The sequence below is a fragment of the Providencia sp. PROV268 genome (genome assembly GCF_028477805.1).
Taxonomy (GTDB): Bacteria; Pseudomonadota; Gammaproteobacteria; order Enterobacterales; family Enterobacteriaceae; genus Providencia; species Providencia stuartii.
Window position 1 is genome coordinate 288,356 of sequence record NZ_JAMPLW010000005.1, and the last position, 57,671, is coordinate 346,026.

Consider the following 57,671-nt stretch of genomic DNA (forward strand, 5'->3'; position numbering starts at 1 on the left):
GTTCGGGCTACTTCTTGATCTCGCACCAATATCAGATACTCAAATTGGTTTTTATTGCCTTGATATAGAACGCTCTCCACAGGAGGGAATTATGGCAGCGTTCTTGATCCGTGTTGTATTTAACGATTTATTAAAAAATGCGGTAAGTTTTCCAGATAAAAAACTACCTAATATCGATAAAATTATTAATCAAATAAATTATTTATTAGAGGATTCCGGATTTAGTGGGCAATTTCCGATATTACTGGGGTACTTCAATACGCGTAATAAAGCGATTATTCTGGCTAGTGGAGGGTTAGAAGCGGAAGTTGCAACAGAGAATGCTCAATATAGCTTATCTAGGAGTGTTCCATTGGGAACTTTAAAACATCAACCCTCCAATCATCTCGATGTACGAGGGACATTTTGGCAATGTCGAATTTGGAATAACCACCAAAATATTAAATTAATGTTTAATCCTGAATCTTAAGTTTTGTTTAAATTTACTCCAGTAAGTGTCATATTGGCTCTAATTAGGGCTTTGTACTATTTATCCAAAAATTATTCCTGTTATACTGCCTCGCACTAAAAACGCACCTTTATTACCGTTGATTATATAAAGAGTTTGGGTGCTTAGGAGAATTCTGGAGTTATGACTAAAATGACAAATAGAAAGGTACGCAAGGCAGTAATCCCTGTCGCAGGTCTTGGCACTCGTATGTTACCCGCGACTAAAGCAATTCCCAAAGAGATGTTACCACTCGTTGATAAACCTTTAATTCAGTATGTTGTTAATGAGTGTATCGCTGCTGGTATTAATGAAATTGTTTTAGTGACTCATTCATCAAAAAACTCGATTGAAAACCACTTCGATACGAGTTTCGAGCTTGAGGCAATTTTAGAAGCTCGTGTTAAGCGTCAATTACTCGATGAAGTGCAATCTATCTGCCCAAGTCACGTAACTATCATGCAAACGCGTCAAGGTATTGCTAAAGGCTTAGGTCATGCGATTTTATGTGCTAAGCCTCTTGTGGGGAATGAGCCTTTTGCGGTTATTCTGCCCGATGTTATTTTAGATCGTTATAGCACCGATTTAACCAAGTTTAATTTGAGCGAAATGCTGGCCCATTTTGAAGAAACGGGAGCAAGCCAAATTTTGGTTGAGCCCGTTCCTGAAGATGAAGTTTCTAATTATGGGATTGTAGATTGTAATGGTGCAACGTTGCTTCCTGGTGAAAGCAAACCGATTAGCCGCATGGTAGAAAAACCGAAGAAAGAAGAAGCACCATCAAATCTGTCGATTGTTGGCCGCTATGTATTATCGGAAAAAATTTGGGATGCACTAGCAAAAACAGCACCAGGGGCAGGGGATGAAATTCAATTAACCGATGCTATTGCGATTATGATGGAAAATAAGTCTCCTGTAGAGGCGTACCATCTATGTGGTAAAAGTCATGACTGTGGTAATAAGCTAGGTTATATGAAAGCATTCGTAGAATATGGTATGCAACATGATTCATTAGGGGAAGATTTTTCTGAGTGGATCCAAACCATATCGAATAAATTGAACAGTTCTAAAGCAGAAAAATAAACAGTTTCTTCTTATGATGATTTATAAAAGCTAACTCTAGATGTTAGCTTTTTTTGTTTGTGCGCCTTGTAGCTTTTCAATAGTTAAGTATCAATTAATGTAAATTATTGCTTAATTTAATTTACGTATTTAGAAGAAAAATACATCAATTTTTTTTGTATCGTATAAGTTTTATTATTCAATCGTATGCTTAAAAAGTTTGAGTAGGATTACATAACTTTACTTTTAGCGATGGCTTAAATTTAAATAATATTAATAAATGACTAGCAGATAAAAGGATGACTAAAACGAGCGAAAGAGGATTGCTTATCCTTGGAGCAGGAGGGGATTAACAATTTAATGGCTAATAGCGGCATAAGTGATAATAAAACTTAAATGTAGGATAAAAAAAACACCCTTATATAAGGGTGTTTTTGGGGAATAAGGTTATGGATCTTAGATTAGGAAATCGTCTAAAGATTTACCTTGTTCTTCAATGGCGGTTTTGATAACTGCTGGGGTACGACCCTGGCCAGTCCAAGTTTTAGTTTCGCCATTTTCATCAACGTATTTATATTTAGCTGGGCGAGCAGCACGTTTAGCACGAGTGCTTGAGCCTTTACCTGTATCTAAAATTTGAACCAGTTCGTTCAGATCAATACCTTGCTCTTCTGCCATTTGACGGAAGTTTTCTAGCTTACGGTTCTTTTCTTCTTGCTCTGCACGAACTTGATTTTCTTCTTCACGACGTTCTTCAACAACGACAGTTAATTTTTCCAGCATTTCTTCCAGTGATTCTAAAGCAATTTCTCTTGCTTGAGCACGAAGAGTACGGATGTTATTTAATGCTTTTAAAGATTCGCTCATTTTCCTGGTCTCAAATTTAATTGTTGGCCTGTGTACACTAATAATAGAATGCTATTTTATTTTCTGCAATAGCTAATTTGCACTATTAGTTTAAAAGTTATCTTTAGTAAAAGCAATTTTTTTACAAAAGAAATATTAACTTTTCACTGATATATATATACCACTATTATCAATATCCAAACTAATGAAAAACGGATTCAATTAGCTGGAAATTTTTTTGATTATAATTTGAAGGGCGCATCGAGAATACATCAGGTTATTAGTGGCATGATAATGAAGCAAATAAGAGAGACTAAACGTAAATTTTCTTTTTTTGATACAGTAAATTAGTACTATGTTTTAGGGAGCACGCTATATTTTTACCAATGATAGTTCGATATTTTACCTGTTTTAAGAGGGAAAAGAGTGATTACTATTGGTAAGCTTTAGCAAAATCAATGGCGATATCTCTATTTGATGCCTGTATTTTTAAGTGCTTCCAGATGATGACTGTTAATCTAATGACATGTTTTATGGTAAAATTATCTTGTTTATTAATTTAGAGGAACTAGGCTGATGGCTCAGCTATATTTTTACTATTCTGCGATGAATGCAGGGAAATCGACATCCTTGTTGCAATCTTCTTATAACTATAATGAGCGGGGGATGCGTACGCTGATTTTCACGGCAGAAATCGATAATCGCTTTGCGCAGGGTAAAGTTTCATCGCGTATTGGGTTGTCTGCGGATGCACTTTTATTTACGCCAACCACAAATATGGCGGAAGTCATTAAAAATGAAAATAGCACAAAAAAGGTACATTGTGTCTTAATTGATGAGTGTCAATTTTTAACAAAACAGCAAGTTGAAGAGTTATGCGATATTGTCGATAACAGTGATATACCTGTTTTATGCTATGGGCTGAGAACTGATTTTTCAGGTGAACTATTTGTCGGAAGCCAATATTTATTAGCTTGGGCTGATAAATTAGTTGAATTAAAAACCGTGTGTTATTGCGGCCGTAAGGCCAATAAAGTATTAAGGATAGGGAGTGATGGTATTCCTCTTTACGAAGGGGCACAGGTCGATATAGGCGGTAATGAGAAGTATATTTCTGTCTGCCGTAAGCATTATACAGAAGCCATCGAACAGGCTAAGTTAATGAACCAAGGCATTATTCCCAAAAAAGCGATTCACTTTAATTAATTGCGTATAACAATTAAAAGTAGATTTAAGTTAATCGTGTAATAGGGAAAGTCACTTTCCCATAAAAATTATAAGGATAATAATCATTTATTATCCTTATTAAAAAAGAGAGGCACTGAGTTTTAAATCAGTGCCTCTCTTATTAATTAGCTACCTAACTATTTTTTTGAACTTTTCTTTTCCACTTTTGCTGCTGTTGTTGTGGATGTTTGTTCAGTGAATTCGCGTCCATAATAGGAATCCAGTAATAGCTGTTTCAATTCAGAAATTAATGGATAGCGAGGGTTTGCACCGGTACATTGGTCGTCAAATGCATCCTCAGAGAGCTTATCAACGCGTGCTAAGAAGTCTGCTTCAGGCACACCTGCTTCACGTATGGATTTAGGGATACCTAAATCTGCTTTGATTTCCTCAAGCCATGCTAATAGTTTTTCAATTTTAGCATCGGTACGGTCGCTAGATTTTGTTAAACCTAAATGGTCGGCTATTTCAGCATAACGGCGTCGTGCTTGTGGACGGTCATATTGGCTAAATGCCGTTTGTTTAGTTGGGTTATCGTTAGCATTATAACGAACGACGTTACTAATTAATAAGGCATTCGCTAATCCATGTGGTATGTGGAACTCAGAGCCTAATTTATGGGCCATTGAGTGACAAACCCCTAAGAATGCGTTTGCAAATGCAATCCCAGCGATGGTTGCAGCGTTATGGACACGCTCTCTTGCAACAGGATTGGTTGCCCCTTCATGATAACTCGTCGGTAGGTACTCTTTTAATAGGCTAAGCGCTTGTAATGCTTGACCATCAGAGTATTCATTCGCTAATACAGAAACATAGGCTTCCATCGCATGAGTCACAGCATCCAGACCACCAAATGCGGTCAGTGATTTCGGCATATTCATCACAAGGTTTGCATCGACGATAGCCATATTTGGAGTCAGTGCATAGTCCGCTAATGGGTATTTTTGACCTGTTTTATCATCCGTTACCACTGCAAATGGGGTAACTTCAGAGCCTGTTCCTGAGGTCGTTGTAATCGCAACTAATTTTGCTTTCACTCCCATTTTAGGGAAACGGTGAATACGTTTACGGATATCCATAAAGCGTAGTGCTAATTCTTCAAAATGCGTTTCTGGATGTTCGTACATAACCCACATAATTTTGGCCGCGTCCATTGGGGAGCCACCACCTAATGCAATAATGACATCAGGTTTAAAGGCGTTCATTTGAGCGGCACCTTTACGGACGACCGTTAATGTAGGATCAGCTTCAACCTCAAAGAAAACGTCGGTTTCAATATGGTGTTTTTTCAGTACATTTACCACTTCTTCAACATAGCCATTGTTAAATAAATAGCCATCAGTGACGATAAATGCACGTTTTGCGCCATCCGTTGCGATCTCTTCAAGTGCAATAGGGAGACAACCGCGACGGAAATAGATTGAGTTAGGAAGTTTATGCCACAACATATTTTCAGCTCTTTTCGCCACGGTTTTAGTATTGATCAAATGTTTTGGTCCAACGTTTTCAGAGATTGAGTTACCACCCCATGAACCGCAACCAAGTGTGAGAGAAGGCGCTAATTTAAAGTTATAGAGGTCACCGATACCCCCTTGTGAAGCGGGCGTATTAATGAGGATACGCGCGGTTTTCATTTTGACGCCGAAGTAATTAACACGTTCAGCTTGGTTATCTTGGTCTGTATATAGACAAGAGGTGTGACCGATACCCCCCATTTCGACTAATTGCTCGGCTTTGTCTACAGCCTCTTCAAAGTTTTTAGCGCGATACATGGCAAGGAGTGGCGATAATTTTTCGTGGGCAAATGGCTCTGAATCTGCAATTACCTTGACTTCGCCAATAAGTATTTTCGTGGTTACAGGTACAGTAACACCGGCCATTTCAGCGATTTTATATGCAGTTTGACCAACAATTGCTGCGTTCAGACTACCATTTTTCAAGATAACATCTTGAACGGCTTTAAGCTCTTTACCTTGCAGTATATAGCCACCGTGGGTCGCGAAGCGTTCACGAACCTGATTATAAATTTCATCAACGACAACAACGGATTGCTCGGATGCACAGATGACGCCATTATCGAAGGTTTTTGACATCAAGATAGACGCCACAGCACGTTTGATATCGGCCGTTTCATCGATAACAACCGGTGTATTACCTGCGCCTACACCAATAGCAGGTTTACCGGAGCTGTATGCCGCTTTCACCATACCAGGACCACCTGTTGCTAAAATCAGGTTGATATCCTCGTGATGCATCAATGCATTAGATAATTCGACCGATGGTGCATCGATCCAACCGATAATATCTTTCGGTGCACCAGCTTCGATAGCTGCTTTAAGAACAATTTCTGCCGCTTTATTGGTTGCATTTTTAGCGCGAGGGTGCGGAGAAAAAATAATTGCATTACGCGTTTTTAAACTAATTAAAGATTTAAAAATGGCAGTTGAGGTTGGGTTAGTGGTTGGAACGATACCACAGATAATACCGATAGGTTCAGCGATAGTAATTGTTCCAAAAGTTGGGTCTTCAGAAAGCACGCCACAGGTTTTTTCGTCTTTATAGGCATTATAAATATATTCAGAGGCAAAGTGATTTTTGATCACCTTATCTTCAACAATACCCATACCTGATTCTTCTACAGCAAGTTTAGCGAGCGGGATCCGTGCGTCTGCTGCTGCAAGCGCTGCTGCGCGGAAAATGCGGTCAACTTGCTCTTGAGAGAAGTTAGCGAATTCACGCTGAGCTTTTTTGACACGAGCAACGAGGTCATTGAGTTCGGTAACATTAGTTACTGACATAGAGATTACTCCTGATAAATGTTAAACTTTTTAAGCCAATGAGCAGTGCTTCTTGAAACATTAAAACGCTAAAAACTGAGTAGATAAATTATAGTTTATATTTATTAACATATTTTATTTATCCGCTTATTGGCTTAAAAAGCTTTTAGTACAAGGTGAAAAGCGTACTTTTCTTAAATTAACTCCCTCTATCAGTTAAGAATAGATTAGCATTATTTGTGTTTATTGATGTGATCCAGATCACAAAAATTCAAAGCTGACTCCTTTCAGCAAGCCTATTTTGAGGGAATGCATGTTTTTTGTTGAAATTAGACACAATATTTTTTGATAACGAATAAAAAGAGCTAAAAAATCATATTATTTGCATGAAGTTTAAGCGAATAACTAACAGTAACCGCTAAAATAAAACTTAGCAGAATCTATTTTATTTATTTAGTGATAAACTTTAACTATCTGTGATTTTCTTAAATCTGATTATTTAAAGGTGCTGATGCGTGAGTGCAGGATTACTTGATTTATCAGGCTATATAAAATTTTTTATTGGTCTTTTTGCGTTAGTAAACCCAGTGGGAATTCTGCCTGTGTTTATTAGCATGACTAATTATCAAAGTAGCGCTGGGCGTAACAAAACAAATACGATAGCGAATACTTCTGTCGCTATCATTTTATGTACATCATTATTAATCGGCGATTCAATTCTGCAAGTATTTGGTATTTCTATCGATTCATTCCGCATTGCGGGTGGAATATTAATTGTAACGATTGCAATGTCGATGATCAGTGGGAAAATCGGTGAAGACAAACAAAATAAACAAGAGAAAACAGAAACAGCAGTGCGAGATAGTATCGGGGTAGTACCACTTGCATTACCGCTAATGGCAGGACCGGGGGCAATTAGCTCTTGTATCGTTTGGTCATCTCGGTGGCATGGTTGGCAAAACTTTATCGGTCTGGCGCTGACAAGTATTGTGTTTGCATTTTGCTGTTGGTTACTGTTCCGCTCGGCATCATTGCTTGTTCGCTACTTAGGGCAAACAGGGATTAACGTGGTGACGCGAATTATGGGACTGCTTCTGATGTCTCTGGGAATAGAGTTTATTGTTACGGGGGTTAAAGCAATATTTCCCGGTCTTCTATAATCATTTTTTGACATACTAATTCTCTTGCTCATAGATCACTATTATATGGTGATCTATAAGTGTCTATTACATTAGTAATAATATTCCGATTAAAAAAACGCCAAACAAATAAACACCATTATCGTTTTTTACCTTATAGGTATCACTAATAAAAAATGATGGTGTTATTCTACTAAATGATAGTCATAAATAGATTATCTTTTGCCTGCTAATCTGCTGTTATTTTGTGCTGATTTCAATTCCCTTTTCTTATAATAATATGTCGCATTTTTTGCTAAATAAGGCATAAAAAGTAAGGAAATGTGAGCCAAGTAAATTTTTGCGCTATTTAATTTATTCAATGTTAATGATATGTTTAAACAAGTCTCAATTGCGCGAATAGATGAATAACAGAATAATCATCTATTTATACAATAAAATCATAACGCTTTTAGTTTAACACAGGCTTGTCTAGCTTGCGGGTGATTACACAATTTTAACATTTTGTAACAAAAATGTGAGAGGCCAAAAGTGGATTATTAAAACTAATCCAAAGGGAAATACTCTAAGTTTCAGGGTATGACGCGAAACAAAATAACCAGATAGGATGCTGAAGTTTGTTGTAGCAACCAAATAACCGTTGAGGGTGATAATGAATTTTTTTACCAAGAGTTTGTATTCACTACCTATATTTTTAGTTGCATTACACACTAATGCAGATCCAGTGTCTGCGTCGATTAAGCAAGCGATTACCATTAATAACGGCACAGAGGTTTCGTCATTAGACCCCCATAAAGTCGAAGGGATCCCTGAGAGCAATATTATTCTTAATCTTCTTGAAGGGCTCGTTTATACGGATGTGGATGGTAAGGTGACACCCGGTGTTGCCGAAAGTTGGACTAATGATAATTATACTACATGGGTGTTTACTCTCAGAGATAATGCCAAGTGGAGCGATGGTACACCAGTGACTGCACAAGACTTTGTGTATAGCTGGCAGCGGTTAGCCGACCCTAAAACAGGCTCTCCTTACTCAAGTTACTTGCAAAATGCCTATATTGAGAATGCTTCTGAAATTTTAAAAGGTAAAAAGCCAATTGAGTCTCTTGGTGTGAAAGCGTTGGATGAGAAACATTTGCAAGTCACGTTGACCCATCCAGTACCTTATTTTATCGATATGCTTAATCACACGGCGATGAAGCCCGTAAACAGAAAGGCGATTGAAAAATATGGCGATAAATGGACTCAGCCCAAAAATTTTATCGGCAATGGAGCCTATGTATTAGATAAATGGGTTGTCAATGAACGGATTGTTTTGAAGCGTAATCCACAGTATTGGAATAATCAAAACAGTAAAATTGATGAAGCGACATTTTTAGCTATTTCTTCAGAAGTGAGTGATGTAAACCGTTATCGTAGCGGTGAAATTGATATCAGTAATTCCGCAATTCCGCCTGTTCTTTATAAAAAAATGCAAATAGAACGGCCGAACGAATTATATATTCGTCCTTACCTATGTACGTTCTACTACGAGATTAATAATAGCAAACCACCATTTACCGATCCGAGAGTACGAGAGGCGATAAAGCTCGGGTTAGATAGGGAAACCATTACGAATAAAATAATGGCACAAGGGCAAATTGTTGCTTATGGTTTTACACCTACTTTCATTAATAATGGCGATTTTTCCCCACCAGAGTGGGCAAATTGGAGTAATGAAAAGCGCTACCAGCGTGCAAAGGCTCTTTTGGAAGAAGCGGGTTACAATGCGCAAAATCCACTGAAATTCTCACTTCTGTATAACACATCCGATCAAAATAAACAGCAGGCTATCGTCGCAGCTTCAATGTGGAAAAAAAATATTGGGGCCGAGGTAAGTTTACAAAATCAAGAATGGAAGACATCGTTACAGAGTCGCCATGATGGTAACTATGATGTTGTGCGTGCGACTTGGTGCGCTGATTATAATGAACCATCGGCATTTTTAAATATTATGTCGTCAGATAGCAGTAATAACACCGCATTTTATAAAAACTCAGAATTCGATGCTTTGTTAGAAAAGGCATTGAGCGCGCCAGATGACGCCAGTCGTAAACAAATCTATCAGCAGGCGGAAGCACTACTCGATCAAGATTCAGCGATTATTCCCGTCTATTATCGGGTCAGTGTGCGTTTAATTAAACCTTCGGTTGGTGGATTCAAAGGAAAAGACCCTCTTGATAATATGGATATTAAACGGTTATATATAAATCAAGATAATAAATAGTAATTAAATAATTAAAAAAACAGTTTACCGAATGGGTAAACATATTAATCCACAATGTCACCATAATATATGGTATGGGAGTAACGGATAAAATGAGTAAACACATTCATAAAACCATGATTGCTTTAGGTGTTGCCGCTGGATTGATGACAGGGGGGATAGCGAGCAGCTTTGCCGCTACAGTGCCTGCTGGTGTTGAACTTGCAGAAAAACAAACGTTAGTCCGTAATAATGGCTCTGAACCTCAATCCCTAGATCCACATAAAATTGAAGGTGTTCCTGAATCGGCTTTAGCGCGTGATCTCTTTGAAGGTTTAACGGTCGTAGGTCCTAATGGTGAAATCTTACCTGGCTCAGCTGTAAGTTGGGAAAATAAAGATTTTAAAGAGTGGACGTTTAAAATTCGTGAAGGGGCTAAATGGTCAAACGGTGACCCTGTAACAGCACAAGACTTCGTTTATAGTTTCCAACGTATCGTTGACCCTGATACCGCTTCTCCTTATGCGAGCTATCTACAATATGCACACATTAAGAATGTCGATGACATTATTACCGGAAAGAAAAAACCCGAAGAGCTGGGTGTTAAAGCATTGGATGATCATACTCTTGTGCTGGAGTTAAGTGAGGCGGTTCCTTATATCCCCAAATTGATGATCCACTCATCAATGTCACCGGTTAATAAAAAAGTGGTTGAGAAATATGGCGCTAAATGGACGCAACCACAAAACTTTGTAGGCAATGGTGCTTATAAACTAAAAGATTGGACCGTTAACGAACGTATCGTTCTTGAGCGTAGTCCAACATATTGGGATAACGCTAATACCATTATCGATCAAGTGACCTACTTGCCGATTTCTTCAGAGGTGACTGACGTTAACCGCTACCGCAGCGGTGAAATTGATATGACCTATAGCAATTTACCAATTGAGCAATTTAAGAGCCTACAAAAAAGCATGCCTAATGAGTTACGCGTGAACCCATATCTGTGCATTTATTACTACGAAATTAATAACGAAAAACCGCCATTTAATGACCCTCGAGTCAGAGAGGCATTGAAGCTATCAATGGATAGGGATGTGATCACCTATAAAGTGAAGGCTCAAGGGGATATTCCGGCATATGGTTTCACACCGCCATTTACCAGTGGCATGAAAACTGAAAAACCGGATTGGTATACCAACATGACGCAAGAGCAACGCAATGAAAAAGCGAAACAGCTACTTGAAGAGGCTGGTTATAATAAATCAAATCCGTTGAAATTTAACCTGCTGTATAACACCTCCGATTTACATAAACGTATTGCCATTGCTGCATCATCAATGTGGAAGAAAAATATCGGCGCAGAAGTGAAATTGGAAAACCAAGAGTGGAAAACCTTCTTAGATAGCCGACACCAAGGTGCTTATGATGTCGCACGTGCAGGATGGTGTGCTGACTATAATGAACCGTCTTCCTTCCTCAATATGTTACTGTCTAATAGTAGTAATAATACGGTTCACTATAAGAACAAAGAATTTGATGCGGTGATGAAGCAGACTTTGCAAGTGAAAACAGATGAAGAACGTTCTGATTTGTACAATAAAGCAGAAAAAATCCTAGATAAAGACTCCGCTGTTGTGCCTCTTTATTACTATGTTAATACTCGTTTAGTTAAGCCGTATGTAGGTGGGTATACAGGAAAAGACCCGCTAGACAACCTGCATACAAAAGACCTTTATATTATCAAGCACTAACAATAATAATCCGGCTCTTCGGAGCCGGATAACAATATGATTATTGGTCCGACTAAGCAACGGAAGTAGGAAAGGGCAATGTTAAAATTTATTTTACGGCGTTTACTTGAAGCGATCCCGACACTTTTTATTCTTATTACAATTTCATTTTTTATGATGCGTTTAGCACCAGGCAGCCCTTTTACGGGGGAACGTAAATTACCACCTGAAGTTATGGCAAATATTGAAGCGAAATACCATCTGAATGACCCTATGTATAAACAGTATTTCAGCTATTTAGTTCAATTATCTAAAGGTGACTTTGGTCCATCATTTAAATATAAAGACTACAGCGTTAACGACTTAGTGGCGAAAGCCTTCCCAGTGTCTGCGAAATTAGGTGCAACTGCTTTTATCGTCGCCGTCTTCTTTGGTGTGACAGCGGGGGTTATTGCCGCATTGAATCAAAATAGCAAATGGGATTTTACAGTCATGGGGTTCGCCATGACGGGGGTTGTCATCCCAAGCTTTGTTGTGGCACCGTTATTGGTGCTGATATTCGCCATTCATTTGAAATGGCTCCCCGGTGGTGGCTGGGATGGTGGTAACCTCAAACATATGATTTTGCCGATGGTGGCATTATCACTAGCTTATATTGCAAGTATTTCGCGTATTACGCGTGGCTCCATGATTGAAATCATGCATTCCAACTTTATTCGTACAGCACGCGCAAAAGGCTTACCACTGCGTACGATCATTTTACGACATGCCTTAAAACCAGCATTACTCCCTGTGCTTTCTTATATGGGGCCTGCTTTTGTGGGGATTATTACGGGTTCGATGGTTATTGAAACTATCTTTGGTTTACCAGGTATAGGGCAATTGTTTGTTAATGGCGCGTTGAACCGTGATTACTCTTTGGTGCTTAGCCTAACAATCTTAGTTGGCGTATTAACGATTACCTTTAACGCTATTGTCGATGTGCTGTATGCCGTTATCGACCCGAAAATTCGCTATTAGTCCGGAGAGAACGCTATGTTATTAAATCAAAAAAATAGTGAAGCTCTGGAAAAGCTTTCTGAGCAATTAGATATTGAAGGGCGCAGTTTATGGCAGGATGCACGACGTCGGTTTATGCATAACCGAGCGGCAATTTTTAGCCTCTTTATCCTATTTTTGATCACCTTATTTGTCATCTTTGCCCCCATGTTATCTCCCTTTTTATATGATGATACTGATTGGGAAATGATGTCGATGCCTCCTGATTTGGCAAGTGGTCACTATTTTGGCACCGACGCCTCTGGCCGTGATCTTTTGGTGAGGGTAGCGATTGGTGGACGAATTTCTCTGATGGTAGGGGTGGCTGCTGCATTGGTTGCTGTGGTTGTTGGTACCTTATATGGCTCTATTGCAGGTTATGTTGGCGGGAAAGTGGACTCCATCATGATGCGTTTGTTGGAGATCTTAAACTCATTTCCATTTATGTTTTTTGTGATCTTGTTGGTAACACTCTTTGGTACAAATATCTTATTGATATTTGTTGCGATAGGGATGGTTTCTTGGCTGGATATGGCGCGTATCGTTCGTGGGCAAACTTTAGGACTGAAACGCAAAGAGTTTATTGAGGCTGCTTTAGTTTGTGGGGTGAGTACGCGTCATATTATTTTGCGCCATATCGTTCCTAATGTATTAGGTGTGGTTGTGGTGTATGCGTCATTACTGGTGCCAAGTATGATCCTATTTGAATCATTTTTAAGCTTTCTAGGGTTAGGGACACAAGAGCCGCTTAGTAGCTGGGGAGCGTTATTGAGTGATGGGGCAAACTCAATGGAAGTGACGCCATGGCTATTACTGATCCCCGCGGGTTTTCTAGTAGTAACTCTGTTTTGTTTTAACTTTATCGGCGATGGTTTACGTGATGCCCTCGACCCGAAAGACCGTTAGAGGGAGCTATTATGTCTAATATTCAATCATCTAACCCTCTCTTGAGTGTAAAAGATCTCAATGTGACCTTTTCAACTCCTGATGGTGATGTCACCGCAGTCAATAAGTTGAATTTTGAACTACGTGCTGGCGAAACACTGGGTATTGTCGGTGAGTCAGGCTCAGGAAAATCACAAACAGCATTCGCATTAATGGGGCTGTTAGCGCGTAACGGCAAAATAGGTGGCTCAGCGATATTTAACGGACGTGAAATTTTAAATTTAAAAGAAAAAGCGTTAAATAAGATGCGTGCGGAAGAAATCTCTATCATCTTCCAAGACCCGATGACCTCTCTCAATCCATATTTAAAGATTGGCACACAATTATCTGAAGTGTTAATGCTACATAAAGGGATGAGTAAGCAAGAGGCATTTGAGGAATCTGTTCGCATGTTAGATGCCGTTAAAATGCCAGAAGCACGTAAACGAATGAATATGTATCCCCATGAGTTTTCTGGGGGGATGCGTCAACGGGTTATGATTGCGATGGCGTTATTGTGTCAGCCTAAGTTATTGATTGCCGATGAGCCGACAACCGCGTTAGATGTCACGGTTCAAGCACAAATCATGACTCTGTTAAATGAACTGAAAAAAGAGTTTGATACCGCTATTATCTTGATCACCCATGACTTAGGTGTCGTCGCAGGCGTGTGTGACAAAGTGTTAGTGATGTATGCGGGGCGCACTATGGAGTATGGCTCAGCCCGAGATATTTTCTATCAACCCTCTCATCCTTATTCATTAGGGCTACTTGCCGCAGTGCCGCGTTTGGATGGCGATGATGAAAGCCTAGCGACCATAGCGGGTAACCCTCCTAACTTATTGCGCTTACCAAAAGGCTGCCCATTCTCGCCACGTTGCCAATATGCGAATGCACAATGTATTGAACAAGAGCCTGAGCTGAATGCATTTTCAGCGGGTCGATTAAGAGCTTGCTTTAAGCCGCTGGAGGAGCTGGTATGACACAACATGAAAATAGGCCAGTTTTGCTCGAGGTCAATGATTTAAAAGTGCATTTCTCTATTCGAGATAAAAAACAGTGGTTCTGGCAGCCTGATAAAAGCTTAAAAGCTGTTGATGGCGTGACGTTACGTCTGTATGAAGGCGAAACATTAGGTGTTGTTGGGGAGTCAGGGTGCGGGAAATCAACTTTCGCACGTGCCATTATTGGCCTAGTAAAATCGACAGGCGGCTCTGTGAGCTGGCTGGGGAATAATTTATTAGGATTAAATGAAAAACAGTGGCGGGATATACGTAGCGATATTCAAATGATTTTCCAAGATCCTTTGGCATCGCTGAACCCTCGCATGACGATAGGCGACATTATTGCCGAGCCACTGAAAACGTATAATCCAAAAATGCCGCAATCTGAAGTGATCGAAAAGGTCAGAAAAATGATGATGCGGGTAGGGTTATTACCTAATCTGATTAACCGTTATCCCCATGAATTTTCAGGGGGGCAGTGCCAGCGTATTGGGATAGCAAGGGCATTGATCCTTGAGCCTAAACTGGTCATTTGTGATGAGCCTGTTTCTGCACTTGATGTCTCTATTCAAGCGCAAGTCGTTAACTTATTACAAGAGCTTCAAAGGGAAATGGGCCTATCCTTAATATTTATTGCCCATGACCTCGCGGTCGTCAAACATATCTCTGACCGTGTATTAGTGATGTATTTGGGAAATGCCGTTGAATTAGGCACCTATGATGAAGTGTATAACAATCCACTTCATCCTTATACCAAAGCACTAATGTCTGCGGTACCCGTTCCTGATCCTGACAAGGAAAAAAATAAAACCATTGAATTACTTGAAGGGGAACTGCCGTCACCCATTAATCCGCCTTCAGGTTGTGTATTTAGAACTCGCTGTCCACTTGCTGATGAAGGCTGTGCTAAAACAAAACCTTTATTAGAAGGGAGCTTTAAACATGCGGTATCTTGTTTAAAAGTCGATCCACTATAACGGATTTGTATGCCTAGTTAGAATGCCAGTTAGTGATGCTGACTGGCATTTTTCTTGGGACCATTTATTGATATTGACCATAAAAATCGCGCCCTAACTCAAAGGCTAGGGCGCGGTTAGCGAATTTAAATTCACGATTATTTTTAATAGCAGGTTGCTATATCTTCATCGCGGCATGTTTAACGAAACTAGCGCTTCCATAAAATATGGTGAAAAGGTTGGGCTGGATGGCGGCTAATTAAAATGCGGGCAAAAATGTCAGCAATTTCATCGTCATCGGATTGCGCCAACCCAATAATCACTTCACTCAATGTATCTAAATCAAAATCAGGCTGAATAACATCCTGCCAATGTTGGCTGAGAGGAGCAATTTCAGCCGCGCCACACTCTTCAAATTGCAATGCAAAAATAACCTGATCGGCTGGCTCTAAATTATCCATTGCTTGCTCAAGGAACAGGTCATAGGCTATCTCAATGATTTCATCTTCATCAATAAGTTTAATGGATTGTGGCTTAGTCATGACAGTTCCTAAAATAAAAAATTACAATAACGGGCTAAAGAAATAGCATAAACGTTCAACAACTCGGTTCCAGAAAGGCCGTTGCTCCCACTCTTCTATCTCAAGGCGTGTGGAACGTGCGATATAATCATATTGAACAAGAGTAAGGTCACTACCAAAGTTTTTATCATCAATCACAACAGTTATTTCAAAATTCAGCCATAAGCTTCGCATATCTAAGTTAACGGAACCAACGAGGCTTAGTTCACCATCGACCAGAACGCTCTTAGTGTGTAGCAGGCCATCTTCAAATTGATAAATTTTCACGCCAGCTTCAAGTAGTTCAGTATAAAACGAACGGCTTGCCCAGCGCACGAGAAATGAATCATTTTGCCTTGGCATAACAATACTCACATCAACTCCGCGCATGGCAGCAGTACAAATCGCGTGCAATAGATCATCACTCGGCACGAAATAAGGGGTCGTCATGATAAGCTGTTTGCGGGCAGAGAAAATAGCCGTCATCAGTGATTGTTGGATCAACTCATCAGGGAACCCTGGCCCAGATGCAATCATTTGAGTGGTGTGACCGTTAGCTTGCTCAAATGGCATAATATTCGTGTCTGGGGGTGGTGGCAAAATACGTTGCCCCGTTTCCATTTCCCAGTCAAAGGCGTAGACAATACCTAATGTCGTGCTGACAGGGCCTTCCATACGCACAAGGATATCCACCCATTCACCGACCCCTGCATCCTGTTTAAAGTAGCGAGGGTCAACCATATTCATACTTCCAGTATATGAAATATAATTATCAATCACGATAATTTTGCGGTGCTGACGCAAGTCCATGCGGCGTAAGAAAAAACGCATTAAATTGACTTTTAAGGATTCGATAAACTCAATACCTGCCGCACGCATTTTATCGGGGTAATCGCTACGGAAGAAATGCCAGCTACCCGCCGAGTCAACCATAATACGGCATTTGACACCTCGCTTAGCGGCATTGAGTAGGGCTTCAGTGACACCATCTACCAATCCCCCGGGTTGCCAGATATAAAATACCATCTCGATTGAGTGCTGTGCATTATTGATATCATTGACAATCGATTTTAATGACTCTTCACAAGTGGTCATCAATTGAATTCGATTGCCTTTAACGCCAGCAATACCTTGCCGTTTCTCACACAATTGAAACAGTGGCTCGGCAACAGGACTATTTTCAGTGGCAAAAATGTGTTTAGAGTGACGTAAATTTTCGAGCCAAGTTGCCACAGAGGGCCACATCTGTTGCGCTTTATCAACCCGCCGTTTACCTAAATGCAACTCACCGAAGGCAATATAAGCAATGATACCGACCAATGGCAGAATGTAGATGATCAGTAACCAGGTCATCGCTGAAGTGACAGGGCGTCGTTTAACAAGGATTCGAACGGTAATTGCTGCAATGACTAGCCAATAGACGAAAAATAATAACCAGCTCAATAGCGTATACACAGTTGCCATAATCGATTACATGCCTCACAAATTGGAGAGTGTAAAAATAGTCAAAAAATGAAACAGATTTGATAAAAAATAAAAATTGATGCTAACACTGATAGAATTTAGCAAACATTCATCGTAAAAGCTTTGCTAAATCTTATAGATTAATGGTGAAAAAACAATTAATTCTATTTATAAGTTCCCCTTTAGCATCATGAGCATCGTTATTCGAACGGTTTTTTTATCAAATGACAGGTATTTCTTGGCTAGCGTGACCAAAGGTCTATAATATTTTGCCAATTTCATACGTAGTTAAACTCAGTAATAAAAGGATAGAAAAATGAGACGTAGTAGGCATGAAGTTGGTCGCTGGCGGATGTTGAGACAATCATTACGTCGCCGTCGTCGCTGGCTTGAAGGGCACTCAAGGCGCAATATGACTATTTACGCGATAAGAAAATTTGATATCTACAAACGCCGTCGCTCCTTGCTATTTACCCAGTGGAGTGAGTGAAAAGATTGAGGTCCGGTTTCACAATTTTCGCTTTGAGTGACAAACCTTATTGAATATGATTGCTATTTGCATTTAAACTATCAGTCATATTCTTAAGGTTTAAAGTCGTAGGGTAGAAAATTCTTATGCGTTGGATCCGTTGGCCTCTTATTATTATCATTTCATTGTCTATTCACGCAGGGCTTGCTATGGCATGGATTTTCAATCAACCGAAAATGCCCCCTGTGGTGGAGCCAATAACGGTTGCCATGGTCTCGTTTGAATCAGATGAACCAGCGGAGGTGCCTGCCGCTGAGCCTCAACCTGCACCCGAACCGGAACCCGAGCCAGAACCTGAACCCGAGCCGATTGTTGAGCCTGAGCCTGTTGTAAAACCTGCGATCGCGCTAGAAAAGAAACCTGAAGTTAAGAAAAAACCAAAACCTAAGAAAGAAGAAAAGCGTGAAATCAAAAAGGATGTTAAACCTGTTGAGAAACAGTTAGCGAAAAATGATCTGAAACCGTTATCTAATCTTAACGCAGGGGCACCTAAATCGAATACCAACGTCATGGCGAATAACAAGGGGGCAACGAACAGTGCTCAATCGTCAGAGCGTCGTGGCCCTAAAGCGCTACGCAAGCAGGCACCTGCATACCCAGACCGCGCTCGTCGCTTAGGTAAAGATGGCTATGTTAAAGTACGTTATGACATCACTGAAGATGGCCGCGTTACGAATATTGAATTTGTAGAATCTTCACCTAAAGGTTTATTTGAACGTGATGTAAAACGCGCGATGAACCGTTGGGTTTTTGAAAAACTTCCAGCAAAAGGTTATGTCACAGAAATCTACTTTAAAATTGATGGTACGGTGAGCCAAGTTTAAAGCAATAATCAAAATAGACTCTAAATAAACCCCCATAACAGAGAGTGTTGTGGGGGTTTTATCGTTAAGGGCGATAGATATGCAGGCGCTATTCAGTGCTTTCTAACTGAAAATGCTGTTTCTCTTTTGGCAATTCACGAGGTGTATTATCATCATTAACGGCAACATAGGTAAAAACGGCATCGGTTGCACGATAACGATGGCCTACAGGCTCCGTTGCCACTTTTTTAACCCATACTTCAATATTAATGGTAATGGAGCTTTTGCCCGTTTTTAAGCAACGAGCGTAACAACATACCACATCACCTACGGCGACGGGCTTTTGAAATTTAATACCATTCACCGCCACAGTAACCACACGACCCAGCGCGATCTCTTTGGCTAATATCGCGCCACCTATATCCATCTGAGACATTAGCCAGCCGCCAAAAATATCCCCATTTGCATTTGTATCGGCAGGCATAGCTAAAGTACGTAGAACTAATTCCCCGTTTGGTAATTGCATATCAAACTCTTTATCAAAATATAAAACGATTCAAATTCGTTTTTTATCATAAACTAGATTCAGAGTATTCGTCACGATGAATCATGTTTCGACGACTTCATTGCTGCCAAAAACAGCAAAGGGGAGCTTTAATTGTTTATTATGCAGGGTAAACCATAAACATAATCAATGTAATAGACTAAAAAAATGCAAAGAAACTGCAAGAAGTGTTTTTTATATTTCATATTGAAAGTTGACTGTCTACAATGGCGATATCTTAGGTTTTTAAGTCTGTAGTGGAGAGGTGACATGAGATTAATATTGGCAATTTTGCTACCGTGGCTGCAATTTTTTACTATTGGTCGCCCATTTGCAGGTATTATTTGTCTGATCTTACAAATTACTTTAATCGGTTGGCTTCCAGCAGCGATTTGGTCAGTGTATGCATTATCGCAATACAATACAGATAAGAAAATCGAACAAGCATTAGGTAAAGGACGTTAAAGACAAAAAAACCTGCTCTTGCAGGTTTTTTTATTGAATATGTTTATTTTTCTTCTTTAGATTGTTCTGTTGGCTGCTCTCTAGGCTCTTTGGACATATTTTTATAAATATAAATCACACTGAGCACAGTAAAAATCAGAGTGCCAGCGGTTAAACCGAATACCTTAAAATTCATCCAAACATCTAAAGGCAACCAAAATGCGATATAAACATTCAGCGCAGCACATGCAATAAAGAAAATCACCCATGCACTATTTAACTTGACCCAAATGTTGTCTGGCAGCCTAATTTCTTGATTATTGCCTAACATACGTTGAATTAATGGTTTTTCAGTAAACCATTGGCTAATCAATAATGCCAGTGCAAACAGTGCATAGATAATGGTCACCTTCCACTTTATAAAAGAATCCGTGTGGAAAATAAGAGTGAGAGAAGCAAAAATCATCACAATCAGACAGGTGATTTTGGCCACTTTTTCGACGTGCTTATAAATTAAATAAGTTGCGAGTAACGCAAGAGGCGTCGCTACTAATAGAGCACCACTGGCATAATAGATACCATAAATTTTATAGACAATAAAAAATATCACCAGAGGGATAAAATCAATAAGTTGTTTCATAACCGTGGTTACCGAAGCCTTGCATAAAAAATAATGAGGTAGTTTAACTGATTTTTGCGCTAATTGTTAAAAATTTGCTTCTTTTTACCAATAAACATGCTTTGTTACCAATCATATTTGCACTATTTTACTTTTATTTGAGATAAGTGATAGATAATCTTTAATATATCGGATATATATAGTATTTATAATAATTTAACTCATTAATTTTTAGAGAGTTTTCCGACAATGATAAAGGCGAGACTGTTTGTCTGGATGCCCGGCTTAGAAACGTTATTTAATTATCGTTTTGCTGATTTTGGTCCTGATATAAAAGCGGGGTTATCGGTTGCTGCAGTCGCTTTGCCTGTTGCAATTGCGTACGCCGAACTCATGGGAATAAACGCGATTATAGGGTTATATGCCTGTGTTTTTCCAATGATTATCTACGCATTATTTGGCACATCTAAACAGTTAATTATTGGTCCCGATGCGGCGACTTGTGCGGTAATCGCTGCGGCGGTCAGTCCTTTAGCCATGGGGGATGATGCGACGCGATGGCAATTGATAATTGTCATGAGTTTGATGACAGGGATTTGGTGTTTAATTGCCGCACGATTTAGGTTAGGAACTTTTGCTGATTTTTTATCACGACCTATTTTGCAAGGGTTATTAAATGGAGTCGCATTAACTATTATTGTCAGCCAGATAGGGAAAATATTTGGTATTACTCAGTTACCGAGCGGTTTTATTGAACGTTTGGTGGCGTTTCCTACCGCGCTATTAGATAGTCATATTCCTACGTTACTGATGTCAGTTGCGACGCTCGCGGTTATCATTGTGATCAAAAAAGTACGTAATCTGTGGCCATCACTATTAATTGCAATGGTTTTGGCAACCTTGGTCAGTTATGTATTTAATATTGAAAAATATGGTATCAGTATTGTAGGGGATTTAGGTGAGGGGTTACCTTTTATTCCAATGCCGCAGTTTGATCCTGGTTTAATGCGTGACCTGATCACTCCGTCACTTAACTTAGCCGTTATTAGCTTTGTTAGTTTTATGATGACGGCAAGAAGTTTTGCAAGTAAAAATGGCTATTCTGTCGATGCCGATCAAGAGTTACGAGCATTGGGAATGGCAAATCTCGCCTCAGCGTTGTCACAAGGATTTGCTGTAAGTGCCGCCAGCAGCCGTACTGCCGTTAATGATATGATGGGGGGTAAAACCCAACTCGTCTCTATTGTTGCGGCGTTAGCTATTTTAATCGTACTTTTATTTTCGGTTGATCTATTAGAGTACATCCCAATGCCAGCGTTGGGAATGGTACTGGTTGTATCGACATGGTCACTACTTAGTTTTCGTAATATTTTATCGATGCGTAAACGTAATAAGCAAGCCTTTACACTGAGCATTTTTACGTTAGGTGCAGTGCTGGTGGCAGGGTTGATTAACGGCGTGGGATTGGCAGTTTTACTGGGATTATTACAATTTATCAGGGTTATTTTTCGCCCAACAGACCAATTGTTAGGGGTCGATGACCAAGGAATGTTGCATTCGATTTCTAAAGATAATGGCGTTCAACCTGTTGAAGACGTGCTTATCTACCGGTTTAACTCTCCATTGACCTATTTTAACGTTAACTATTTTAAAGAGCGTTTAAATAAGCATTTGGATAACCAGCCTAAACGTCCTGCATGGGTGATTGTCGATGCTGCTGTTAGTTTCACTCATAATGATGTGAGTGTTTTTTCGGCCTTGAACGATATCGTGACTGGATTAAAGGCAAAAGGAGTGACGTTAGTACTCGCGGGGAGAAGAACATCAATCAACAGTTGGCTAGAGAAAAATAAAATTAGTCGCTCAGATGATGATCTGTTAGTCGTACCTGATATCTATTTTGCTATCCGTTTGATCCAAAGTAAGCAACAAAAACAGATAAAAGAGATGGAAGAACAAGTTACGCTCTAGTTTCGATTTAAAATGAAAAACTGCACCTAATAATAACTAGGTGCAGTTTTTTTATGGTGCCAGTGAACAACACTATTTGAGATTCACCAGCATATATAGGCGGAAAAAATAAAGCAGGACAAAGGCTGCAATCAGGTTATTGACAAAAAATGAAATCCCGTTAGATACGATATAATTCAGTTCAAACATATTAAAAAGTAAAGCGACCAGCATTTGTGATGCTAGCCAAATCATAATCATAGGTAAGATGATACGCCAATTTGCATAGGCTATTTTCCAGCTTTTACCTATTGCGCTAAATGGACTCACATTTTCGCTGATTAGCACGGCAGGGGCTAAGGAAAAGCCAATTGCAAGAAGAACCCCAGGAACGATAAACAAGTTAATCCCTATCTGCACAAGCAAAGAGCAAATGAGGACGAGTAAAAAAATAGAAGGGATTTTTGGCAATGATGAGGATAGGGCTTGCATAGCAGTAATATCTTCACCACGTGAAAGACGGTTGATATAGGATAAAACCCCACAAATTAATATGGTGCTACCTAAGATAGTGGGGAGGAGTGTACCAAAGAAAACATGGATGATCGCATTTTTTTCTTGATCTGTCATATTTTCCAACCAGTATTGGGCGCCCTGACTCCCTACTTCAGTGAGTTTTTTAAGAGATTCAAGATAAGTCACAAAGAGTTGTGGATCGGGTATCAATATAGCGTAAATAATAACGCTCACAACAGCTGCTAACAGCGCTATTGTGAATAGGCCACCTAACTGATTTTTGAAAAAATTCACACTATCATTGATGAGTGAGTTGGCCGAAATGGACATGTAACTGCTCCTATCTACAAACGGGATAAAATTTTAGCTGATTGTAACTGAGTATCTATCGCATAGGTAGAGAAAGATCAGAAAAGACTGGGGGTGAGCAAAAAAGGAGCAGTCAGCGTGAAGGCTGATTAGCAAAGGCGATTTCATTTATTTTTACTATCTTTATTAAGGGATATTTTAAATACAACTTTAAGTGGTGTGTTAAATTTAAAAGCGAGGTAATCAATTCTTATTTTAAAGTATATATAACAAAAATTGATTTACATCAAAATCAAAAAAATTATAAATGGAATAATAAATTCAACTTAGTCAGATTAGGTTATCTTTATTAAAAGATGTGATCTTGATTTGAACATTAAATAAAATTAAAAGGTATATTTAAACCAAAATAATAAACACAGGAATGGGATTAATAATGAAAAAACTCACTGCGCTTGTCTTAGCTGCCGCAACGCTTGCACCAGCTGCTTCATTTGCTCATGAAGCTGGCGATTTTATTTTCCGTGCAGGTACTGCAACTGTCCGTCCGAATGCAGGCTCTGATGATGTATTAGGTGGCCTAGGTCATTTTAATGCAAATAATAATACTCAATTAGGGCTGACATTCAGCTACATGGTTACCGATAATATCGGTGTGGAATTATTAGCTGCAACGCCATTCGAGCATAAAGTTAGTTTAGGTGAATTAGGCAATATTGCGACAGTTCATCATTTACCACCTACTTTGATGGCACAATATTATTTTGGTAGTAAAGAAGATAAATTACGCCCTTATTTAGGTGCAGGTATTAACTATACTTTCTTCTTTGATGAGAAATTTAATTCAGGGGCAAAACAGCTGGGCTTGAGTGACCTTGACCTGTCTAGCTCTTGGGGCTTTGCAGCGCAAGCCGGTATGGACTACATGCTGACTGAAAATTGGATGTTAAACGCCTCTCTTTGGTGGATGGATATTGATACGGATGTTAAATTTAAATTTAACGGCGCTCAACAAAAAGTTGATACTCGCCTTGACCCATTCGTATTTATGTTTGGCGTAGGTTATCGCTTCTAATCGAATTTGCAGGATGCATAATAGGCAGATGCCTAACTTGAAATGGAATGTAGTAGTAAATCCGAGAATATTTATTCTCGGATTTTTTTGGATATAAATTAGGAATAATTTTTTAACTAAAAATGTAATTTATCTATTATACGATTTCATAGAAAATAATAACCTCTATTTTTTATAACGATAAAATAACAAAATACCAACAATTGTTAATGTATTAAAGTAACGTAATTATTATTTTTAGGAAATATGTAAGATATATTTCTGATATAAATATCAGCCCAATTTGAGCTGATATTTATAATGGTTGATTGATGATGTATTAGCGGATTTTCATTGAGTCAATGACAGATTGGACGCCTTTTACTTTTTTAGTGACCTCTATGGCTTTATTTGCATCTGCTTTAGAATCGACAAAGCCACTTAATTGCACGCGTCCTTTAAAGGTTTCAACACTAATCTGAGTTGATTTTAGGTTTTTCTCAGCCAGTAGGGCAGATTTTACTTTAGTCGTAATGACAGTATCATCAATGTAGCCACCGGTGCCTTCAGATTTATCGGTTGGTGCACAAGCAGCTAGCGTGAAAGCCATAAAGAAAGCGACAAGTAATGCACTAACAGATTTGAATAGTTTCATCCTTTATCTCCTAACGTGTCAAACGCCAAAATACGTGATGGTTAAGTCATCCAACAAGATCTTATCAGCATAATAAACAATGATTACAATTAGTTTCTCGCTGATAATTTTAGTATCAGTAGAAAGTGGAAAAAATTCAACTTATAGACGCCCGTAATGGCAAATTAAAATCGTAAATAAAAAACGCCATACAGGATATGGCGTTTATCGAGGGTGGGGGTATTTCGCTATTTTTGTGTTGCTGCCTTCATTTTTGCCACGAACTGGGTAAGTTCTGCCAGCATAATATCAGGGCGATGAAGATTATTTTCGATAATTTTAACCACGGCAGAGCCTGAAATGGCACCAGCTGCGCCATTAGCGATTGCCTCGCTAACTTGAGATGGTTCAGAAATACCAAATCCTTGTAGTGGTGGTGCTGCCTGATACTCATTTAACCGACTAATTAAGTTAGTCAATGGTGTCTCAGCACGTTTTTCTGTTCCTGTCACTCCTGCTCTTGATAATAAGTAAGTATAGCCCTGGCTATATTCACCAATTTGCTTGAGTAATGGCTCATCAGCATTTGGCGGGCAAATAAAAATAGGCGCAATACCATGTGCTAAGGCAGACTCGCGAAAGGGCTTTGACTCACGCATAGGAACATCTGCGACCAATACTGAATCGACACCAGCTTGTTGACAACGTGAATAAAAGTTATCGATACCATTACTAAAGACCAAATTGGCATAGACAAGTAAGCCAATGGGCATATCAGGGTGTTTCTGCCTTATCCGAGCCAAAAGTTCAAAGCACAATGTTGGGGTAATATCACTTTTAAACGCCCTTAAATTCGCATTTTGGATAGTAGGACCATCAGCGAGAGGATCGGAGAAAGGAATACCAATTTCTAATGCATCAGCGCCACCAGCAATTAGGGCATCTACAATTTTTAAGGATAGCTCAGCGTCAGGATCGCCTAATGTTACGAACGGAACGAAAGCACCTTGGTTAACGCGGTTCAAGCGTTCAAAAAGTTGAGTATAACGTTCCATTAGATTTCTCCCTTACTTTTTAAAATATCATGTACGGTAAAAATATCTTTATCGCCACGGCCAGAAAGGTTCACAATCAGTAATTGTTCTTTATTTGGCTCTTTTTCCGCGAGTTTTAGTGCATACGCTAATGCATGTGATGATTCTAATGCAGGGATGATACCTTCCTTACGTGATAGCAATTTAAAGGCCGCTAAGGCTTCATCATCGGTAATGGAAACATAATCCGCTCGCCCAATACTGTTTAAATGTGCATGCTGTGGTCCAACAGATGGGAAATCAAGCCCAGCGGAAATAGAGTAGGACTCTTCAATTTGCCCTTCATCCGTTTGCATCATCGGTGACTTCATACCAAAGTAGATGCCGACGCGACCATGCTTGAGTGGTGCACCGTGTTGGCCTGTTTCGATACCCAAACCCGCAGGTTCCACACCGATAAGGCGCACATTTTCTTCAGGAATAAATGATGCAAAGAGGCCAATTGCATTTGAGCCGCCACCAATACAAGCGATCACGGCGTCAGGCAGCCTTCCTTCTTTTTCGAGTACCTGTTGTTTTGCTTCATCGCCAATCATACGCTGAAAATCACGGACAATGGTTGGATATGGATGTGGGCCTGCCGCTGTTCCTAGCAAGTAATGCGCCTTATCATAACTGCCAGACCAATCTCTAAGCGCTTCATTACAAGCATCTTTTAAGGTGGCTGAGCCACTGTGTACAGGGATCACTTCCGCACCCATTAGCTTCATACGGAAAACATTGGGTGATTGGCGCTCAACATCTTTTGCCCCCATATAAATACGGCACTTCATATTAAGCAAAGCACACGCTAGAGCGGTTGCGACGCCATGTTGACCTGCACCCGTTTCAGCAATAATTTCTGTTTTACCCATTCGCTTAGCTAATAATGCTTGGCCTAATACTTGGTTAGTTTTATGTGCGCCACCATGAAGTAGATCTTCACGTTTTAGATATAGTTTCGTTTTAGTGCCTTCGGTTAAATTCCTACAGAGTGTTAATGCAGTAGGGCGACCGGCATAATTTTTAAGGAGATCATGGAATTCTTTAATAAATGTCGGATCGTTTTGAGCCTCAATAAAGGCATCTTCCAGTTGGTTAAGGGCTGGAATTAAAATCTCAGGAACATATTGTCCACCGAATTCACCAAAGTAGGGGTCTAATTTACTCATATTATTATTCGTCTCTTGATGTCATGCTATTCATATTCAATTTCAGTTCTTAGTCACTATTGAGCTACTTTTCTTGATGATTAGAGTGCTAATGAACTGAAAACTTGATTCAGTTTTTTCTCGCTTTTGATGCCCGGTTCAGTTTCAACGCCTGAGTTAAAATCCAATCCATTGCATAATAGTGTCGCAGCCTGACGGCAATTGTCGGCATTTAAGCCTCCTGCAACCATCACGCGAAATTGGCTGCTATTTGGGATCTTGCTCCAATCGAAAGTTTGACCACTGCCGCCACGACCATTATCAAGTAGCAGCAAATCAATCGGTTGCCCATCAAACTGGCTGAAATCAGGTTGTGACATATTGACGGCTTTCCAGATTTCACAATGCTCAGGTAAATGGCTACGTAGATTTTTCACATAATCGGCATCTTCATGACCATGGAGTTGCACTGCTGATAAAGCCAGTTGTTCGACCATATGGGCAACAAAATCAGCAGATTGGTCACGGAAAACACCAACATATTGTAGTGGAGCGGCATGTATTATCTGCCTTGCTTGTGACAGGGTCACTTTTCGCGGGGAGTTTTCAGCAAAAATTAAGCCGCCGTAAGTTGCTCCCGCAGCAAGGGCGGCTTGCGCATCTTGGCTTCGGGTTAGGCCACAAACTTTATGTTCCCCAATTAATAATTTTTGCAATCCTTTGTTAAGATCGGCTTGCTCCATTAAAGCACTACCAATCAGAAAACCGTTGGCAAACTGGCTCAAAGATTGAATGTGCTGGTGGCGGTGAATGCCGGATTCACTAATAATAATGGTGCCTTCTGGCAGACGCGGTGCCAATTCGCGGGTACGATTGAGGTCGATTGATAAATCGCGGAGGTCACGATTATTAATGCCAACAACACGCGCTTTTAGTTTTATGGCGCGCTCTAACTCTTCTTCGTTACTCACCTCAGTCAGTACACCCATATTCAGTTGGTGTGCGACTTCTGCAAGTGCAATGTACTGCTCATCACTCACGACAGAGAGCATCAGTAAAATAGCATCGCCTTGATAATATCTCGCAAGGTAAATTTGGTATGGGTCAACAATGAAGTCTTTACACAAAACGGGTTGCTTAACCGTACGACTGACAGTGGTCAAATACGCCATATTCCCTTGAAAATACTTTTCATCGGTTAAGACGGAAATAGCTGACGCATAGGGTGCATAAATGTTCGCTATGACGGCAGGATCAAAATCTTCCCTAATTAGCCCTTTTGATGGTGATGCTTTTTTGCATTCCAGTATAAATACAGGGCGTTTTGCGGACAGTGCTTCATAAAAACGACGGCTCGATGGGAGCACTTTATCAATAAAGCTGTCTAAAGGTTGTTGTTGTTTACGCTCTTCCAGATAGATTAGCTTATCATCAACAATTTTTTGCAGTACGGTTGCTTTCATCTTTATTGGTTCCTTGAAGCGAGCGCAGTGACGCGATCAAATGCAGCACCACTACGAATAATATTTAGAGCGTGTTCACTATTGGCTTTTAGGTCTTCATAACCATTGATCCGCATTAGCATGGCGACATTGGCTGCAACGGCGGCTTCATGTGCAGGCTTTCCGTGACCCTGTAACAAATTACTTAGCAAAATTCGATTTTCATCTGGCGTTCCGCCTTCTAAATCAGATAGCTGATAAGCTTGCAACCCAAAATCGTCGGCATTGAGCTGATAGAAAGACAGAGCGCCTTGGTTTAATTCTGCAACTTGCGTGGTTGCATGAAGAGAAACTTCATCCATTCCACCACTGTGTACCACAGCTGCACGAGTAAAACCAAGCATTTGTAACGTTTTTGCTACAGGTTCAATTAATGACGCTTGATACACACCGATTAATGCAATAGGCGGTCGTGCAGGGTTAATTAATGGGCCTAACACATTGAATAACGTGCGTGTCTTTAATTGAGAGCGTACAGGAGCCGCATGACGGAAACCGCTGTGGTATTGAGGTGCGAATAAAAAGCAAACGCCTAATTCATCCAATGCGTCACGCGCACTTTGTGCACTTAAATCTAATGAAATACCAAAAGCAGCGAGTAGATCAGATGAACCGGAACGACTAGAAACGCTACGGTTACCGTGTTTTGCGACTTTGATCCCCGCTTGAGCGGCAACAAAAGCACTCGCCGTTGAGATATTGATGCTATTGGCACCATCACCGCCAGTACCGACGATATCACTAAATGGGTAGTCAGGGCGTGGAAAAGGTTGTGCGTTTTCTAAGCAAGCTAAAGCGGCTCCTGCGATCTCTTCGGGTTGTTCACCTCGCATTTTCATACTGACGAGCACTCCAGCCAATTGGGCTTCCGTTAATTCACCGCGAATAATGCCATTAAAGAGCTGTTGGCTTTCTTGTTGTGTTAATGCTTGTGCACGGAATAGTTTATCGAAAATAGTTTGCATAATAGAGTCTCTTCCCTGGTTAAAATGATGGTGTTGTTGTGCCAATCGATGCTGAAAGCGCCCATGCAACGGTTTGTTCCAGTAAAATAGCCCCTTGAGTTGTTAGGATAGATTCGGGGTGGAACTGAAAACCGCAAACACGATCACTGTCATTGCGAACAGCCATAACCATGCCGTTAGATTGTGCACAAATTGTCAGTTTTTCAGGGATTTGGCTGCCGACCAAAGAGTGATAGCGCGCAACGGGAATTGGGTTATCGAGACCATCAAACATCGCTTGTTGGTCATGGGTGGCCATGGATGATTTACCATGCAAAATTTCTCCAGCAGAGGAAACATGCCCGCCATAGGCTTCAATAATCGCTTGATGCCCTAAGCAAATACCTATCACTGGTAATTTACCGATCACTTGCTGAAGGACCGCTGGCATGCAACCCGCGTCACTTGGCTTCCCAGGTCCCGGTGATAACACCAGCAAAGGGGAATCCATGTTATTGAGGACAGATAGAATACGTTCTGCGCTGACGGTATTGCGATAAATGACCACTTGATGGCCCCCTGAGCGCAATTGGTCAACGAGGTTGTAAGTAAAGGAGTCAACATTGTCGAGTAATAGTATGTTAGCCATTAAAATAACTCCTCTGCTTGGTGTGCTTGGGCAATTGCGCGGATCACTGCGCGAGCTTTGTTACGTGTTTCATCGGCTTCGCCTTGCGGGGAGGAGTCTAAAACGACACCTCCGCCCGCTTGTACCGTAGCAATACCATTTTCCACATAGGCTGAGCGGATCACGATGCAAGTATCAAAATCCCCTTTACCAGTAAAATAGCCTACAGCGCCACCGTAAGAGCCTCTGCGCTCCTGCTCATATTCAGCAATTAATTGCATAGCGCGAACTTTGGGCGCTCCGGTCAGCGTGCCCATATTCATACACGCTTGGTATGCATGAAAGATATCGAGATCTCTGCGTAGTGTGCCAACCACCTGTGATACTAGATGCATAACAAATGAATAGCGGTCGACTTTTGTGAGGTTTGCAACATAGCGACTACCAGGCTCACAAATACGCGCTAAGTCATTACGGGCTAAGTCGACTAACATGAGGTGTTCAGCTAACTCTTTTTGGTCAGTACGCATAGAAAGTTCGATGCGGCTATCAAGATCTAAGTCAATCGCTCCCGAGGCATCACGACCACGAGGGCGAGTTCCTGCGATAGGGTAGATCTCAACTTTGCGGTCACTTGCATTGTATTTCAATGCGCTTTCAGGTGATGCGCCAAACAGTGAAAAGTCCTGATCTTGCATAAAAAACATGTAAGGACTCGGGTTTTGTGCCTTTAACTTTTGATAAGCAATTAATGGGTAAGGACAAGGCATTGAAAATTTCCGTGATGGCACGACTTGGAAAATATCACCACGATAAATGGCTTGTTTCATTGCATTGACTACCGCACCGTATTGCTGATCATTTTTGTTGGTTTCAACGTGAAATTGTTCCGTTTTCCCTAATGGAAGAGGCGATAAGAACGGACGGCATGCCGCTATCAGCTCGTTGTGACGTTGTGTGACCGTTTCTACATGGCTATCCACAGTCGAAAAAATAGCGCTCTTTAGGCGTGCCGCTTGATTTTGATGGTCGATCACTAAATAGTGTTCTGCGACAAAAAAACAGTAATCAGGGCAATTATTTATCGTTTTCACTTCAGGAAGTGATTCAAAACTGGCAATTAAATCATAGGCAAATAACCCACCGACAAATAGGTTTTCAGATTTTTGTGAAGTCGCTTGAGCCAATGTTGGCAATAAACGCAATACATCTAAGCATGATGCGCTTTTTAAGCGGCTGTCTTCGTCAAGATCACCATTCGGTTGGCTAAATGTCATCGTCAAATGTTGTGCTGACAGTTCATAATGTTGAGCTTTATCAGCTAGTTGTGTTGCGATGACTGGGAGTAATTGAGCACCATTTTCAGTCAATGCTTCAACGTCTACCCGTTGACCAAATGCACGAATGCGTAGCGCACTTTCGACAATCAATAGGCTTTGTAAATTGGCTTTGCTGTTGATCTCTGCGGACTCCAGTAACATAGTTGCTGGAATGTCGTGGCACAGGTGATGAAACAGCAATGTTGGATCTTGCTGATAGTTAATTGGACTATCCAGAAAACTAAAATGTGCTAATGTTGTGTTTTGGTTATTCATTTTATTGCCTTTTAACAGTTTTTAGACATAAAAAAACCCGCGGGTGAAGGCGGGTTAGGCACTTAGGCATATTTAATCTATGCGTGTGCGGCATCCGCCCAATTTGGGAAGTTGCGCCACCAACGATTTGATAGATTAAGAATATTCATACAGTGCCTCTCTGGATAATCACATTAATACGGGTCAGTAACTTGTCTCGTGTACTAGTAAACTGGATCGCGTGAGTTGTGTCAAGCGGTTTGTTATTTATATTTAGGAAAAATATCCAGAAACGGGAAAAAGGAGTGAAATAGGCTATGTCACAATTTTCGAGCCCATTAATGACCCGATATGATTTACATTGCCATACTCAGGCTTCTGACGGTGATTTGTCGCCCATTGAGGTTGTTGAGCGAGCAATTGAGATGGGGGTTAACGTACTTTCTATTACTGACCATGATACCTGTGAAGGTGTTATTGAGGCTCGTGAATACCTTTCACACGCACAACGCCCTTTAACCTTGATTAATGGCGTTGAAATTTCCACCTTATGGGAAAATATTGAAATTCATATTGTGGGATTAAATTTTTCACCTACAGCATCCGCAATGGTTGAGCTATTAGAGCGGCAATCGGTATTACGGGTCGAGCGCGGAAAGGAGATTGGCCGTCGCCTACAAAAAGCAGGTATAGCGGATGCATGGGAAAATGCGTTAGAAATAGCCCAAGGTGGACAAGTCACCAGAGCGCATTTTGCTCAATATTTGGTAAAAACGGGGAAAGAGAAAACTATCAGTAACGTTTTTAAGCGTTATCTATCAAAGGGGAAAACGGGCTATGTTCCGGCAAAATGGTGCACCATTGATGAGGCCGTTAAGGTGATCCAGCAAGCTGGGGGCGTGGCTGTACTCGCGCATCCCTCGAAATATCAACTTTCGAATAAATGGCTGAAACGCTTGATAGCTTATTTTAAACAGTGTCAGGGGGATGCAATGGAAGTGTCTCATTGTCAGCAACCTGCCAATGAAAAGCAGTATCTAGATGAACTTGCACAATCCGCGAATTTAAAAACGTCAATGGGCTCCGATTTCCATCGTCCATGTTCGTGGATTGAACTTGGGCGTAACCTGTGGCTGCCTGATGATCAACGGGCGGTTTGGACATTATGGGACGAAGTAAAAACGACATAATGCGTTGATGTATAATAAATGCGGTGTAAAATATAACAGTGATACTTCAATTTGGGTTGAGTGTGCAGTGGGAGTGATATACCGAGCACGATGCTAGCCACATAGTTATCCTCTCGATATTCTCATTTTCAGTGAAACAACCTGAGTGATTTGGAAAGTCATTAAAGTAGTGCGTCTTTTTAGAGATGTGTTTTCTTATTGTAAATAGATAGTGCCATTTTAAGGTTTTTACCGGATGATGCTGTCAATACTAAAGATCAGAGGTCTGTATGAGTCAGTTTTTTTATATCCATCCGGATAATCCCCAAGCTCGGTTAATCAACCAGAGTGTTGAAATTTTAAACAAGGGCGGCGTTATCGTTTACCCAACCGATTCTGGGTATGCAATAGGCTGCCGGTTGGAAGAGAAAGAGGCATTGCAGCGTATTTGTCGCATACGTCAACTTGATGCCAACCATAACTTTACTTTGATGTGCAGAGATCTCTCTGAGCTATCAAATTATGCACATGTTGATAATACGGCATTCCGGTTAATTAAAAATAATACGCCCGGCAACTACACGTTTATTCTGCGCGGAACTAAAGAAGTGCCTCGCCGCTTAATGAATGAAAAACGTAAAACCATTGGGTTAAGGGTTCCGTCTAATCCTATCGCTCGAGACCTCCTTGAAGCTGTTGGTGAGCCATTAATGTCAACCAGCCTCATTATGCCGGGGGATGACTTTACGCAGTCAGATCCTGAAGAGATCCGTGATTTACTCGGTAAACAGGTCGATTTAGTTATCCACGGTGGTTACATTGGTCAAAAACCCACAACAGTAATTGATTTCACGGATGATAGCCCAGTTGTCGTTCGTGTCGGTACTGGTGACCCATCTCCTTTCGAATAAGCGATAATCATCGCGGGTCGATTAATAATAGGGCATCCTCATAAACCTGTGTATAATACGCAGGTTTTCCAATTCGTTATTTTTCGTCACTGTGTACGAAAAACTATTTGACGCCTGTGAAGGCGACATTTGAGGGTTATATGAGCGCTAAACCGCAAAAAACTGAGAAGCTACAAAAAATTCTTGCCCGCTCTGGGCATGGTTCCCGTCGTGAAATTGAAACTTTTCTAAAAGAAGGGCGCATTAGTGTCGATGGTAAAATCGCGACGCTAGGTGATCGTATTGAAGTAAAACCGGCGACTAAAATTAGATTAGATGGTCGGATATTAGCGATAAAAGAACCTGAAAAAGAGATCTGTCGTGTCATGGCTTATTACAAGCCAGAAGGTGAACTGTGTACTCGCCATGATCCAGAAGGTCGCCCGACAGTATTTACGCGTTTACCAAAACTTGTGGGAGCTCGCTGGATTGCGGTTGGTCGCCTCGATGTGAACACAAGTGGGTTATTACTGTTTACTACCGATGGTGAACTGGCTAACCGTTTAATGCATCCAAGTCGCGAAGTTGAGCGTGAATATGCTGTTCGTGTATTTGGGGAAATCACTGATGCAAAAATACGTCAATTAACTCAAGGCGTTCAGCTTGAAGATGGCCCGGCCGCATTTAAAACGGTTTCTTTCCGTGGCGGTGAAGGGATGAACCAATGGTATAACGTGACCTTAACAGAAGGGCGTAACCGTGAAGTACGCCGTTTGTGGGAAGCCGTTGGGGTCCAAGTCAGCCGCTTGATCCGGGTGCGATACGGTGATATTGACCTGCCTAAAGGTCTGCCGCGTGGTGGCTGGACTGAGTTAGGCCTACAACAAACCAATTACCTAAGAGAGTTGGTTGGGCTTGAAGCTGAAACAGAAACTAAGGTGGCTGTTGAACGAGACCAACGACGCATCAAAGCAAACCAGATCCGTCGTGCGGTTAAACGCCATTCACAAGTAGCAGCAAGGCCTGCGTCTAAACGTCAATCATCTCGACCAACAGCAAAGCGTCGTACACGCATTTAATGACTTTGGCTTGTGTTGATTTATCGAAAAGGTTATAGAGTTATCTATAACCTTTTTTATTAGTTTTGGTTATGTATTTGTCACAAAATGATACAAACTCATTTGAGAATATTCTGTGTTTAAGTTACCGTTATGATGTAAAGGAATAAACAAAGGTAAATTATACTACATGTTTAGTTTTCGATTAATAAAGGCGTTGATGATACTTTGCTTAAGCGTAATGATTAGTGGATGTGATAATAATCAAAGCATAATATCAGAAAGTGGGCGTTTTTATTTTACGAATGATACATCAGATAGTTTCATTTTTTTTATGGATTACCATCCGATTGTTGTTCCTAATCAAAGTGTGGGAAGCCTCTTATTGAAGCCTGGTGTCCACGTTATGATAACGACGACGGGTGAACCTGTTCAGTTTATTGTTTACCCAGGCAATAAAGGTGGCATTCTCAACCCAACTCAGCAATTTTATTACGCGTACAATTATGTGTATGGGACAGAAGGGATCCCATCACTTCACCATCTGAACAAACAATCGCTGGTGGTGGGTCACTATCAACTCAGTGGTAGAATAAATAGCAGTAACGATTATATCATTGATAATAATGTGTTTAACTGTGATATTCCAGTTGGTGAACAAGCACCAGAAGCGCTATCAAGCTCGGCTGCCGTTAGCCAAGTAAAAACGAAGTGTTTAACACATAAGGAGCTGACTGACCTAATCCACCGTGGCGATGCCTTTATATCACAATTAATGGTGAAAAAAGTGCCTCATGGTGAAAAGCAATCGGTCACAGTGCATTTCGATTACCCACTCACGACACCTAATTTTACCGATGAAGTTCTGCAAATGTATGCACAAGAAGTGGTTGGGTTGGTTAATAGTTTTCGTCGCTCTTTAGACCCACAACGAAAACAGTTCTATTATAACGAATACCACAATAAAATTTCACACATGGCAGTGATTTATAGCCAAATGAGAAATGATGGCACGGCATTACTTGAAAAATGCAAATATGCAGAGTTTATGCAGCAAACCCGAGCGATCTTCGGTGCCGGCATTCTGATGATGTAATTAAATTGCCGATACACAGTTGCTATGTATCGGCAGATGAATACGATTACCAGTCAATCCCTTTTTGTGCTTTTATTCCAGCATCAAAAGCATGTTTCACAGGGCGCATTTCAGTAACGGTGTCAGCTAAAGTAAGCAGTTCGCGGTGACAGCCTCGCCCAGCAATAATCACTGATTGGTGTTCAGGGCGATCAGTTAATGCGTCTATAACCTCTTCCAATGGCAGATAGTCATAGCTAATCATATAGGTGATCTCATCAAGTACCACTAAATCGATGGATGGATCAGCCAGTAACCGCCGCGCATATTGCCATGTATCAAGGCAAGCGAGAGTATCAGCTTCTTTGTCCTGAGTCTCCCAGGTAAAACCGGTAGACATGACATAAAAAGGAACGCCGTGAGGCTCTAGTAATTCTCGCTCACCATTATCCCAACTGCCTTTAATAAATTGCACGACAGCGGCTTTTTGTCCATGGCCGACAGCACGGCATACTGTACCGAACGCTGCTGTTGTTTTACCTTTGCCGTTTCCTGTAAAAACTAGCAAGATACCTCGTTCGATTTGCGCAGATTCAATTCGAGCATCAACCTTTTCTTTCAAACGTTGTTGACGCTCTTCATGCCGGCTTTGAGACATAAAAATTACTCCGTTGTTTTAACATTTTGAGCGGGTTGAGCGTCAAAACTAATGCCTGTTTTACGCAAGCTATCATTACTCATAAGATATAAGTAAATTGGCATAATGTCGGCTGGTGCTTTGATAGTCATTGGATCTTCATCTGGTGCTGCACTGGCACGCATACTGGTGCGAGTACGCCCTGGATTGATACAGTTAACACGCAAGCCACTGTTTTTATACTCTTCGGCAAGGATCTGCATTAAGCCTTCAGTGGCAAATTTAGAAACGGAGTAGGCTCCCCAGTCTGCACGGCCTTTTTTACCGACGCTGGAACTGGTGAAAACGAGCGATGCTGTTGGTGCTTTCAGTAATAAAGGCAACAGCACTTGAGTTAACATAAACGACGCATTGACATTAACTTGCATAACGTCATGCCATAAATCGACAGGTTGTTCGATAATTGGGGCAACAACCCCTAAAAGACCTGCATTATGCAATACGCCATCTAGATAAGGGTGTTTTTTAGCAATATCGTTGGCTAACTCAACATATTGTTCATGAGGTGCTGTCAACAAGTCAACGACATAGATATCTGCGGCCTTACCGGTTAATGTTTCGATTTCTTGGCTAACGGCGTCAAGTTTATGCTGTGTCCTACCGACTAAAATCAAAGAGGCGCCGAAGCGAGCATAGGTTAATGCGGCTTCACGGCCAATTCCATCACCGGCCCCAGTAACCAAAAGGGTTTTGCCACTTAAAAGGTCATGTTTAGGTTGATAGTGGAGCATGGTATTTTTCCTATCCTATTTGTTAACAGTTACGATATCATCTCATTGATTGATGCTATTGGCTAATGTAGCGTAGAAATTTAAGTAAGATTACGATAGAAACGACGTTATTTTACTGGTTGTTTAATAGCAATCATGAGACTATTTTTATCAAGATAAATATGAGAAGGATGATTTTGTGGAGTATTTCTCTCTGTATGGACTGTTTTTGGCAAAAGTCGTCACAATAGTCGTTGCAATTATTGCTTTGGCTGTTTTTGTTTTTGGTGTCGGAATGCGTCGCCAAGGTGGGCGAGGTGAATTGAAAATTACCGACTTAGGGGAACGTTATCGCGAACGCCAGCGCCAAATGCAGCAAGTAAAAATGAATGATTCTGAGCATAAAGCTTGGGTAAAAGCCTTTAAAAAGCAACAGAAAGCAAAGGCGAAAAGTGAAAAAGCAGGGGCAAAAGCAGGCCAATCAACGGTCAAAAAACCGTGTTTATATGTCTTAGATTTTAAAGGCAGTATGGATGCCCGTGAAGTCGGCTCTTTAAGAGAAGAAATCAGCGCTATTCTAGCCGTGGCGGAACAAGACGATGAAGTTTTGCTGCGTCTTGAAAGCCCTGGGGGCATGGTACATGGATACGGCTTAGCTGCATCACAGCTTTCCCGTTTAAAAGAAAAAAATATTCCGTTGACTATCGCGGTTGATAAAGTGGCCGCAAGTGGCGGTTATATGATGGCGTGTATTGCGTCGAAGATTGTTGCGGCTCCATTTGCCATCATTGGTTCTATTGGGGTAGTTGCACAAGTGCCAAATATTCACCGCTTATTAAAAAAACATGATGTAGATGTTGAATTGCATACGGCGGGTGAATACAAACGCACATTAACTATGCTTGGTGAAAATACCGAACAAGGACGTAAGAAATTCATTGAAGATCTGAATGAAACTCACGAGTTATTTAAACAGTTTGTGCATCATAATCGTCCATCATTAGATATTGACGCGGTGGCTACTGGAGAATATTGGTATGGTACTCAAGCACTTGATAAAGGCTTAATCGACCAAATTGGCGTGAGTGACGATATTATTATTTCAGCAATAGAGACTAAAGAAATCATCAGTATTCGCTATACACAAGGTAAAAAGATGTTAGAACGTTTTACAGGTAGCATGTCTGAAAATGTTGATAAATTGTTATTGCGTTGGTGGCAGCGCGGGCAAAAACCTTTTATGTAATTAAATTAAGATTCGGTTTTCTCGCAAAAAATAGATTTCGTAACTATCATTAATTACCGGCGCTTAGCCGGTAATTTTTTGGCTACGTCTCTTTACTTAAGACGGTATTGCTCAGAAAGAATATGAGACAAATGTTTATACATGTTGAATGCCGCCGTGCTTTTCGCTGTTGGAATACCATTGGCATCTAAAAAGCATTCACCTTTGAACACTAAGGTATCACGATGCTGCTCTACCGTATCAACGAACATGCCATGAATGAAGTCTTCGTGTTTCCTTATGATCTCATTAGCTTTTTCGAGAAGTTCATTTTGTGTTATAGATTGGATATTGTTGTCCATAAGTTAGCCCCCTTAAAAAAATAATTGGTTGCGTCTGGCGTTTTATCAGGTAGAGTGTGTGCTTTTCGTTGGCAATAATTAGCCATTATATGGCTAAAATCAGTCAGCTAGAACACTTTATGTTCTTTTTAGCATAGCGTGATTAGCTTGGTAGTTTTTGCGTAAACGCAAACTATTTGAAGAAATTATATTGATATATTGCAATTGTGCCGCAATATAAAAAAGAGATTTTCATTTTGTGCATTTTCATGTAGAAATGCGCCATTGTAGAAATTTAGGTAAAGGTAAATATGGGTAAAGCTCTTGTTATCGTGGAGTCCCCGGCAAAAGCCAAAACGATCAATAAGTATCTTGGCAGTGGCTACGTTGTAAAAAGCAGCGTTGGCCACATTCGCGATCTGCCGAAAAGCGGGTCCGGCTCACAAAAGAGTACAGGCTCATCTACCGACAAAACTAAAAAGGTTAAAAAAGATCCTCAAGCCGCGCTTGTGAAGCGTATGGGGGTCGATCCTTACCATGGTTGGAAAGCAAACTATCAGATCTTACCGGGTAAGGAAAAGGTGGTTTCTGAATTACAAGCTTTAGCGGCAGATGCAGACCATGTCTATCTTGCGACGGACCTTGACCGCGAAGGGGAAGCTATTGCATGGCACTTACGCGAAGTGATTGGTGGTGAAGACTCTCGCTTTAGCCGTGTTGTGTTTAACGAAATTACTAAAAATGCGATCACTCAGGCGTTTGATAGCCCTGGCGAACTCAATATCGATAGAGTTAATGCTCAACAAGCTCGCCGTTTCATGGATCGCGTAGTAGGTTATATGGTATCGCCGCTGTTATGGAAAAAAGTGGCGAGAGGGTTATCTGCAGGTCGCGTACAATCCGTTGCGGTACGTTTGATTGTCGAACGTGAACGTGAAATTAAAGCGTTTGTGCCGGAAGAATATTGGGAACTTCATGCGGATTTGGCGGATAAAAGTACGGCTGCATTACGTATGCAGGTTACGCATCAATTAGGCAAAGCGTTCAAGCCAGTCACTAAGGCGCAAACTGACGCTGCGGTGAGTTTGCTAGAAAAAGCACGCTTCCAAGTGATTGACCGTGAAGACCGACCCACATCCAGCAAGCCGAGTGCGCCTTTTATCACATCAACGCTGCAACAAGCCGCTAGCACCCGTCTTGGGTTTGGTGTGAAGAAGACCATGATGATGGCTCAGCGCCTTTATGAAGCGGGTTATATTACCTATATGCGTACTGACTCAACTAACTTGAGCCAAGATGCATTAAATATGGTACGTGGCTATATTAGCGATAATTTTGGCGAAAAATATCTGCCTAAAGACGCCAATATTTACACTAGCAAAGATAATTCGCAAGAAGCGCACGAAGCTATCCGTCCTTCCAGTGTTGATGTTCTACCCGATGCACTGAAAGATATGGAATCAGATGCGAAAAAGCTCTATCAGTTAATTTGGAATCAATTTGTGGCATGTCAAATGACGCCTGCAAAATATGATTCAACAACATTAACGGTGAAAGCAGGGGATTTTGAGCTAAAAGCGAAAGGCCGTACATTGCGTTTCGATGGTTGGACGCGAGTGATGCCTGCACTGCGCAAAAATGATGAAGACAAAACATTGCCACCAATCCAAGTAGGCTCTGAATTGTCGCTGGTTGAATTGTTGCCAAGTCAGCACTTTACGAAACCACCAGCACGTTTTAGCGAAGCCTCCTTAGTTAAGGAGCTTGAGAAGCGCGGTATTGGTCGTCCATCAACCTATGCGGCAATTATCTCTACGATCCAAGATAGAGGTTACGTTAAGGTTGAGAACCGTCGTTTTTATGCGGAGAAAATGGGTGAAATCGTGACAGATAGGTTGGAAGAAAACTTCAATGACCTAATGAACTATGATTTTACTGCGCGCATGGAAGATCAGCTTGACCATATTGCTAATCATGAAGCAGAGTGGAAAGCGGTGCTTGATGAATTTTTCTCTGATTTTAGCAAACAGCTAGATATTGCAGAGAGAGATCCTGAAGAAGGCGGAATGCGCACGAACCCTATGGTGATCACTTCAATTACTTGTCCTGATTGTGAACGTCATATGGGGATCCGTACAGCTTCAACAGGGGTGTTCCTCGGTTGTGAAGGCTATGCGTTACCACCAAAAGAGCGCTGCAAAAAAACCATCAATTTGATCCCTGAACATGAAGTATTGAATATTCTTGAAGGGGATGATGCGGAAACCAACGCGCTGCGTGCTAAGCGTCGCTGTCCAAAATGCGGTACAGCAATGGATAGCTACCTGATTGATAATCAACGCAAACTGCATGTGTGTGGTAACAACCCAGCTTGTGAAGGTTATGAGATTGAAGAGGGTGAGTTCCGCATTAAGGGTTATGACGGCCCAGTAATTGAGTGTGATAAATGCGGTTCAGAAATGCACCTAAAAACAGGGCGCTTTGGGCCTTATATGGGGTGCACAAATGAAGAGTGTAAAAACACCCGTAAGATATTAAAAAATGGTGAGATTGCTCCACCAAAAGAGGATCCGGTACCATTACCTGAATTACCTTGCGAAAAATCAGATGCGTATTTTGTGTTGCGCGATGGTGCGGCTGGCGTATTCCTAGCGGCAAACACCTTCCCGAAATCACGAGAAACGCGAGCGCCATTGGTTGAGGAGTTGCAACGCTTTAGAGATAGACTACCTGAAAAGCTGGTTTATTTAGCTGACGCGCCTGCAAAAGATCCTGATGGTAATCCAACCGTTGTGCGTTTTAGCCGTAAGACGAAACAGCAATATGTTTCTTCAGAGAAAAATGGCAAAGCCACAGGTTGGAGTGCATTTTTTGTAGACGGCAAATGGGAAGTGAAAGAGAAATAATCATTCACTGACGTTAGCGATTAAAAGGCGATAGGTTAATTTCTATCGCCTTTTTCATTTCTGTTGTTCATCATTTTCTGTGAGCCTACGAGGTTTTTATCATTAACCACAGACAGACTCTCCCTCCATCTTATTTTTATGATGATTTGATCTCCTTTCAGGAGCCGTCTTAAAAATGCACTTATTTGGCTTAAGTGTTGATTTATGTGGCTAACCGCAAAGCAATATGATGACGGTTTGCTATGCTGATAAATAGCAATTATCAATAAATAATAATTTATTGATGTGTATTTGCTTTTAAGCAATAAACATCACAAGCAGCGATTAGGTTAGAAAGCTCACAACTGGAGGTAGAATGAAATTCAAAATGTGTTTACTGGCCGGCTTATTAACGGCTTTTGCAGCAAATGCAGCAGAAACAACAGTAGTACTGAAAGAAGCTACACCACAAGGTGAAGGCAAGGCGATTGGTGAAGTTGTTATTTCTGAAACCGATTATGGATTATTGTTTACCCCAAAATTAGCAGGTTTAGAAGCGGGTATCCATGGTTTCCATATCCATGAAAACCCAAGCTGTGAGCCTGCTGAAAAAGATGGCAAATCAGTACCAGCATTAAAAGCAGGTGGACATATGGATCCGGCAAAAACAGGTGTCCATAAAGGGCCTTATGACAATACAGGCCACTTAGGGGATCTTCCGGGCTTAGTGGTTGATGCCAAAGGTAATGCCGATTATGCCGTATTAGCACCGCGCTTAAAAACACTAAAAGAGATTGAAAACCGTGCACTGATGGTACACGCGGGTGGGGATAATTACTCCGACCATCCTGAAGCGTTAGGTGGTGGTGGTGCACGCATGGCTTGTGGTGTGATCAAATAGTTTATACTGTATATTTAAACAGTGATTGATGAAACCGTACTACTTTGAGACTTAATCTAAAAGCTCTGAAATACTCAGAGCTTTTAACTATTTGAAAACTAATAAAATAGGTGATTAAAGAAAATTTATTTGTTTTTAACAGGGGATGGTTAATACGATTGAACGTTACCTGTAGATATAACCGATATGAGAATTGAAGGTTGCGGCTTTCAAATGAAAGCCGCAGATATCAAGGGGGAAAGCGCATTTACCAAATACGAATGCGTTGTTCAGGTTCAAGGTATAATTTGCTGTCTTTATCGACACCGAAAGTTTGATACCATTCATCCATATTACGAACAACACCATTGGCACGGAACTGGTTAGGGCTATGTGGGTCGGTCAAAATTTTATTACGCTCGGACTCTTTATTGGATAACTCTTGCCAAGTTCTTGCCCAAGAAATAAAGAATCGTTGCAGACCGGTTGTCCCATCAATAATTGGCGCTTCACCATTTGGATAATTCTCTTTAACGAATTGCTTATAAGCGCTCAGAGCAATGTTCAGCCCGCCTAAATCACCGATGTTTTCACCCAATGTGAGTTGACCATTAACCTTTTGGCCATCAACGGAGAAGCTATTATATTGTTCAACCAGTTTATCGGTTTTTTGTTTAAAGTGCTGTTTAGAGTCATCACTCCACCAGTTACGCAACTGACCAGTACCATCATACAAGCTGCCTTGGTCATCAAACCCATGGCCCATTTCATGGCCAATTACAGCGCCAATTGCGCCATAGTTATAGGCAGGGTCAACATTAGGATCAAAGAAAGGTGCCTGTAGTATTGCGGCTGGGAACACTATCTCATTTTGCACTGGGTTAAAGTATGCATTAATGGTTTGAGGCGTCATCCCCCATTCCCATTTACGGACAGGTTGTCCTATCTTACTCATATTGTCGTTATAGACCCAGTTTAAGACCTGTTTGTAGTTATCCAGTAGCGTATCGGGTTTTAGATTGATACTACTGAAATCATTCCATTTGTCAGGGTAACCCACTTTAACGGTAAATTGCTCAAGTTTTTTAAGCGCTTCTTGGCGTGTTGCATCATCCATCCAATCATTATCTTTTAAGCGAGAATTAAACGTTCCTCTGACATAGCTGACAAGATCGGTAATTTTCGCTTTTGATTCAGGGTTGAAATATTTCTCAACATAGATTTGCCCCATAGGCTCGCCCTGTAAGCGATTGACGGTTTCCAGAGCACGCTCTTTGCGTGTCCGCTGTTTTTCTACGCCGTTAAGTTTACGCGAATAAAAATCAAAGCGGGCGTCAGAAAAATCGCGATTCAAATAGGGGGCTTGATCACTTAAATAGTGAAAACGTAGGTACTCTTGAAGTGTCGATACAGGGGTATTGGCATAAATTTTGGCTAATTGCTCTACTGCGGTATCCGTTTCAACTATCACCTTATTCAATTGTTTGTCTGAAAGTTGCCACTGTTGAATAAAGTTATCCCATGCAAAGCCTTGAGTGAACTTTTTCATATCGTTCAGCGTCATTGGGTGATAATTTTTGATTGTGTCACGGCGCGCTTCTGGGCTCCAATGAGCCTGTGCCATTGATTTTTCCAGTGCGAAAATTTGTTGGGCTTTTTTCTCAACATCATTTTCGCCCGCCAGTTTTAATATAGTGGCAATATAGGCGATATAATTTTTGCGGATCTCCTCCATCTGCGGGGTATCATCGAGGTAATAATTACGGTTCGGTAAGCCTAAACCGCCTTGCCCAAGGTATAAAACATAAGTATCCGGCTGCTTAGCATCCAAGTCTACCCAATAAGAAATAAATGGCGTATAGGCCGGAAGTGCCATTAATTTACTAATATCATTATGATTTTTTGCATTAGTAATTGCATCAAGGTCATCTTTGAGAGGGCTTATTCCTATTTTTTCTATCGCGTCTTCATTAAGATAACTTACATATAAATTACGAATATTGCGTTGATTATGATTGAGTTCCTTCTCTGGTGAGCTTTGCAACTGATCGATAATGCTTTGTAGTTGTTTCTCTGTCGTGAGGTATAACTCAACAAATGAGTTAATGCGCGGCATGCCTGTTGGGATCTTCGCTTTGCTTATCCAGTCCTGATTGACGTAGCGATAAAAATCATCCCCTGAAGCGATATTATCAGATAAAACAATCTTTTGGTCGCCATAAGAAACTTCTTTGGCATAAAGGCTAGGCGCTATAGCGATGGTTGACATACTGATAAGGAGCGCCAAAATTTTTTTCTGCATGTAATACCCTCTCTTCGTTGAGAATTATTGTTTCCATTACTTAAGATTAAAGCCGATTCATTTATCTTGCAAAACTGCCTATCAGCTATTCAAGCATAGATTGGGAAAATTTAAATGTAACTTTGCATTTTCTTACTAGTTAACAATGAAGATAATTTCAAATTTAAACTATTTTAGGTGAAATTTTATCATCTAGCTATTCACACTCAGCATAATGATGATATATTGGTTATATCAAATCATATACATATAGCTTTTAGTTATAAATAATAATTTTTAGCTATAGCGAATTCCTTACGGCTCTGTATAGGTGGACCTAAAAATGAAATTGCAGCAATTACGTTATATTGTTGAGGTGGTTAATCATGACTTGAATGTCTCTGCAACCGCTGAAGGGTTATTTACCTCACAGCCGGGTATTAGCAAACAAGTGCGTATGTTGGAAGACGAATTGGGGATCCAAATTTTTGCTCGCAGCGGAAAACATCTCACTCATGTTACGCCAGCAGGGGAAGAAGTTATCCGTATTTCACGGGAAGTGCTTTCAAAAATTGAGGCGATCCGTTCCGTTGCAGGGGAGCATACTTATCCAGATAAAGGCACTTTGCATATTGCAACAACACATACTCAGGCACGTTATGCGCTTCCGCCGGTAATCAAAGGTTTTATCGAGCGCTATCCGCATGTCTCACTGCATATGCAACAAGGTTCCCCAACGCAAATCGCAGAGGAAGTTTGCAAAGGGAATAGTGATTTTGCGATCGCTACTGAAGCGTTACACCTATACAGTGACTTGATCATGCTACCTTGTTATCACTGGAACCGCTGTGTTGTGGTGCAAAAAGGGCATCCGTTAGCCGAAAAGAAAAATGTGACGATTGAAGATGTTGCACAATACCAAATCGTAACATATACCCATGGTTTTACGGGGCGTTCTGAATTAGATGTGGCATTCCAAAAAGCCAATTTAGAACCTAAAATTATTTTTACGGCGACAGATGCGGATGTTATCAAGACCTATGTAAGGCTTGGGTTGGGCATTGGGATTATTGCCAGTATGGCGGTTAACCCAGAGTTGGATAGTGATCTGGTTGTCATCGATATGCGCGATAAATTCAGTTATAGCACAACGAAAATTGGCTTCAAACGTACCAGTTTTTTACGTAGCTATATGTATGACTTTATTTGGCGATTTGCCCCTCATTTAACCCGTGATGTTGTAGATAGGGCGATTGCACTGCGCAACAATGAAGATATTGAGGAAATGTTTAAAGACATTAAATTGCCTATCATCTAACTTTAGGTTGCCTTTCAAACGAGAGCTAAGCTTTTAGTGACTGATGTGAATTCAACTAGAAGCTTAGTGACTCACTTTTTTGTTCTCTATTTAGCTATTCCAATGTCAGCGTTCAATTGACAAGTTCAAAATCCTAGCATTCTACTACTCTTTTTATGAGTCACTTGGCTAAATTTCCCCGCCATTTACTGTTTTTTTGATGATAAGCACAGCAAATTTATGGATTTGACACAAAATCCATAAAGTAAATATTTTCAGCAACTATAATTACAACTAATTAACAAATTCACTGTAATTTGTTAGGTAAATAAGATGACCGATAATCATCATAAAAAACCAAGGAGGAGTTATGTCGTTGAGTCTTAAAACACAGAGTGCAGCAACACTCAGTGTCGGAAGCAAGCTCTATAATTACTTCAGTCTACCGATTGCGACTCAGCAACTCGGTGATGCCACAAAGCTACCCAAATCCCTTAAAGTATTACTTGAAAACTTATTGCGAAATATTGATGGCAAATCGGTAGTAGAAGCCGATCTGCAAGCCATTATTGATTGGCAGAAAACAGGGCATGCAGATAGAGAAATTGCTTACCGACCAGCTCGGGTACTAATGCAAGACTTTACGGGTGTACCTGCGGTCGTGGATTTAGCTGCAATGCGTGAAGCGGTTAAATCATTAGGTGGTAATGTTGAGCAAGTCAATCCTCTCTCGCCAGTTGATCTGGTCATTGACCACTCGGTAATGGTTGATGAATTTGCCACGGATAAAGCATTTGATGACAACGTTGAAATTGAGATGAAGCGTAACCATGAACGCTACCTCTTTTTACGTTGGGGGCAAAAAGCCTTTAATCGCTTTAGGGTTGTGCCACCAGGAACCGGTATTTGCCACCAAGTCAACTTAGAGTATTTAGGTAAAGCGGTTTGGTATGAAGAGGTGGATGGGAAGTTATATGCTTATCCAGATACCCTTGTGGGCACCGACTCGCATACCACGATGATCAACGGTCTTGGCGTATTAGGCTGGGGGGTTGGTGGGATTGAAGCTGAAGCTGCAATGCTAGGTCAACCGGTATCCATGCTGATCCCAGACGTTGTCGGTTTTAAACTGACGGGTAAATTGCGTGAAGGTATTACAGCGACAGACTTGGTACTGACAGTCACACAAATGCTACGTAAGCATGGTGTTGTCGGTAAATTTGTTGAATTTTATGGTGATGGTTTAGCTGATCTTCCGCTGGCTGATAGGGCGACTATCGCCAATATGTCTCCTGAGTATGGTGCTACTTGCGGATTCTTCCCTGTCGATAACGTCACATTAGATTATATGAAGTTAACTGGGCGCAGCGATGATGAAATTGCGCTGGTGGAAGCCTATTGTAAAGAGCAAGGTTTATGGCGTCATGCGGGTGATGAACCTATCTTTACGAGCACATTAGAATTGGATATGTCGACGGTGGAATCTAGTTTAGCCGGCCCTAAACGTCCACAAGATCGTGTTGAACTGGGTCAAGTTCCGCAAGCATTCCAAGCCGCTATTGAGCTGGAGCTTAACAAAAAAGAGAAAGGTGCACATCCGACAGTCAATTATCAAGGACAAACCTTTGAAATGACCGATGGTGCTGTTGTGATTGCAGCGATTACTTCTTGTACGAACACATCAAACCCAAGTGTGTTGATGGCGGCAGGTTTACTCGCTAAAAAAGCGGTAGAAAAAGGTCTAACTCGTCAACCTTGGGTGAAATCCTCGTTGGCACCAGGCTCTAAGGTGGTAACGGATTATTTAGCTCTGGCAGGACTAACACCTTATCTTGATAAACTCGGCTTTAACTTAGTGGGGTATGGCTGTACAACCTGTATAGGTAACTCTGGGCCATTACCTGATCCGATTGAGCAAGCGATCAAAGAGGCGGATTTAACCGTTGGTGCGGTATTGTCGGGTAACCGTAACTTTGAAGGCCGTATCCATCCTTTAGTCAAAACGAACTGGTTAGCGTCACCCCCGCTGGTGGTTGCTTATGCGTTAGCGGGTAACATGAATATTAATGTTAAAACTGACTCATTAGGCAAAGACGCACAAGGTCATGATGTCTATCTAAAAGATATTTGGCCATCCAGTGCTGAAATTGCTCAAGCCGTTGAAAAAGTTAAAACAGAAATGTTCCGCAAAGAGTACAGTGCGGTTTTCGATGGTGATGAGGCATGGCAAGCATTACAAGTGGCAAGCTCTTCCACGTATGATTGGCAGCCAGATTCGACTTATATTCGCCATCCACCGTTCTTTGAAGGGATGAAAGCAGAGCCGGAAGTGGTTCAAGATATTCATGGCGCACATATCTTGGCAATATTGGGTGATTCGGTAACGACTGACCATATTTCACCTGCGGGTAATATCAAAGCGGATAGTCCAGCGGGGCGTTATTTGCAAGAGCATGGCGTAGCTGCCGCCGATTTTAACTCATATGGCTCTCGTCGTGGTAACCATGAAGTGATGATGCGTGGTACGTTCGCCAATATCCGTATTCGCAACGAAATGGTGCCGGGGGTTGAAGGTGGATATACGAAACATATCCCTACAGGTAAACAGATGGCGATCTATGATGCGGCGATGCTGTATCAAAAGGAAAAGCTGCCTCTCGCTATCATTGCAGGTAAAGAATACGGTTCTGGTTCAAGCCGTGACTGGGCGGCTAAAGGTACTAATTTACTTGGTGTCCGTGTCGTTATTGCGGAATCGTACGAACGTATTCACCGCTCTAACTTAATTGGTATGGGGGTTATCCCATTAGAGTTCCCACAAGGTACAACGCGTAAGACATTGGGCCTTAAAGGGGATGAACGTATCGATATAGAACACTTGCAATCCATTGAGCCGGGTCAACATATTATTGTGAAAATTACCTATGGTGATGGACAGGTCAAAGAAATTGCAACACGTTGCCGTATTGATACCTCAACAGAAATGGAATATTACCGTCATGGTGGCATCCTGCATTATGTGATCCGCCAAATGCTCCATTAATTTTTAATCTCTAAGTTAACAACGCCCATCTGTGTTTGTTTGCACGATGGGCGTTTTTTATTGTTATTTCGCAATATATGAGGATTGAGTCTAGGCTATGATGATTGCCTATCTATATTGAGTGATGCAGAGATATCATTTTAAAAATTTCGTTATTGGAAAGAGGTATGTTTTACTTTTTATCGTGAGGCAAAAACGAGTAGAGATTATGGCTCATATTTAAACTAGCCAAGATAAATGTGGGGTTGCTGACATTAAATCAGACGTCACAAAACCAATAAAATCACCAATGTGAGGTATTAATATATGGCAGATATTAACGCAACGGATTTTTACAAAGGGGCACTTTGGGCGGCTGACATTTTAATTACCACCTCGCCAAATCATCATTATTTAGATGAAGTCCGAGATATTCTTGAACATATTCCGAATCTCTATTCCATTGTCATGCAAACCCCAGAAACTGAAGTCTGCGATCTTCGTTTATTGGTTGATAGGGAATTCCCATTAGGACGAAATGCCGATTATGCCTCGTTTGAAATCGTACCATTATCTTTCGCTAATGAGATAGTGACAATGCCAGAAAAATCGCCAGTTCCAGATGAAATCTATCAAACAAGAGAGGATATTGGATCATGGGGCGTTGTGGCTAATACATTGAATGGCGAACAGAAATTACTTATTACGGGTCTCTATGAACCTCGCATTGCGTTAAATTATGCTCAGCGCTTTACAGAGCAACTGGCAGCACAAAAAGCATAACAGGCGATTTTGTTTAGGTATTCTCAAACATCGCTATTTATGAAAATAACATGCCCGCTAATCGACTCGACAGCGGGCATGTTGTTATTTCTCACGCACTCATTATCGTGACAAAATTTTATCTTCGGCTAATTGCAGGGCAAAATAGGTGAAAATCATATCAGCGCCAGCCCGTTTGATAGAGCCTAATGTTTCCAGAGTGACGCGGGTTTCATCGATAGCCCCAGCCATTGCAGCAAATTTAATTTGTGCATATTCACCACTGACTTGATAAGCACCGATAGGCAATTCAGTACGTTCACGTAGGTCACGAATAATATCAAGGTAGGCACCTGCTGGTTTAACCATCAATGCATCCGCGCCTTCTTGTACGTCAATTAAGGATTCATGAATTGCCTCACGGCGGTTCATTGGATTCATTTGATAGGTTTTGCGATCCCCTTTTAAACAAGAGCCTGCCGCGTCTCTAAATGGGCCATAGAGTGCTGACGCAAATTTAGTCGAATAAGACATAATGGCGGTATCTTTAAAACCAGCTGCATCTAGAGCTTGGCGGATAGCGGCAACTTGCCCATCCATTGCAGCAGAAGGGGCGATAAAATCAGCACCTGCACGGGCGGCTGCAACAGCTTGTAAACCTAAATTATGGATAGTGGCATCGTTATCAACGATATCGCCATGCATTACCCCACAATGGCCGTGTGAAGTGTATTCACAAAAACAGGTATCCGACATCACAATCATTTCAGGTACTGTCTCTTTACAGATACGAGACATACGTGCGACAAGGCCATTTTCTTGCCAAGCATCACTCCCTGTTTCATCCAAATGATGAGAGACGCCAAAAGTCATAACAGATTTAATACCTGCTTTGGCAATACGCTCTATTTCATAAGCTAAACGTTTTTCTGGAATACGTACAACACCTGGCATGCTGTCAATTTGCTTATAATCATCAAGCCCTTCCTCAACAAAGATTGGAAGGCACAGGTCATTAAGAGAAAGATGCGTTTCTTGGAAGAGATCACGCATTTTTTCAGTCTTACGTAATCTTCTCATGCGTTGGATAGAATGCAGGTTATTCACCGTAGCTCCTTGTTATCAGAAAAATAAACTTAACGTATTAAATTTATTCATCGAGATCATTGTTGATAAACAGTATAAACCTTATGAAATGAAAGTGAATATATCAATCGGCAAAAGTGCTACAACCGATTGTTATCATTTTAATATTAGTCAAGGAAGAGCAGTGTCATTACTCTTCCATTATGAGAAGGATTATTGATGTTTAAATAACATGTGGCCCATTTTCTCAGCTTTAATATCGAGATAATGAGCATTACTTGGATTGCGACCAACAATTAATGGCACACGTTCAACGACATTAATACCTGCTTCACGCATGATATTTATTTTCTTTGGATTATTAGTTAATAATCGAACCTCATTAATACCTAATAACTTATACATATCAGAGCAGAGCGTAAAGTCGCGTTCATCCGCTTTGAAGCCTAGTTTGAGATTGGCTTCTACGGTGTCTAGACCTTGATCTTGCAAGGCATAAGCACGAATTTTATTAAGTAGGCCGATATTACGACCCTCTTGGCGATGATAGAGCAGTACGCCTCGACCTTCTTTGCTGATCTGAGACAGTGCCGCTTCTAATTGGAAGCCACAATCACAGCGTAAACTGAATAATGCATCTCCGGTTAAGCATTCCGAGTGGATCCGACTGAGAACAGGCTCTGGACCTGAAATATCGCCAAAAATCAGTGCGACATGGTCACGACCTGTTGCGATTTCCTCAAACCCTACCATTAAAAATTCGCCGAAAGGAGTTGGTAATTTGGCTTCGGCAACGCGTTTTAGCTGCATATTTTCATTCATTAGTTGAGATAACTCTTGCTTAATTAATAACGTTAATCGATAAAAATATTGCTTATCGATACTATATGACATCTAGCATATAGCGCAGACATTTATTTGCACACAGTCCACTATGCATTACTATAACAGAGTTAATCATTTGTGAATCTAATTTTATTGATTCGAACAGTCAACTGACATGGATAGCATAAAATGAATAAATCAATTTACCCGATATTAGTCTTTGCTGTTTTATTAATCATACCTCCTACAGCGTTACTGATGGTAGGGTGGAGTTGGCTGCCGTCTCAGAATGTAGAATCAGTTAAATGGTTATTTTGGCTAACAGAAACGGCTGGTCTCCCTTATAGTCTGATAACCTCTATCGTATTATTAGCCTTGGCCCTTTATATCTGTAAACCAAAGTTGAAAAGTGTCCTTCAATGGGTTGTTATTGTTGTATGCTGTATTTTGGTAGGACAAGGGATCAAAAGCGTTGTTAAGAATAGTTTCCAAGAGCCACGCCCATATGTGGTTTGGCTAGAAAAAGAATATGGGCTTTCAGCGACAGAATTTTATGACTTAAAAAGAAAGCAGCGAGCAGACGTTATCAAACAAACCGTTAAACAAAGTGATCAGGTTCCTTCATGGTTACGCAAACATTGGCAAGCGGAAACTGGCTACTCATTTCCTTCTGGGCATGTGCTATTTGCGGCAGGCTGGGCACTTTTATTGATTGGATTATTTTGGCAGCGTCGTCAATATGCACTTGCCATCGTGCTGGCGGTATGGGCGGAAGCTATCGTATTTAGTCGGTTATTATTAGGGATGCATTGGCCTTCAGATGCAATCGCTTCTATTATCATTAGTGCAATTTTGGCGATGATTGCGTGTACGCTCTTAAGGGATAAAACACCCAATTTGAGTGAAAGTAAAAACATGTAGGTTAAATAAGGTTCAATATACATTAACAAAGTGGGCGTATAAGATAAATTACTTTGTCTGAGTGCGCCAGAAATGCTACCTTATCAGGTAGATAATTTGTTTTCATAAGAACGGATAACGGGAAAGAATGTGAAATATTTTCTGATATTATTACTAGCTGTGGTTATTTTTATTATTTCAATCACGCTAGGCTCAAGCAATAATCAGGTTATTACATTTAACTACCTGATTGCACAAGGAGATTTTGCATTATCTTCACTTTTAGCCTCTTTGTTTGGTGTCGGCTTTGTACTGGGTTGGTTAGTTGCAGGGCTATTTTATCTGCGTGCTGTGGTGAGCTTGAAAAATGCACGCCGTAAAATTAGACGTCTTGAATCACAATTGAGTGTGGATGATAAAACCATCTCTGAATCTACAGAAGTTGTGGCTCAAAAGAGCAAGGAATAATCTTGTATGTTTGAGTTGCTGTTTCTGTTGTTACCTGTCGCCGCTGCATACGGCTGGTATATGGGGCGTCGAAGCGCTCAACAAGACAAGCAGCAACATGCTAACCGCCTGTCACGTGATTATGTTACGGGCGTTAACTTTCTTTTATCAAATCAGCAAGACAAAGCGGTTGATTTATTCCTTGATATGCTCAAGGAAGACAGTTCCGCCTTTGAAGCGCATTTAACCTTAGGTAATTTATTTCGTTCACGTGGTGAAGTTGAACGAGCCATCCGTATTCATCAGTCACTTGTTGAAAGTGCCGCATTATCCTTTGAACAACGCTTATTAGCCACGCAACAACTCGGTCGTGATTATATGGCCGCAGGGGTTTACGATCGTGCTGAAAATATGTTCCAGCAATTGACGGATGAGGTGGATTTTAAGCAAAGTGCACTACAGTCATTATTGGCGATTTTTCAATTAACCAGTGATTGGACGAAAGCAATCGAAACGGCGACTAAGTTAGTTAAATTGGGTAATGAAGAGTTACGCGAAAATATTGCGCATTTTTATTGTGAATTAGCCAATCAACACTTAGGCAGTGACGATCTTGATGGGGCTTTAAGTCTTCTGAATAAAGCCGAACAGGCGGATAAAAATTGTGCCCGTGTTTCAATTATGAAAGGGCGAATTTTTATCGAGCAGGAACATTACGACAAAGCTATCAATGTTCTTAAACAAGTTTACGAACAAGATAGAGAGCTGGTGGCTGAAACTTTACCTTTACTTTATGATTGCTATCAACAAATCGCAGATATGGATGCTTGGGAAGTGTATCTACGCCAATGTGTTGCGGGTAATACGGGGGCAGTCGCTGAACTGTATCTCGCCGACATTATTGTTGAGAAGCAAAGTCATGAAGCCGCCGCAAGTTATATTAACGATCAGATTCAACGTCACCCAACAATGCGGTTATTTTATCGTTTGATGGATTACCATTTAAAAGAAGCAGAAGAAGGGCGAGCAAAAGAGAGCCTGATTTTGCTGCGGAAAATGGTCGGGGAACAAATTAGAACCAAACCTGACTATCGTTGCCACAAATGTGGTTTTACTTCGCATTCATTATATTGGCACTGCCCGTCTTGTCGTTCATGGGACACCATTAAGCCAATTCGTGGTTTAGATGGGCAGTGACAGCGTCACTTTATTACCAAATATGATTAAGGCTACTACTAAATGATTTCTTCAACTGAGAACCACGCTCGCGTATCTACTCACTCGCCAGTTATTGTTGCGCTCGATTATGAAGATGCAAACGCGGCATTGGCATTTGTTGACCTTATTGATCCGCGTGAATGTCGTTTGAAAGTCGGTAAAGAGATGTTTACCTTCAATGGCCCTCAATTTGTGAAATCACTACACCAACGTGGTTTTGATGTATTTCTCGATTTAAAATTTCACGATATTCCTAATACGGTTGCGCGTGCGGTTGGGGCAGCAGCAGAAATGGGCGTTTGGATGGTTAACGTTCATGCTGGTGGTGGCAGCCGTATGATGGAAGCGGCTCGTCAGGCATTAGAGCCTTATGGAAAAGAGGCGCCATTATTAACAGCGGTCACTGTTTTAACCAGTATGGATCAATCCGATCTGACTGGCATTGGTATTAATGCTACGCCAGCTGAGCATGCTGAACGTTTAGCTTTATTGACAAAAGCATGTGGCTTAGATGGTGTGGTGTGTTCAGCACATGAAGCTGCAAGACTGAAATCATTGTGTGGTGATGATTTTAAATTAGTGACACCAGGTATTCGCCCAATTGGTAGTGATGTTGGGGATCAGCGCCGTATCATGACACCTCAAGAAGCATTAAAAGTCGGGGTTGATTATATGGTTATCGGCCGTCCTATTACGCGTAGTGATAACCCTGCACTCACATTAAAGCAGATCAACCAATCTATTAAGGATTGTGCATGAAGGATACAAATAGCCGTTTAGTGTATAGCACGGATATCGGTCGCATCGAAGAGGAAAAACCGAAAGCACAACGCCCAAAAGGAGATGGTATTGTCAGGATCCGCCGTGAAACATCGGGTCGCAAAGGCAAGGGCGTTTGCGTGGTGACAGGACTCGATCTTGAAGATGATGCACTGGCTAAATTGGCCGCGGAATTAAAGAAAAAATGTGGTTGCGGTGGCTCAGTAAAAGATGGTGATATTGAAATTCAGGGTGATAAGAGAGAGCTGATTAAGCAACTTCTTGAAGCAAAAGGTTATCAAGTGAAGTTAGCGGGTGGATAACACAATATAGGATAAGGGGGGCATCCCCCCTTATCCATAGATTTATTTTCCGACTTGGTTACCAATAATCCCACCAACTGCAGCGCCACCAACCGTTCCCAGTGCACTACCGCCCGTTAGGATAGCACCGCCTACAGCACCTACGCCAGCACCTACAGCCGTATTCTTATCTCGCTTTGACATATTAGAGCATGCGCTAACGCTTATTGCGATAAGGGTTGCAAGTGTGAATGTCATAATGCGTTTACTTGTCGTGTTCATTTTAGTGACTCCGAGTTTTAAGGACGCTACCAAATTATCACAATCAGTAATTATACGAATCAGAATTATCGGGAATTAATGTATATAAAAAGCGACAATATATCTGAGTGGAACTCATTAAGAAGGAAAAGTAAGAAACAATATGCTACTGCTAAAACCAGTAGCATATTTATTATAGCATCAAAAGTAATTATGCGGCAGGGCGAGCAACAATATTGCGAGTTTCCATACGTACTTCAGCGATATTAACATTAATAATATCGTTGAGTTTGTATGCGGGTTCGCCTTTGATTAACACGCTACCTGTTTCTTGGCTGCACTGGATCTCATCGCGTACAGCGTGTAAGAACGGCGCTGGAATAAAGGCTACGGCACCATTGTCGGTTAACCTCACTCGTACACCACCACGTGTGATATCGATAATTTCCGCAGGGAATGCCTTGTCTGTACCTTCGAAAGGTTTTAAAAAGCGCGCATATAACCAATCACCAACATCACGTTCAGCCATGCGATTGGCTCGGCGACGCTCCGCTAATTTAATCGATAACTCTTCTGTCGGTTTATCAGTTGAGGGTTTACCCGCAATAACCGATTTAAGTAGACGATGGTTAACAATATCCGTGTATTTACGGATTGGTGATGTCCACGTTGCGTAAGCCTCAAAACCTAATCCAAAGTGAGGGCCGGGTTCGCCTTTGACTTCTGCAAAGGTTTGGAATCGACGAATGCGGCTATCTAAGAATTGTGTCGGTTGTGCATCTAATTGGCGGCGTAGTTGGCGGAAACCTTCTAAGGTGAGCAGGGATTCGGCCGTTGTCTCAATACCATGCTCTTTCAATGTTTGTACAACTTGCTCTATTTGTAATGGCTCAAAGCCCATATGAACGTTGAATACGCCAAAACCTAATGTGTTTTTGAGCTGTGTTGCGGCACACAAGTTAGCGGTGATCATCGCTTCTTCGACAATACGGTTTGCCGTACGGCGGCTTTCGACAACGATGTCAATAACATTCCCTTTGTCATCTAACAAGAAACGATAGTCAGGGCGATCTTTAAAGACTAACGCATTTTGTTGACGCCATTGATGACGCTTATCCGCCATTTCTTTCAGTAATTCAATCTGTTGCTGATCTGTATCATTAGTTGGTTGCCAGCTACCTGATTTTTCTAGCCAATCAGAAACTTCGTCATAAACCAGCTTTGATTTAGACTCAACCCATGCACTGAAAAACTGAATATCTTCAGCTAGGTTACCATCATCCAAAATGGTTGCGGCACACACTAATGCTGGACGGCGCTCATTTGGGCGTAAAGAGCAGAGGTTATCTGAAAGCTCACGAGGTAACATCGGAATATTAAAGCCAGGCAAGTAGTTCGTATAAGCGCGAGCTAAAGCGAGCTTATCTAATTCACTGCCTTCTTTGATATAACTGGTTGGATCCGCGATAGCGATATAAAGTTTTAAATGACCGTCTGCTGTTCTTTCAATATACAGAGCATCATCCATATCTTCTGTACTTGCACTGTCGATAGTCACGAAATGCAGGTCGGTAAGGTCAACACGCTCAATGCCTTCATCATCGCGTTCACTGTGAACCATTTGCGGCTCAGCACGATCAAGTTGATGACGACGTAAAGTGACCCACCAAGGGGCGAAATGGTCATTAGCATCGGTGATGTACTCAGTGATATCAGCGTAAAAACCTTTATCACCTTTTAAAGGATGGCGGCGCATCTGTGCAACAACCCAATCACCTTGAGCAAATTCATGGTCGATGTCTTTTACTGGGCGACAAGAAATAGCATCTTTTAGCAGTGGGTGAT

At 41.1% G+C, this 57,671-nt stretch carries 50 protein-coding genes, 1 pseudogene and 1 other annotated feature (2 of these 52 running past the window's edge); of the genes and pseudogenes, 30 read left to right on the forward strand and 21 right to left on the reverse strand.

Features of this window, described 5'->3' with window-relative positions; all coding sequences use genetic code 11:
- On the forward strand, positions 1-469 hold the end of the coding sequence (rssB, locus tag PR699_RS04980; protein WP_014656067.1) for a two-component system response regulator RssB. It extends 530 nt beyond the left edge of the window; the window shows 469 of its 999 coding nt (coding positions 531-999); its start codon lies off the left edge, out of view; it ends in the stop codon at positions 467-469.
- Between the two features lie 162 nt (positions 470-631).
- The gene (gene galU / locus PR699_RS04985) at positions 632-1,570 is read left to right on the forward strand and encodes a UTP--glucose-1-phosphate uridylyltransferase GalU (protein WP_004920281.1); all 939 of its coding nucleotides are present in this window, start codon (positions 632-634) and stop codon (positions 1,568-1,570) included.
- A gap of 435 nt (positions 1,571-2,005) precedes the next feature.
- Here galU and PR699_RS04990 read toward each other — a convergent pair whose 3' ends face one another.
- Entirely contained in the window at positions 2,006-2,416 is a 411-nt protein-coding gene (locus PR699_RS04990) for an H-NS family nucleoid-associated regulatory protein (protein ID WP_004920278.1), read from the reverse strand.
- A gap of 555 nt (positions 2,417-2,971) precedes the next feature.
- On the opposite strand from PR699_RS04990, the gene PR699_RS04995 reads away from it, so the two are divergent.
- Entirely contained in the window at positions 2,972-3,601 is a 630-nt protein-coding gene (locus PR699_RS04995) for a thymidine kinase (protein ID WP_004920273.1), read from the forward strand.
- A gap of 158 nt (positions 3,602-3,759) precedes the next feature.
- Here the strand turns inward: PR699_RS04995 and adhE are convergent, their stop codons facing one another.
- Positions 3,760-6,420 carry a bifunctional acetaldehyde-CoA/alcohol dehydrogenase gene (gene adhE / locus PR699_RS05000; RefSeq protein WP_014656066.1) on the reverse strand — a complete coding sequence of 887 codons (2,661 nt, stop codon included), beginning with the start codon at positions 6,418-6,420 and terminating at the stop codon, positions 3,760-3,762.
- Positions 6,421-6,914: 494 nt separating this feature from the next.
- Between adhE and PR699_RS05005 the strand changes: the two genes are divergently transcribed.
- From PR699_RS05005 to oppF, 7 genes are all read left to right on the forward strand, one after another.
- Positions 6,915-7,559 (forward strand): YchE family NAAT transporter, encoded by a 645-nt coding sequence (locus PR699_RS05005; protein WP_014656065.1) that lies wholly within the window; start codon positions 6,915-6,917, stop codon positions 7,557-7,559.
- A 631-nt stretch (positions 7,560-8,190) separates the two neighbouring features.
- Complete coding sequence (locus PR699_RS05010) at positions 8,191-9,804, forward strand: ABC transporter substrate-binding protein (RefSeq protein ID WP_014656064.1); 1,614 nt, start codon at positions 8,191-8,193, stop codon at positions 9,802-9,804.
- 92 nt (positions 9,805-9,896) lie between these two features.
- Complete coding sequence (gene oppA, locus PR699_RS05015) at positions 9,897-11,537, forward strand: oligopeptide ABC transporter substrate-binding protein OppA (protein ID WP_014656063.1); 1,641 nt, start codon at positions 9,897-9,899, stop codon at positions 11,535-11,537.
- 78 nt (positions 11,538-11,615) lie between these two features.
- A complete protein-coding gene (gene oppB / locus PR699_RS05020; RefSeq protein ID WP_004920256.1) occupies positions 11,616-12,536 on the forward strand; it encodes an oligopeptide ABC transporter permease OppB in 921 nt (306 codons plus the stop codon).
- Between the two features lie 15 nt (positions 12,537-12,551).
- Entirely contained in the window at positions 12,552-13,460 is a 909-nt protein-coding gene (oppC, locus tag PR699_RS05025; protein WP_014656062.1) for an oligopeptide ABC transporter permease OppC, read from the forward strand.
- A gap of 11 nt (positions 13,461-13,471) precedes the next feature.
- Positions 13,472-14,461, forward strand: a complete 990-nt coding sequence (locus tag PR699_RS05030) for an ABC transporter ATP-binding protein (protein WP_014656061.1) — start codon at positions 13,472-13,474, stop codon at positions 14,459-14,461.
- The gene (oppF, locus tag PR699_RS05035; protein ID WP_004920250.1) at positions 14,458-15,459 is read left to right on the forward strand and encodes a murein tripeptide/oligopeptide ABC transporter ATP binding protein OppF; all 1,002 of its coding nucleotides are present in this window, start codon (positions 14,458-14,460) and stop codon (positions 15,457-15,459) included. Before PR699_RS05030 ends, oppF begins: the two co-directional genes overlap by 4 nt.
- A 188-nt stretch (positions 15,460-15,647) precedes the next feature.
- On the opposite strand, the gene PR699_RS05040 is transcribed toward oppF, so the two are convergent.
- Positions 15,648-15,980 carry an HI1450 family dsDNA-mimic protein gene (locus PR699_RS05040; RefSeq protein ID WP_014656059.1) on the reverse strand — a complete coding sequence of 111 codons (333 nt, stop codon included), beginning with the start codon at positions 15,978-15,980 and terminating at the stop codon, positions 15,648-15,650.
- A 21-nt stretch (positions 15,981-16,001) separates the two neighbouring features.
- Positions 16,002-17,462, reverse strand: coding sequence for a cardiolipin synthase (gene cls, locus PR699_RS05045; RefSeq protein ID WP_004920244.1), 1,461 nt, complete (start codon positions 17,460-17,462; stop codon positions 16,002-16,004).
- A 316-nt stretch (positions 17,463-17,778) separates the two neighbouring features.
- Here cls and PR699_RS05050 point away from each other — a divergent pair, with 316 nt between their 5' ends.
- On the forward strand, positions 17,779-17,952 hold the full coding sequence (locus tag PR699_RS05050) for a YciY family protein (protein WP_004920240.1): 174 nt from the start codon (positions 17,779-17,781) through the stop codon (positions 17,950-17,952).
- 125 nt (positions 17,953-18,077) lie between these two features.
- Positions 18,078-18,815 carry a TonB family protein gene (locus PR699_RS05055; RefSeq protein ID WP_004920238.1) on the forward strand — a complete coding sequence of 246 codons (738 nt, stop codon included), beginning with the start codon at positions 18,078-18,080 and terminating at the stop codon, positions 18,813-18,815.
- Positions 18,816-18,903: 88 nt separating this feature from the next.
- Here the strand turns inward: PR699_RS05055 and yciA are convergent, their stop codons facing one another.
- A complete protein-coding gene (gene yciA / locus PR699_RS05060; protein WP_004920237.1) occupies positions 18,904-19,320 on the reverse strand; it encodes an acyl-CoA thioester hydrolase YciA in 417 nt (138 codons plus the stop codon).
- A gap of 288 nt (positions 19,321-19,608) precedes the next feature.
- On the opposite strand from yciA, the gene PR699_RS05065 reads away from it, so the two are divergent.
- Positions 19,609-19,803: a YqaE/Pmp3 family membrane protein gene (locus PR699_RS05065; protein ID WP_004920230.1), complete on the forward strand. Its 195-nt coding sequence runs from the start codon at positions 19,609-19,611 to the stop codon at positions 19,801-19,803.
- 43 nt (positions 19,804-19,846) lie between these two features.
- Here the strand turns inward: PR699_RS05065 and PR699_RS05070 are convergent, their stop codons facing one another.
- Positions 19,847-20,422 (reverse strand): septation protein A, encoded by a 576-nt coding sequence (locus PR699_RS05070; protein WP_004920227.1) that lies wholly within the window; start codon positions 20,420-20,422, stop codon positions 19,847-19,849.
- Positions 20,423-20,650: 228 nt separating this feature from the next.
- Between PR699_RS05070 and PR699_RS05075 the strand changes: the two genes are divergently transcribed.
- Positions 20,651-22,372 (forward strand): SulP family inorganic anion transporter, encoded by a 1,722-nt coding sequence (locus PR699_RS05075; protein ID WP_041704982.1) that lies wholly within the window; start codon positions 20,651-20,653, stop codon positions 22,370-22,372.
- A gap of 72 nt (positions 22,373-22,444) precedes the next feature.
- Here the strand turns inward: PR699_RS05075 and PR699_RS05080 are convergent, their stop codons facing one another.
- Positions 22,445-23,197, reverse strand: a complete 753-nt coding sequence (locus PR699_RS05080) for a YciC family protein (protein ID WP_014656057.1) — start codon at positions 23,195-23,197, stop codon at positions 22,445-22,447.
- A 415-nt stretch (positions 23,198-23,612) separates the two neighbouring features.
- Here PR699_RS05080 and ompW point away from each other — a divergent pair, with 415 nt between their 5' ends.
- Positions 23,613-24,251: an outer membrane protein OmpW gene (ompW, locus tag PR699_RS05085; protein WP_014656056.1), complete on the forward strand. Its 639-nt coding sequence runs from the start codon at positions 23,613-23,615 to the stop codon at positions 24,249-24,251.
- Positions 24,252-24,570: 319 nt separating this feature from the next.
- On the opposite strand, the gene PR699_RS05090 is transcribed toward ompW, so the two are convergent.
- The 6 genes and pseudogenes from PR699_RS05090 to PR699_RS05115 all read right to left on the reverse strand — a co-directional run bounded on the left by PR699_RS05090 (position 24,571) and on the right by PR699_RS05115 (position 31,757).
- Complete coding sequence (locus PR699_RS05090) at positions 24,571-24,885, reverse strand: BON domain-containing protein (RefSeq protein ID WP_004920212.1); 315 nt, start codon at positions 24,883-24,885, stop codon at positions 24,571-24,573.
- A 227-nt stretch (positions 24,886-25,112) separates the two neighbouring features.
- A complete protein-coding gene (trpA, locus tag PR699_RS05095; RefSeq protein ID WP_014656055.1) occupies positions 25,113-25,919 on the reverse strand; it encodes a tryptophan synthase subunit alpha in 807 nt (268 codons plus the stop codon).
- On the reverse strand, positions 25,919-27,109 hold the full coding sequence (gene trpB / locus PR699_RS05100; protein ID WP_014656054.1) for a tryptophan synthase subunit beta: 1,191 nt from the start codon (positions 27,107-27,109) through the stop codon (positions 25,919-25,921). The genes trpA and trpB overlap by 1 nt, the downstream gene beginning before the upstream one ends.
- 80 nt (positions 27,110-27,189) lie before the next feature.
- On the reverse strand, positions 27,190-28,551 hold the full coding sequence (trpCF, locus tag PR699_RS05105) for a bifunctional indole-3-glycerol-phosphate synthase TrpC/phosphoribosylanthranilate isomerase TrpF (protein WP_004920201.1): 1,362 nt from the start codon (positions 28,549-28,551) through the stop codon (positions 27,190-27,192).
- A 2-nt stretch (positions 28,552-28,553) separates the two neighbouring features.
- Positions 28,554-30,183 (reverse strand): annotated as a pseudogene (gene trpD, locus PR699_RS05110) (bifunctional anthranilate synthase glutamate amidotransferase component TrpG/anthranilate phosphoribosyltransferase TrpD).
- Positions 30,183-31,757, reverse strand: a complete 1,575-nt coding sequence (locus PR699_RS05115; RefSeq protein WP_004920190.1) for an anthranilate synthase component 1 — start codon at positions 31,755-31,757, stop codon at positions 30,183-30,185. The pseudogene trpD and the gene PR699_RS05115 overlap by 1 nt, the downstream one beginning before the upstream one ends.
- Before the next feature lie 27 nt (positions 31,758-31,784).
- Positions 31,785-31,885, reverse strand: a sequence feature (Trp leader region).
- A gap of 168 nt (positions 31,886-32,053) precedes the next feature.
- Here PR699_RS05115 and PR699_RS05120 point away from each other — a divergent pair.
- From PR699_RS05120 to PR699_RS05135, 4 genes are all read left to right on the forward strand, one after another.
- A complete protein-coding gene (locus tag PR699_RS05120; RefSeq protein ID WP_014656053.1) occupies positions 32,054-32,926 on the forward strand; it encodes a PHP domain-containing protein in 873 nt (290 codons plus the stop codon).
- A 269-nt stretch (positions 32,927-33,195) separates the two neighbouring features.
- The gene (locus tag PR699_RS05125) at positions 33,196-33,816 is read left to right on the forward strand and encodes an L-threonylcarbamoyladenylate synthase (RefSeq protein ID WP_004920184.1); all 621 of its coding nucleotides are present in this window, start codon (positions 33,196-33,198) and stop codon (positions 33,814-33,816) included.
- Positions 33,817-33,956: 140 nt separating this feature from the next.
- Positions 33,957-34,874: a 23S rRNA pseudouridine(2605) synthase RluB gene (gene rluB, locus PR699_RS05130; protein WP_014656052.1), complete on the forward strand. Its 918-nt coding sequence runs from the start codon at positions 33,957-33,959 to the stop codon at positions 34,872-34,874.
- Positions 34,875-35,259: 385 nt separating this feature from the next.
- The gene (locus PR699_RS05135; protein ID WP_131728126.1) at positions 35,260-35,949 is read left to right on the forward strand and encodes a hypothetical protein; all 690 of its coding nucleotides are present in this window, start codon (positions 35,260-35,262) and stop codon (positions 35,947-35,949) included.
- A gap of 46 nt (positions 35,950-35,995) precedes the next feature.
- Here the strand turns inward: PR699_RS05135 and cobO are convergent, their stop codons facing one another.
- Positions 35,996-36,586, reverse strand: coding sequence for a cob(I)yrinic acid a,c-diamide adenosyltransferase (gene cobO / locus PR699_RS05140; protein WP_014656050.1), 591 nt, complete (start codon positions 36,584-36,586; stop codon positions 35,996-35,998).
- A 5-nt stretch (positions 36,587-36,591) separates the two neighbouring features.
- Complete coding sequence (locus PR699_RS05145; protein ID WP_004920174.1) at positions 36,592-37,356, reverse strand: YciK family oxidoreductase; 765 nt, start codon at positions 37,354-37,356, stop codon at positions 36,592-36,594.
- Positions 37,357-37,534: 178 nt separating this feature from the next.
- Here PR699_RS05145 and sohB point away from each other — a divergent pair, with 178 nt between their 5' ends.
- A complete protein-coding gene (gene sohB / locus PR699_RS05150) occupies positions 37,535-38,581 on the forward strand; it encodes a protease SohB (RefSeq protein ID WP_014656049.1) in 1,047 nt (348 codons plus the stop codon).
- A 92-nt stretch (positions 38,582-38,673) separates the two neighbouring features.
- Here the strand turns inward: sohB and PR699_RS05155 are convergent, their stop codons facing one another.
- Positions 38,674-38,922 carry a DUF2498 family protein gene (locus tag PR699_RS05155; RefSeq protein ID WP_004920169.1) on the reverse strand — a complete coding sequence of 83 codons (249 nt, stop codon included), beginning with the start codon at positions 38,920-38,922 and terminating at the stop codon, positions 38,674-38,676.
- Positions 38,923-39,212: 290 nt separating this feature from the next.
- On the opposite strand from PR699_RS05155, the gene topA reads away from it, so the two are divergent.
- Positions 39,213-41,807 carry a type I DNA topoisomerase gene (gene topA / locus PR699_RS05160; protein ID WP_036940356.1) on the forward strand — a complete coding sequence of 865 codons (2,595 nt, stop codon included), beginning with the start codon at positions 39,213-39,215 and terminating at the stop codon, positions 41,805-41,807.
- A 355-nt stretch (positions 41,808-42,162) separates the two neighbouring features.
- On the forward strand, positions 42,163-42,687 hold the full coding sequence (gene sodC / locus PR699_RS05165; RefSeq protein ID WP_004920157.1) for a superoxide dismutase family protein: 525 nt from the start codon (positions 42,163-42,165) through the stop codon (positions 42,685-42,687).
- Positions 42,688-42,934: 247 nt separating this feature from the next.
- Here the strand turns inward: sodC and PR699_RS05170 are convergent, their stop codons facing one another.
- Complete coding sequence (locus tag PR699_RS05170; RefSeq protein ID WP_014656046.1) at positions 42,935-44,968, reverse strand: M13 family metallopeptidase; 2,034 nt, start codon at positions 44,966-44,968, stop codon at positions 42,935-42,937.
- 322 nt (positions 44,969-45,290) lie between these two features.
- On the opposite strand from PR699_RS05170, the gene cysB reads away from it, so the two are divergent.
- The 3 genes from cysB to PR699_RS05185 all read left to right on the forward strand — a co-directional run bounded on the left by cysB (position 45,291) and on the right by PR699_RS05185 (position 50,049).
- Positions 45,291-46,265: an HTH-type transcriptional regulator CysB gene (gene cysB / locus PR699_RS05175; protein ID WP_004920151.1), complete on the forward strand. Its 975-nt coding sequence runs from the start codon at positions 45,291-45,293 to the stop codon at positions 46,263-46,265.
- A 349-nt stretch (positions 46,266-46,614) separates the two neighbouring features.
- A complete protein-coding gene (gene acnA / locus PR699_RS05180) occupies positions 46,615-49,287 on the forward strand; it encodes an aconitate hydratase AcnA (protein ID WP_004920147.1) in 2,673 nt (890 codons plus the stop codon).
- A gap of 306 nt (positions 49,288-49,593) precedes the next feature.
- Positions 49,594-50,049, forward strand: a complete 456-nt coding sequence (locus PR699_RS05185) for a hypothetical protein (protein ID WP_004920143.1) — start codon at positions 49,594-49,596, stop codon at positions 50,047-50,049.
- Between the two features lie 102 nt (positions 50,050-50,151).
- On the opposite strand, the gene hemB is transcribed toward PR699_RS05185, so the two are convergent.
- Together hemB and ribA are read right to left on the reverse strand one after the other, a co-directional pair.
- A complete protein-coding gene (hemB, locus tag PR699_RS05190) occupies positions 50,152-51,135 on the reverse strand; it encodes a porphobilinogen synthase (RefSeq protein WP_014656045.1) in 984 nt (327 codons plus the stop codon).
- Positions 51,136-51,327: 192 nt separating this feature from the next.
- Entirely contained in the window at positions 51,328-51,924 is a 597-nt protein-coding gene (gene ribA / locus PR699_RS05195; protein WP_014656044.1) for a GTP cyclohydrolase II, read from the reverse strand.
- Positions 51,925-52,128: 204 nt separating this feature from the next.
- On the opposite strand from ribA, the gene pgpB reads away from it, so the two are divergent.
- From pgpB to yciH, 5 genes are all read left to right on the forward strand, one after another.
- Positions 52,129-52,860: a phosphatidylglycerophosphatase B gene (gene pgpB / locus PR699_RS05200; protein ID WP_014656043.1), complete on the forward strand. Its 732-nt coding sequence runs from the start codon at positions 52,129-52,131 to the stop codon at positions 52,858-52,860.
- A gap of 129 nt (positions 52,861-52,989) precedes the next feature.
- Positions 52,990-53,307 (forward strand): LapA family protein, encoded by a 318-nt coding sequence (locus tag PR699_RS05205; RefSeq protein WP_004920126.1) that lies wholly within the window; start codon positions 52,990-52,992, stop codon positions 53,305-53,307.
- Positions 53,308-53,313: 6 nt separating this feature from the next.
- The gene (lapB, locus tag PR699_RS05210; protein WP_004920122.1) at positions 53,314-54,483 is read left to right on the forward strand and encodes a lipopolysaccharide assembly protein LapB; all 1,170 of its coding nucleotides are present in this window, start codon (positions 53,314-53,316) and stop codon (positions 54,481-54,483) included.
- A gap of 42 nt (positions 54,484-54,525) precedes the next feature.
- Complete coding sequence (pyrF, locus tag PR699_RS05215; RefSeq protein WP_004920118.1) at positions 54,526-55,263, forward strand: orotidine-5'-phosphate decarboxylase; 738 nt, start codon at positions 54,526-54,528, stop codon at positions 55,261-55,263.
- Positions 55,260-55,586: a stress response translation initiation inhibitor YciH gene (gene yciH, locus PR699_RS05220; RefSeq protein WP_004920116.1), complete on the forward strand. Its 327-nt coding sequence runs from the start codon at positions 55,260-55,262 to the stop codon at positions 55,584-55,586. The genes pyrF and yciH overlap by 4 nt, the downstream gene beginning before the upstream one ends.
- A 42-nt stretch (positions 55,587-55,628) precedes the next feature.
- Here the strand turns inward: yciH and osmB are convergent, their stop codons facing one another.
- Together osmB and PR699_RS05230 are read right to left on the reverse strand one after the other, a co-directional pair.
- Positions 55,629-55,847 (reverse strand): osmotically-inducible lipoprotein OsmB, encoded by a 219-nt coding sequence (gene osmB, locus PR699_RS05225; protein ID WP_004920113.1) that lies wholly within the window; start codon positions 55,845-55,847, stop codon positions 55,629-55,631.
- Between the two features lie 190 nt (positions 55,848-56,037).
- Positions 56,038-57,671, reverse strand: the 3' portion of a protein-coding gene (locus tag PR699_RS05230; protein WP_014656042.1) for an exoribonuclease II. It continues 310 nt past the right edge of the window; the window shows 1,634 of its 1,944 coding nt (coding positions 311-1,944); its start codon lies off the right edge, out of view — the gene reads right to left on this strand; the stop codon is at positions 56,038-56,040.

Excerpts from the sequence above, each read along its gene's own strand:
- galU (WP_004920281.1), top strand. The coding sequence starts at position 632 with ATGACTAAAATGACAAATAGAAAGGTACGCAAGGCAGTAATCCCTGTC.
- PR699_RS04990 (WP_004920278.1), bottom strand. The coding sequence starts at position 2,416 with ATGAGCGAATCTTTAAAAGCATTAAATAACATCCGTACTCTTCGTGCT.
- PR699_RS04995 (WP_004920273.1), top strand. The coding sequence starts at position 2,972 with ATGGCTCAGCTATATTTTTACTATTCTGCGATGAATGCAGGGAAATCG.
- adhE (WP_014656066.1), bottom strand. The coding sequence starts at position 6,420 with ATGTCAGTAACTAATGTTACCGAACTCAATGACCTCGTTGCTCGTGTC.
- PR699_RS05010 (WP_014656064.1), top strand. The coding sequence starts at position 8,191 with ATGAATTTTTTTACCAAGAGTTTGTATTCACTACCTATATTTTTAGTT.
- oppA (WP_014656063.1), top strand. The coding sequence starts at position 9,897 with ATGAGTAAACACATTCATAAAACCATGATTGCTTTAGGTGTTGCCGCT.
- oppB (WP_004920256.1), top strand. The coding sequence starts at position 11,616 with ATGTTAAAATTTATTTTACGGCGTTTACTTGAAGCGATCCCGACACTT.
- oppC (WP_014656062.1), top strand. The coding sequence starts at position 12,552 with ATGTTATTAAATCAAAAAAATAGTGAAGCTCTGGAAAAGCTTTCTGAG.
- PR699_RS05030 (WP_014656061.1), top strand. The coding sequence starts at position 13,472 with ATGTCTAATATTCAATCATCTAACCCTCTCTTGAGTGTAAAAGATCTC.
- oppF (WP_004920250.1), top strand. The coding sequence starts at position 14,458 with ATGACACAACATGAAAATAGGCCAGTTTTGCTCGAGGTCAATGATTTA.
- PR699_RS05040 (WP_014656059.1), bottom strand. The coding sequence starts at position 15,980 with ATGACTAAGCCACAATCCATTAAACTTATTGATGAAGATGAAATCATT.
- cls (WP_004920244.1), bottom strand. The coding sequence starts at position 17,462 with ATGGCAACTGTGTATACGCTATTGAGCTGGTTATTATTTTTCGTCTAT.
- PR699_RS05050 (WP_004920240.1), top strand. The coding sequence starts at position 17,779 with ATGAGACGTAGTAGGCATGAAGTTGGTCGCTGGCGGATGTTGAGACAA.
- PR699_RS05055 (WP_004920238.1), top strand. The coding sequence starts at position 18,078 with ATGCGTTGGATCCGTTGGCCTCTTATTATTATCATTTCATTGTCTATT.
- yciA (WP_004920237.1), bottom strand. The coding sequence starts at position 19,320 with ATGCAATTACCAAACGGGGAATTAGTTCTACGTACTTTAGCTATGCCT.
- PR699_RS05065 (WP_004920230.1), top strand. The coding sequence starts at position 19,609 with ATGAGATTAATATTGGCAATTTTGCTACCGTGGCTGCAATTTTTTACT.
- PR699_RS05070 (WP_004920227.1), bottom strand. The coding sequence starts at position 20,422 with ATGAAACAACTTATTGATTTTATCCCTCTGGTGATATTTTTTATTGTC.
- PR699_RS05075 (WP_041704982.1), top strand. The coding sequence starts at position 20,651 with ATGATAAAGGCGAGACTGTTTGTCTGGATGCCCGGCTTAGAAACGTTA.
- PR699_RS05080 (WP_014656057.1), bottom strand. The coding sequence starts at position 23,197 with ATGTCCATTTCGGCCAACTCACTCATCAATGATAGTGTGAATTTTTTC.
- ompW (WP_014656056.1), top strand. The coding sequence starts at position 23,613 with ATGAAAAAACTCACTGCGCTTGTCTTAGCTGCCGCAACGCTTGCACCA.
- PR699_RS05090 (WP_004920212.1), bottom strand. The coding sequence starts at position 24,885 with ATGAAACTATTCAAATCTGTTAGTGCATTACTTGTCGCTTTCTTTATG.
- trpA (WP_014656055.1), bottom strand. The coding sequence starts at position 25,919 with ATGGAACGTTATACTCAACTTTTTGAACGCTTGAACCGCGTTAACCAA.
- trpB (WP_014656054.1), bottom strand. The coding sequence starts at position 27,109 with ATGAGTAAATTAGACCCCTACTTTGGTGAATTCGGTGGACAATATGTT.
- trpCF (WP_004920201.1), bottom strand. The coding sequence starts at position 28,551 with ATGAAAGCAACCGTACTGCAAAAAATTGTTGATGATAAGCTAATCTAT.
- PR699_RS05115 (WP_004920190.1), bottom strand. The coding sequence starts at position 31,757 with ATGAATAACCAAAACACAACATTAGCACATTTTAGTTTTCTGGATAGT.
- PR699_RS05120 (WP_014656053.1), top strand. The coding sequence starts at position 32,054 with ATGTCACAATTTTCGAGCCCATTAATGACCCGATATGATTTACATTGC.
- PR699_RS05125 (WP_004920184.1), top strand. The coding sequence starts at position 33,196 with ATGAGTCAGTTTTTTTATATCCATCCGGATAATCCCCAAGCTCGGTTA.
- rluB (WP_014656052.1), top strand. The coding sequence starts at position 33,957 with ATGAGCGCTAAACCGCAAAAAACTGAGAAGCTACAAAAAATTCTTGCC.
- PR699_RS05135 (WP_131728126.1), top strand. The coding sequence starts at position 35,260 with ATGATAACGACGACGGGTGAACCTGTTCAGTTTATTGTTTACCCAGGC.
- cobO (WP_014656050.1), bottom strand. The coding sequence starts at position 36,586 with ATGTCTCAAAGCCGGCATGAAGAGCGTCAACAACGTTTGAAAGAAAAG.
- PR699_RS05145 (WP_004920174.1), bottom strand. The coding sequence starts at position 37,356 with ATGCTCCACTATCAACCTAAACATGACCTTTTAAGTGGCAAAACCCTT.
- PR699_RS05155 (WP_004920169.1), bottom strand. The coding sequence starts at position 38,922 with ATGGACAACAATATCCAATCTATAACACAAAATGAACTTCTCGAAAAA.
- topA (WP_036940356.1), top strand. The coding sequence starts at position 39,213 with ATGGGTAAAGCTCTTGTTATCGTGGAGTCCCCGGCAAAAGCCAAAACG.
- sodC (WP_004920157.1), top strand. The coding sequence starts at position 42,163 with ATGAAATTCAAAATGTGTTTACTGGCCGGCTTATTAACGGCTTTTGCA.
- PR699_RS05170 (WP_014656046.1), bottom strand. The coding sequence starts at position 44,968 with ATGCAGAAAAAAATTTTGGCGCTCCTTATCAGTATGTCAACCATCGCT.
- cysB (WP_004920151.1), top strand. The coding sequence starts at position 45,291 with ATGAAATTGCAGCAATTACGTTATATTGTTGAGGTGGTTAATCATGAC.
- acnA (WP_004920147.1), top strand. The coding sequence starts at position 46,615 with ATGTCGTTGAGTCTTAAAACACAGAGTGCAGCAACACTCAGTGTCGGA.
- PR699_RS05185 (WP_004920143.1), top strand. The coding sequence starts at position 49,594 with ATGGCAGATATTAACGCAACGGATTTTTACAAAGGGGCACTTTGGGCG.
- ribA (WP_014656044.1), bottom strand. The coding sequence starts at position 51,924 with ATGCAGCTAAAACGCGTTGCCGAAGCCAAATTACCAACTCCTTTCGGC.
- pgpB (WP_014656043.1), top strand. The coding sequence starts at position 52,129 with ATGAATAAATCAATTTACCCGATATTAGTCTTTGCTGTTTTATTAATC.
- lapB (WP_004920122.1), top strand. The coding sequence starts at position 53,314 with ATGTTTGAGTTGCTGTTTCTGTTGTTACCTGTCGCCGCTGCATACGGC.
- pyrF (WP_004920118.1), top strand. The coding sequence starts at position 54,526 with ATGATTTCTTCAACTGAGAACCACGCTCGCGTATCTACTCACTCGCCA.
- yciH (WP_004920116.1), top strand. The coding sequence starts at position 55,260 with ATGAAGGATACAAATAGCCGTTTAGTGTATAGCACGGATATCGGTCGC.
- osmB (WP_004920113.1), bottom strand. The coding sequence starts at position 55,847 with ATGAACACGACAAGTAAACGCATTATGACATTCACACTTGCAACCCTT.